We start from the raw sequence: 57,133 nt of genomic DNA on the forward strand, positions 1-57,133 counted from the left end.
CGAGCGCGGCGTTTACCTCAATCTCTACCAGGTGCTGGACCTGTTCAGCCGCTATCCCGTCGCCTGGATGATCTCCCGCAAGGAGAACGCCGCGCTGGCCCAACGCCTGTTCGCGCAGGCCTTCCGCGCCCACGGGATCGAGCCGGGGACGCTGGTGATCCACCAGGATCGCGGCGCACCGATGATCGCCCACAGCTACCGGGACTTCCTCGCCGACTGCGGCGTGCGCCGCAGCTACTCCCGGCCGAGGGTATCCAACGACAACCCGTTCAGCGAGTCGGCGTTCAAGACCCTGAAGTACAGCCCCGGCTACCCCGGCCGGTTCGCCGACATCGACCACGCTCGCAGCTGGGTGCGTGGCTTCATCGCCGACTACCAGCATCGGCCCCATGAGGGCTTGGCCTTCTACACCCCGGCCGACGTCTTCGAGGGCCGCGTCGACACGGTCCACGCCCGCCGGCAGGCCGCGCTGGATGCTTACTACGCCGAGCACCCGGAGCGCTTCCCGAAGGGGCCGCCGCTCGCCACCCGACCCCCGAGCAGCGTCTGCATCAACCCGGACGACGGTATTACCTGTACGGCCAGTGAGCTGGTCACCGAGCCGAGTGCCTGCGAGCCCGCGTATCCACCGGTCAGCACCGGCAACATTCATTAGCAATCCGAGGGCTCACTGTCGGAAAAAGGTTGACACATTCCGCGTCAGCCAGCGCTTCGCGCTCGCCGGCCCATGAAGGTGGCGCCTCGTTCGCAGCGCGCCAACGTACTGCAGCGCTGCGCTGCAGAGCCATTCGGCTTTCCGCTTGGTACTTTCCACTTTCCTCTCGACGTTAGTAAGCTGCGCGGCATCACGAACACGGGAGGATGCGATGAGCGAGGAGCTTCTCGATACGGTCGAGGTCGGTGGCGACGATGACGCCGGAGCGAGCGTGATCTGGCTGCATGGCCTCGGCGCGGACGGTCACGACTTCGAGCCCATCGTGCCAGAGCTCCGTCTTCCCGCCGGGACGGCTGTGCGTTTTATCTTCCCCCACGCGCCCGTTCGCCCGGTGACACTCAACGCCGGCATGGCGATGCGCGCCTGGTACGATCTCTACGGCCTCGACGAATCCATGCGCGAGGATGCCGAAGGCCTCGCCGAGAGTGCGCGCCACGTGGAGGCGTTGATCGGCCGTGAGCGCGAGCGCGGGGTTCCGGCCGAACGCATCGTGCTCGCGGGATTCTCCCAGGGGGGTGCCGTGGCGCTGCACACTGCGCTGCGCCACCCCGAGCGCCTTGCCGGTCTAATGGGGCTTTCCACCTATCTGCCGGTACGCGACCGCCTCGACGAAGCCGCGCCAGCCAATCGGGACATCCCCATCTTCATGGCCCACGGCACTAACGACCCGGTGCTGCCGTTCGAATTCGGCCGCCGCTCCGCCGAGCGTCTGGAGGCCGCCGGCTACACCGTGGAATGGCACGAATACCCCATGCAGCATGCTGTCTGCCTCGAAGAAATTCGCGCCGTCGGCGCCTGGCTGACCCGAGTGCTAACACTCGACCGGTAGCCATGTGGGGCATTGGCCAAGCCGCCGGCGCGACGGCCGGCGGCGATGAACGACGGTCAACGCGGTTCGGGGCTGAAGTGCCCCATGAACGTCACCGCTTCGATGGCCTCGAAGTAGGGCAGAAAGCGCGGATCCCCGTTCTCGAACGCGTCCGCCGCCGACAGGGCGCTGTCGAGGCTGTCCCACTTCGCCAGGTCGGCGAATACCCGCTCCTCACCTGCAGGCTCGTAGGACTGGATATCGAGCAGACCGGGAAACCCCCGCAGGGCATCCCGCAGGCCGGCGCGAAGTGCCGGCATGTCCGCCTCCCGGCCGGCCTTGACCCTGAACAGTGCCACTTCCAGGACATGATTGTCGGTCATGATCGCTCCTTCTTTGTGTCAGTGGAGCGAAAAGTCTGAACCGGGGCTGCTGACAGCGTTCTGTCAGTCCGGGCACGGGGTATCGCGGCGCGTGTCGCTGCGCTCGCGCATGTAGCCGGCGAGGCTGATGCCGGCTTCCGGATGCACCACATCGCCAGCGACAGTAAGGCTTTCGATGCGATCGACCCGGAAATCGCGATAGGCCGATCGCAGGCAACACCAGGCGCCCACGGTCCACTTGCCCCCCCAATGAAAAAGACCCAAAGGGAAGATCGTGCGTTCGGAGACCCGCTCGGCGAGACTCAGATAGCGCATCGTAAGCGCCTGACCGCGACGGACCGCGCGGCACAAGGTGTCCCAGTGCGTACGTTCAGCGGCGGTCAGGCCGCGGCTGAAATCCCGGGCCGCCGCCTGCGCAGGATCGACGCCGTGGCCCGGCGCCGCGGCCTGAATCTTGCCGAGTAGCGTCCGCGCTGCCCCGGCGAGCTCCTCGCCGGTTGCACGCGCCAGCATCTCCACGGCGAGCATCAACGCCTCGAGCTCACCGGCGGTCAACGCCAGCGGCGGCAGCTCGAAGCCATCGTCGACGGCGTACCCCACCCCCGGCTCGCCGTAGATCGGAATGCCGCTGACCGACAGATCGTCGATGTAGCGGTAGATCGTGCGCACCGACACGCCCACGCGCTCGGCGAGCGCCGCCGCGGTAATGGGCTGGCACGTTCGGATCAGATTGACGACCTGGAAGAGACGGTCGGCCTTACGCATGCCCTAGGGTCCTGTATGAGAATTTCGCTGCGTTTCTGGGCGTCAGGGCGGTGTTGCGCGCCATGGACGCTGGCGATTGCACCGCAATGATGCACGACATCGCCACCGTTGCACTGCAACGGCCGCTCACCACCCCGCCAAAATCGAAAATTCATTTTCAGATCAACTACCTGAAATCATTGGCACGAACTCTGTAGTGGCCCTCGTCACGGCCGCCAGTCGATGGGGCGGCGCACCATCCTCCGCTAGTGACAACGAGGGCCGATATGGGCACCAGCATTCGCCAACGACTTACCACGACCGTCGCGGGTCTCGCCCTGGCCGCCGGCATGGCCGGCGCGCAGGCCGCCGAACCCATCAAGGTCGGCGTGCTCCACTCGCTCTCCGGGACCATGGCCATCAGCGAGAGCACGTTGAAGGACACCATGCTCATGCTCATCGAGCAGCAGAACGCCGAGGGCGGTGTGCTTGGCCGCGAGCTCGAGCCCGTGGTAGTGGACCCGGCCTCGGACTGGCCACTGTTCGCGGAGAAGGCCCGCGGGCTCATCACCCAGGAGAAGGTGGACGTCATCTTCGGCGCCTGGACCTCGGTGTCGCGCAAGTCCGTGCTGCCGGTGGTCGAGGAGCTCGAGGTGCCACTGTTCTACCCGGTGCAGTACGAGGGCGAGGAGTCGTCGAAATACGTCTTCTACACCGGTGCCGCGCCCAACCAGCAGGCCATCCCCGCGGTGGACTATCTGCGCGAGATGCTCGGCATCGAGCGCTTCGTGCTGGAAGGCACCGACTACGTCTACCCACGCACCACCAACAAGATCCTCAAGCAGTACCTCATGGATCACGGCGTGGCCGAAGAGGACATCCTGGTCAACTACACGCCCTTCGGCTTCTCCGACTGGCAGAGCGAGGTGGCGCGAATCAAGGAGTTCGGATCCCAGGGCAAGCCCACGGCGGTGGTCTCCACCATCAACGGCGACGCCAACGTGCCGTTCTACAAGGAGCTCGCCAACCAGGGCATTTCCGCGGCGGACATCCCGGTGATCGCCTTCTCCGTGGGCGAGCAGGAGATCTCGGGCATCGACACCGCGCCGCTGGTGGGTCATATGGCCGCCTGGAACTACTTCCAGAGCGTGCAGACTCCCGCGAACGACGCCTTCATCGAGCGCTGGCACGAGTACATCGGTGACGCCGAGCGCGTGACCAACGATCCCATGGAAGCGCACTACATCGGCTTCAACATGTGGGTCCAGGCGGTGGAGAAGGCCGGCACCGCCGATCCCGAGGCGGTGGTGGATGCCATGGTCGGGGTCACCGCTCCGAATCTCACCGGCGGTGTCTCCACGATGATGCCCAATCATCACATCACCAAGCCGGTGCTCATCGGCGAGGTCCAGGAGGACGGTCAGTTCGCCGTGGTCTGGGAGACCCCGGGGATGGTTGCCGGCGACGCCTGGTCGGACTACCTCCCGGACAGCGCCGAGCTCATCGCCGACTGGCGAGCACCACTCGCCTGCGGCAACTACAACGTGCAATCCGGCGAATGCTCGGGCCAGAACTACTGACCCGGCCGTGCGGCGATGCGGCAGCGACCGCATCGCCGCTGTCCGACTGACGCGGAGTAGCCGATGACAATGCCACGTGCGCTTCTGCTCGCCTGCCTGGTGCTCGGAGTTGCGACAGCCGCCCCGGCGGCGGCACTCACCGACACGCTCCAGCAACTGGATACACGCAACTTCCGCACGAAGATGGCCGTCGCCGAGGACATCGCCGCTTCCGGTCATCCGCGCGCGGCCACCGTGCTGGAGGCACTGGCGGCGGGTAACCTCTACTTCGAACGCCCGGCGGACCGCGCGGCCGTCCGCCGCGACGACGACACGGTGGTCAACGCCGCCACCGGCGAGCCCGTCGCCGAGCCGGGCGAGCTCGACCGCGTCATCGTCAACATCCTCATGCGCCGGCAAATTGCCGACGCCGTCGCGCGGCTCAACCTGAGCGCCGACGAACCGGACACCCGCCTCGCCGCGGCCCGCAACCTCTTCGGCGAGCTCGACGACGAGGGCGCCGCCATGGTGCGCGAGCGCCTCGCGGCGGAATCCGATGACCGGGTGCGCGCCGCGCTGGAGACCGCGCTCGCCCTCGCCGCTCTCGACGGCGGCGACCGCGAGGCGCAGATGGCGGCGATCGACCGGCTGCGCGGCCAGCTCTTCGACAGCGCTCGCAACGCCCTGCGCAACGCCGCCGCCGACGAGTCCCTGGACACGCCGGTGCGCGAGGCGGCCGGCGCCGCGTTCGCCGCCACCGAACAGCGGGTGAGCTTCTTCAACACCGTCGAGCAGGTGTACTACGGCCTGTCCATGGGCTCGGTGCTGCTGCTCGCCGCCATCGGGCTGGCCATCACCTTCGGCGTGATGGGCGTGATCAACATGGCCCATGGTGAGCTCATCATGCTCGGGGCGTACACCACGTATGTACTCCAGCAGCTGCTACCCGGCCACGTGGGCCTGGCGCTGGTGCTCGCCGTGCCGGCAGCGTTTCTCGTCGCCGGCGCCTTCGGCGTTGCCATCGAGCGCGGCATCATTCGCCACCTATACGGCCGCCCGCTGGAGACGCTGTTGGCGACCTTCGGCCTCAGCCTGATCCTCCAGCAGCTGGCGCGCACGGTCTTCTCCCCGCTCAACCGATCGGTGAGCGCGCCCGAGTGGCTGAGCGGTTCCATCGTGATCAATCCGGTGCTCTCGCTCACCGTCAACCGTCTGGTGATCATCGCCTTCGCCCTCGCCGTATTCGTCGCCCTGGTGCTGTTGTTAAAGCGCACCACCCTGGGGCTCAAGGTGCGCGCCGTGACCCAGAACCGGGCCATGGCGCGCGCGGTGGGCGTGCGCAGCGACTGGGTGGATGCGCTGACCTTCGGCCTCGGCGCCGGCATCGCCGGTATCGCCGGCGTGGCGCTGTCCCAGCTCACCAACGTGGGACCCAACATGGGCCAGGCCTACATCATCGACTCCTTTCTGGTGGTGGTCTTCGGCGGCGCCGGCAGTCTCATGGGCACGCTCGTGGGCGCGTTCAGCCTGGGCCTGCTCAACAAGTTCCTGGAACCGGCCACCGGTGCCGTGCTCGCCAAGATCCTGGTGCTGGTGTTCGTGATCCTGTTCATCCAGAAGCGGCCGAAGGGCTTGTTCCCGCAGCGCGGCCGCGCCGCGGAGGGCTGAACGATGGCCACAAGCCCCACAAACGCCGCCCCCCAGCCCGCCACCGCACGGCTACCGCTCGCCGGCGACACCGCCGGGCGCGTGCTCATCGCACTGCTGCTCGCCGCGGCGGTGGCCGTGCCGGTGGCGAATCTCCTCGTACCCGAGGGCTCGGCGCTGCATCTGTCGAGCTACACCGTGACCCTGCTCGGCAAGTACCTCTGCTACGCCCTGCTCGCCCTGTCGGTGGACCTTATCTGGGGCTACTGCGGCATCCTGAGCCTGGGCCACGGCGCGTTCTTCGCCCTGGGCGGCTACGCCATGGGCATGTATCTCATGCGCCAGATCGGTACCCGCGGCGTCTACAGCGACCCGGTGCTCCCGGACTTCATGGTCTTTCTCAACTGGGAGTCGCTGCCGTGGTACTGGCTCGGCTTCGACCACTTCCCGGTGGCGCTCATCGCCATCCTTGCCGCCCCCGGCGCCCTCGCGTTCGTCTTCGGCTGGCTCGCCTTCCGCTCGCGGGTGACCGGCGTGTATCTCTCGATCATGAGCCAGGCGCTCACCTACGCGCTGATGCTCGCCTTCTTCCGCAACGAGATGGGCTTCGGCGGCAACAACGGGCTCACCGACTTCAAGGAGCTGCTCGGTTTCGACCTCACCGCCGACACTACCCGCGCAGGTCTGTTCGTGGCCTCGGCGCTGGCGCTCGCCGGCGGGTATCTCGTCTGCCGGTTCATCGTCACCAGCAAGCTCGGACGGGTCGTTACGGGAGTGCGCGACGCCGAGGCCCGCGTGCGCACGGTGGGCTACCGGGTGGATCACTACAAGGTGTGGCTGTTCACCGTCTCCGCCATGCTCGCCGGCATCGCGGGCGCGCTGTACGTGCCGCAGGTGGGCATCATCAACCCGGGCGAGTTCTCACCGCTGAACTCCATCGAAATCGTCGTCTGGGTGGCGGTGGGTGGCCGTGGCACCCTCATCGGCGCGGTGGTGGGTGCGTTCGCGGTGAACTACGGCAAGACGGTGTTCACCGGCGTCTGGCCGGAAGGCTGGCTGTTCGCCCTGGGCGCGCTGTTCGTGGTGGTCACGATCTGGCTGCCGCGGGGCGTCACCGGCCTTTTCCGCCACCGGCGCGGGGAGGGCGAGGCATGACGCTGTTCAGCGAGCTGCTGCAACGCGACCGGGTATTCGACTTCCTGCAGCCGCCCCCGGATTTCTCCAGCCGCCTGGATACCCGCCACGGCCCGGTTCTCTACGTCGAGGACGTCACCGTGAGCTTCGACGGCTTTCGCGCCCTCGACGCACTCAGCCTGTATATCGACGACGGCGAGCTGCGCTGCATCATCGGGCCCAACGGCGCGGGCAAGACCACGATGATGGACGTCATCACCGGCCGCACCCGGCCCGACACCGGCAGTGTCTGGTTCGGCAGCCGCATCGATCTCCTGCGCGTGCCCGAGACGACCATCGCCCGCGGCGGCATCGGCCGCAAGTTCCAGACGCCGACCGTGTTTCCCCGCCACACGGTCGCCGAGAATCTGGAGCTCGCCATGGCCGCGGACAAGCGGGTATGGCCGACGCTCTTCGCCCGCCTCGACAGTGCCGCGCGCGACCGCCTCGCCGAAGTGCTCGAGCTCATCGGCCTGGGCCATCTCGGCCACCGCGCCGCGGGCTCGCTCTCCCACGGCCAGAAGCAGTGGCTGGAGATCGGCATGCTGCTGATGCAGAACCCACGGGTGCTGCTGGTGGACGAGCCCGTGGCGGGCATGACGCAGCAGGAGATGGCGCAGACCGGTGAGCTGCTGCAGCGCCTCGCCGGCCGGCACTCGGTGATCGTGGTGGAGCACGACATGGAGTTCGTGCGCTCGATTGCGCGGCAGGTGACGGTGCTCCACCAGGGCAGTGTGCTCGCAGAGGGCACCATGGACCAGGTTCAGAACGATCCGCGGGTGATCGAAGTGTATCTGGGCGAATAGCCGCACGGAGGCAGACTGCAACGTCGACCCGTGAGCGGGAGGAGATCGTGATTGCGGACACGCTGTGAATCCGTCCCTGGACGCTCGACTGCGGCCATCCATGGCCGCAGACGGTCCGCGACCACGGTCTCCACCCGCTCTCCCCCGACCGCCGTGCCGGTCCCCGGGTGGCATTAGGGTCTGATTCGGCACGGCTCAATAACGGAACGGACAACAACCATGCTCTCGGTAAACGGCCTCAACCAGTACTACGGCGAAAGCCACACCCTGCGGGACGTGGATCTGGAGGTCCCCGGGTGCTCGTGCACCTGCCTGATGGGGCGAAACGGCGTGGGCAAGACCACGGTGCTCAAGACCCTGATGGGCCTGCTGCCGGCGGCCTCCGGTGAGATCCGCCTGGAAGGGCGGCCCATCGAGCGCCACGCCACCGAGGTACGTGCCCGCGCCGGCATGGGCTACGTCCCCCAGGGCCGCGAGATCTTCCCCCAGCTCACCGTCGCGGAGAACCTGCGCATCGCCCGCGCGGCGCTTGGCCGGCGGGACATCCCCGAGCGGGTGCACACGCTCTTCCCCGTGCTCCACGAGATGCGCCACCGCCGCGGCGGCGACCTCTCCGGCGGCCAGCAGCAGCAGCTCGCCATCGCCCGGGCGTTGTGCCTGGAGCCGAGGCTGCTGATTCTCGACGAGCCCACAGAGGGTATTCAGCCCAACGTGGTGCGCGAAATCGGCGACGTCATCCGCCGCCTCAACAAGGAGGAGGGCCTCACGGTGCTGCTCGTCGAGCAGAAACTCCCCTTCGCCCGGCGCGTGGCCGACCACTTCGCGATCCTCGATCGCGGCCAACGGGTAGCCGCCGGGCGCATGGACGAGCTCGACGACGAGCTGGTGCGCGCCCACCTGACCGTATGAGCGCCACCGGGGGCAGGTGCGGCATCGCGCGGCCGGCACCTGCAACCCGCCAAAACTCACTCCCTGGCGAGGCGCTCGCGGGCGGCCGCGACCTGGGCGTGCACCTGCGCCGGCGCGGTGCCGCCGACGTGATCCCGGGCGGCCACCGAGCCCTCCAGGGTGAGCACCTCGAAGACGTCCGCCTCGATGGCCTCGGAGAACTGCTGGAGCTCCTCCAGGCTCATCTGCGCGAGATCGCGTCCGGTGTCCACACCTTGGCGCACCGCGCGGCCGACGATCTCGTGGGCGTCGCGGAAAGCGACGCCGCGGCGCACCAGGTAATCGGCGAGATCGGTGGCAGTGGCGAATCCGCGGCGGGCAGCCTCGCGGGTATGCTCGCGCTTGACCGCGAGTTTGGGCACCATGTCGGCGAAGGCGCGCAGGCTGTCGAGCAGCGCGTCGGCCGCGTCGAACAGCGGCTCCTTGTCCTCCTGGTTGTCGCGGTTGTAGGCGAGCGGCTGCCCCTTCATGAGCGTGAGCATGGCATGCAGCGCACCGTGCACTCGTGCGGTCTTGCCGCGCACCAGCTCGGCGACGTCCGGGTTCTTCTTCTGCGGCATGATCGAGCTGCCGGTGCAGTAACGATCCGGCAGGTCGATGAAATCGAACATGGGCGAGGTCCAGAGAATGAGCTCCTCGGCCATGCGCGAGAGGTGGGTCATGGCGGTGGCCGCCGCGGACAGGAATTCGATGGCGAAGTCGCGATCGGAAACCGCGTCCAGCGAGTTCCGACTGGGCGCGTCGAAGCCGAGCTCGGCGCAGGTCTGCGCACGGTCAATGGGGAACGTGGTGCCGGCGAGCGCCGCCGAACCCAGCGGCATCACGTTCGCGCGGTTCCCGCAGTCGGTGAAGCGGCCCTCGTCGCGCACCAGCATCTCGTACCAGGCGAGCATGTGGTGACCGAAGGTTATGGGCTGCGCCACCTGCAGGTGGGTGAACCCGGGCATGACGGTCTCGGCCTCGCGCTCGGCGAGATCCACCAGGCCCGCCTGGAAGCGCCGCAACAACACGACCGCCTCCTCAACCGTCTCGCGCAGCCACAGCCGCACGTCCGTGGCGATCTGGTCGTTGCGCGAGCGCCCGGTGTGCAGGCGCTTACCGGCATCGCCGATGCGCTCGGTGAGCCGCGCCTCGATGTTCATGTGCACGTCCTCGAGCGCCGGCGACCAGGGAAACTCGCCACGCTCGATCTCCCCGGCGATAGCGTCCAGGCCCTCGACGATGGCCCGGGTATCGGCATCGGAGAGCACGCCGACACGGTTCAACATCCGGGCGTGAGCCTGGGAGCCGCGGATATCCTGGCGGTAGAGGCGGCGATCGTAGTGCTCGGAAGCGGTGAACGCCTCGACGAAGGCATCGGTGGCCTCGGTGAAGCGGCCGGTCCACAGCTGGCTCGAAGTCTTGTCGGTCATGGCGGCTCTGTCACTCGTTGGCGTGCGTGGCGGGCCGGTTCGCTGCCGGCCTGAGTGGTGGGGAGTATACCAAGGCGGACGTGCCAAGGTTCGAGTTCGGGTTTCGGGTGTCGCGAGGCCACTCGCACGGTACGCAGCTCGCCCCGCATTGCTTACCCCGCGCGACCAGCGGGCACGACCCCGACCCCATACCCGGACCCGAGACCCGGCCTGGAACCTGGAACCCGAAACCCAAAACCCAAAACCCAAAACCCAACACGATCCGTCGAAGTTAGACCTGTCGCATGCCCGTGGGCACCGTATCGCGGTTACGATGTCAGCCGTATTCACGCAGCGGACGCAGGCGCAAGGGACAACGTGGCCGACAGGGACAATTTTCTTCCGGACTTCTGCACGGTGCACAGCGTCTTCACGGTGGTGGTCACCGCCGAGCTGCTCGCCTTCGTGCTGGTTCTGGTGCAGCCGGACGGGGGCAGCTGGCGCATGCTGGGCCTGGTGTCGCTGCTGGTGCAGTGGGTGGCACTCGGCAGTTCTGCGGTGTTGTGCCAGTTGCGCCCGCATCTCGCACGGCTTTCCGGCCCCCGCGCGGCACTCGCGAGCTACGCGCTGATTCTCATCATCACCGCCGCCGTCGCCGAAGGCGCCTGGTGGCTCGCCCGTCCCCTGCCGGCGACGCAGCATGCGCCGTTCGTTGCCCGCGCGCTGGCGGTGGCGGCCATCGCCGCCGCCGTGGTGCTGCGCTACCTCTATGTCCAGCACGAATGGCGCCATCGCCTGCAATCGGAGGCGGAAGCGCGCATCGATGCGCTGCAGGCGCGTATCCGCCCGCATTTCCTGTTCAACAGCCTCAACACCATCGCTTCGATGATCGCCACCTCGCCGACGACGGCGGAGCGGCTGGTCGAAGACCTGGCGGATCTCTTTCGCGCGAGCCTCACCCCACGCGGCCGCCTGGTGCCGCTCAGCGACGAGATCGCGATGGTCGAGGGCTACCTCCGAATGGAGCACGAACGCCTCGGCGAGCGCCTGCGCATCCGCTGGCGGGTTGCCGCGATACCGGATGACGCACTGATTCCACCGCTGACGTTACAGCCACTATTCGAGAATGCCGTCTACTATGGGATTGAGCCCCGACGAGATGGTGGCACATTGACGATCACCGGCCGGCGCCGTGACGATGAACTCGAAATCGAGCTGAGCAACCCGGCGCCGAAACGCATCAATCGGGGCGGCGGTTTTGGCATGGCCCAGAGCAACGTGCGGGAACGCCTCGCACTCGCTTTCGGCCAGGCCGGTCGTCTGACAGCCAGTGAGGGGGAAGGCGTCTATCATGTCTCAGTGCGCTTTCCCTACCGGCAAGGGGTGGTCGATGAAAATACTCATCGTTGACGACGAGACACCCGCCCGCAGCCGTCTGGCGAGCATGATCGCCGAGATGCGCGAGCACGAGGTGGCGGGAGAGGCGGCGAGCGGTGAGGAGGCGCTCACGCTCACGGATCGCACACTACCCGATGTGGTCCTAATGGACATCCGAATGCCGGGAATGGACGGACTGGAAGCCGCCGCACGCATCAGTCAGGTCTCCAGACCGCCGGCTATCATCTTCACCACGGCCCACGGCGATCATGCCCTGGAGGCGTTCGAGACGGCAGCGATCGACTATCTGCTCAAGCCCATTCGCCGCGAGCGCCTCGCCAGCGCCCTCGCCAAGGCACAGCGGCTCAACCGCGCCCAGCTCGAGGCGCTCCAGGTACCGGAGACGGACGAAGGCAGGGAGCATATCCTTTGCCGGCGCCGGGCTGGTGTGGAGCTCATCCCGGTGGAGACGATCCGCTACTTCATGGCGGACCAGAAGTACGTCACCGTCAAGCACGCCGACGGTGAGGATCTCATCGAGGATTCCCTGCGCAAGCTCGAGGACGAGTTCGGGGAACGGTTCGTGCGCATTCACCGCAAGGCGCTGGTGGCCCGGGACCGGCTCGTCGGCCTGGAGAAGGGCGACAACGGCCGGACCTACGCGGTCATGGATGGCACACCGGACCGCCTGGAGGTGAGCCGGCGGCACCTGCCCCGGGTGCGCAGCCTACTCCGCGCGGCGCGCGCGTGACCCCCCGCGTCGCGATCGGGGCTCATTCGCCACCGGCGTAGCCGAGCTGACGCCAGGCCTCGAAGACGGAGACGGCCACGGCATTGGAGAGATTGAGACTGCGATTGCCGGGCACCATGGGTAACCGGACAACCCGCTCCGCGGGCAGTCGCGCCAGTACCGCCTCGGGCAGGCCCCGGGTTTCGGGGCCGAAGAGCAGGGCGTCGCCGGGCCGGTAGCAGGGGGCATCGAAACGCACGCCGCCGCGGGTCGACAGGGCGTATACCCGGCCGGGGTCGATGGCGGCCAGGCAGGCGTCGAGATCCCGGTGCTCCCGGGCCCGCGCCCACTCACGATAGTCCAGGCCCGCCCGCCGGAGCTTGGCGTCATCGAGCTCGAAACCCAGTGGGTGGATCAGGTGCAACTGCGCGCCGGTATTGGCGCACAAACGCATGACGTTACCGGTATTGGGCGGAATCTCCGGCTCGTAAAGAATCACCTGGAGCATCAGAAGCGCCGCGCGAACGTAATGCTCACCCCGGCCCACGGCCCGCTTGCCGCGCTGAGCTCGATGCGACCGCGGCCGGCGGTAGCGAAGCTCGCACGCAGATACCCGCCAAGCGAGTCGTCGTTATCGAAGTCCACGGTCTCACGCCCATCGACACGCCGCTCGCCGTCGACGTGGGAAACGGTGGCACCGCCGGCGAGGGTCACCGCCCCCTGAGTGAACGCGAGCCCGGCGCGAGCATCCGTCGTATACCAGGAGAGGGTTACGTCGCCACCGCTCGCATCGGCGCTCGCACGATGGTACTGCCAGCCCGCCGCGCCCTCGACGGCCAGTCCGCCGCCAAGGGGGACATCACCGCGCACGCGCAGGCCGCCGTAGCCACCATCGGGCTCCTCACCCTCGGTCGCCGGATCGCCGTCCTGGCTCACCCAGTTGAAGCCCAACACGACGCCACCTTCGACGTTCTCGGCCAGCGGCTCCCAGAGCTCGGCGCCGGCCCGGGTTTCCCGGGTCTCGATCGTGCGACCGTCGTCGTAAGCGAGATCCGCGGTTTCCCGGCTGACCACGGCACGGAAATCCAGCGGCTGCGCCGCCCCGGCCGCGGGCACGGCGGCGGCCAGCGCAGCGGCGGTAACACACAGGACACGGGCTGGGGACATGCCATCGACTCCTTGTCTCGGTCAGACACGTTGGCGCGACGCGCGTGCGGACACGCCGCTTGCGATCAGATGTGCCACCCGCACGGGCTCGGGTATGCGCGAATGGCGCCGGTGATGCTCGATGAGGGCTGCCGCCTCCACGGCATCGTAGCCGGCGGCCTGCACCCACAGTTCGGCCACCGGCCGCATCGGCCCGACCCGCCGCAGGCGCACCCATTTTTCGCGGCCACCGGGGACACGCCGGTACAGCGCCCGGGCGATGGCGAGATAACGCGGCCGGCGCCGCGCAACGGCGACCACCGGCAGACCGGTGGCGCCATGCAGTGCCACCACGTCGACGACATTGAAGCCGGCCACTGCGATGCCTTGCAACAGGATCGCCTGCAGATGGGTGGCGAAGCGGCTCGTGTTCACACACTCGGCCAGTGCCGCAGTCGCATCGTCACCATCCACGCTCACGTGGGTACTGATGACACCATCGAGGCGTGAACCCGCGTGGACCGCTCCCACGACGAGCACCGGTGCGGGGTCGTCACGGTGAAACGGCGCATCGTCGAAGCCGACCACGTGGGCGCGGCGGTCACCCACCGCCGGGCTGCTCTCCGGTGGCTACGGGCCGGGACGGATCACGGATCCACTCGCTCCAGGAGCCCGGATACAGGGCGATGTCACCAAGGCCGGCATGGGCCAGCGCAAGCACGTGGTGGCAGGCGGTGACCCCGGAGCCGCACTGGGCAACGAGGGCGCGTTCCCCCGCCGCCTGGAGAACCGGTGCCCAGGCCGACATCAGATCTTGAGGCGCGAGGAAACGTCCGTCCTCGTCCAGGTTCTCCGTGAACGGCCTCGACACGGCGCCGGGGATGTGGCCCGCCACCGGGTCGACAGGCTCGTGCTCGCCCCGGTAACGCTCGGGCGCCCGGGCATCGACAACGCAGAAGCGCTCCAGCGTGGCAGCGAGGCTGGCGGTCTCCACCGTCGGCAGCGCACCGGGGTGAGCGTGGTAGTGGCGCGGACGGGGCTCGGGATCGGTATCCGTGAGCTCACCGCCAGCCCGCTGCCAGGCGGCGAGCCCCCCGTCGAGCACGGCCACCGCCTCATGGCCGAGCCATCGCAGCAGCCACCACAAACGTGCCGCCATGCCCCCGGGCCCGTGATCGTAGGCCACGACCTGAGTCTCGTTGCCGATTCCGTGGTGCTCCAGCCAGGCGACCAGCGCATCCGGATCCGGCAGCGGATGACGCCCGCGCCCGGCGGTCACCGGTCCGGAGAGATCGCGCTCCAGGTGGGCGTACACCGCACCGGGAATGTGCCCCCGCTGCCAGGCCAACCGCCCGGCATCCGGGTCGGCGAGATCGAAGCGGCAGTCCACCACCACCCAGTCGGCCGTCGCCGGCACGGCCTGCAGCGTCTCCGCATCGATGAGCGTGGTCCAGGGCATGGTGTGAGCTCCTGACGGTTGCATGTCTGCCATCAGGATATGCGCCGGCGCGTCGGGCGCAAGGGCTGCCGCGGAGTTCGGAGGAAAGAGGAAAGAGCTACGACGAACCTTCCTCTTTGGTCTTGCAGCTTTGCACTTTCCTCTTCTGAGCGCGCAACCGCGCCCTCAGACTTCCATCCCGTGCTCCTTGATCTTGCGGGTGAGCGTGTTGCGGCCCCATCCGAGCATGCGGGCGGCTTCCTGGCGGTGGCCGGCGGTTCGCTCCAGAGCCACGCGTATGAGCACCTGCTCGAAGCGGTCGTGGGCGCTCGCGAGGGCACCGGCACCTGAGTCGGCGCTCGTCTGCCGGGCCCAGTTCGCGAGCGCCGTCTCCCAGTCGGCGCCGGTGCTCTGCCCGCTCGGGGCAGGGCTTTCCAACCCGAGATCCCGCGGCAGATCCTCCTCGCGGATCTCGCGGCCGCTCGCCATCACCGTCAGCCAGCGGCACACATTCTCGAGCTCGCGCACGTTGCCGGGCCAGGGCAGGGCGGCGAGGCGCTGCTCCACGGCACGGGTGAGCACCTTGGGCTCCACGTTGAGCTCGCGGGCAGTGGCGGCGAGAAAGTGACGGGCCAGGGTGGGGATATCGGTCGCGCGCTCGCGCAGGGCGGGGACATGCACGCGAATGACATTCAGGCGATGGAAGAGATCCTCGCGGAAATTTCCCTCGGCGACGAGTTGCTCCAGATCCTGGTGTGTCGCGGCAATGATGCGCACGTCCACCTGCATGGGCGTGTGGGCGCCCACTCGGTAGAACTCGCCATCGGCGAGCACGCGGAGCAGTCGGGTCTGGAGCTCGGCGGGCATGTCGCCGATCTCGTCGAGGAACAACGTGCCGCCGTCGGCCTGCTCGAAACGTCCGCGGCGCTGCTGGTGGGCACCGGTGAATGCGCCGCGCTCGTGGCCGAAGAGCTCGGACTCCATGAGGTCGCGGGGGATAGCGGCCATGTTCAGGGCGACGAACGGCTTGTCCGCGCGCGGGCTGTGACGGTGCAGGGCGCGGGCGACGAGCTCCTTTCCGGTACCGGACTCGCCATTGATGAGAACGGTGATATGCGAGCGCGACAGTCGCCCGATCGCGCGAAAGACCTCCTGCATCGCCGGGGCCTCGCCGATGATCTCGGGCACCGGCTCTGCCTCGGCGGTGCGCGGGGCGCGCTCGCGCGCGGCGGCGAGGGCGCGGCGGACGAGCTCCACGGCCTCCTCGACATCGAATGGCTTGGGGAGGTACTCGAAGGCACCCCCCTGGTACGAGGAGACGGCGGCATCCAGGTCGCTGTGCGCGGTGATCACGATCACCGGCACCTCCGGTGCCCGATTGCGCAACCGCTCGAGCAGGGTGAGGCCGTCCATGCCGGGCATGCGGATGTCGGTGACGATGACATCGGGCCGGCCCTGATCGAGCGCGGCGAGCACTTCCTCGGCGCTGCCGTAGCCCTCTGCGGCGAGACCGTCGCCCTCGAGCGCGCGCGCCAGTACCCAACGGATGGAGCGATCGTCGTCGGCGATCCAGATGCGTTCCGGGGCGCTCATTCGGCATCCTCCAGCGGCAGCCAGACAGTGAATTCGGTGTGCCCCGGCACGCTGCTTGCTTCGATCAGACCACCGTGCTGACCAACCAGATTCTGCGCGATGGGCAGCCCGATTCCGCTGCCGTCGGGGCGAGAGGTGATCATCGGATAGAAGATCCGCTCGAGCAGATCCGGCGGGATACCGGGCCCATCGTCGATTACGTCCACTCTCACCACCAGGCGGTGGAGCACGTCGCCAATGGTGAACCGCCGCTGGGTGCGGGTGCGCAACGTTATCCGACCGCGCTCGCCGACCGCCTGCAGGGCGTTGCGCACCAGGTTGAGCAGCGCCTGCACCAGCTGGTCGCGGGCGGCGGCGAGCGGCGGAATGGAGGGATCGTAGTCACGCACGATATCGACGCCCTCGGGCGATTCCGCGGCGGCAAGGTGGCGGACACGTTCGAGCACCTCGTGGATGTTGACCAGGTCGCGCCGGGGTCGGGTATTCGGCCCCAGCAGGCCGTCCACCAGACCGCGCATGCGGTCGGCCTCGCCGATGATCACCTCCGTATACTCGCGCAACCCCGGATCGTCGAGCTCGCGCTGAAGCAACTGAGCGGCACCACGCAGCCCCCCCAACGGATTCTTGATCTCGTGGGCCAGGCCCCGGATGAGCTCACGGATAGCCCGGTTCTGGGAGATGAGCTGATGCTCGCGGGTGATGCGCAGGTGGCGGTCGAGCTGGGCGAGCTCCAGCACCAGTCCACCACCCGGCAACGGCGTGACCGAACAGTCCAGGGTAACGAGCTCGCCATCGAGGACGAGCTGATGCTCGCGCTCGGTGAAGCTCGCCTCACGTTCACGGGCCCGCGCCAGCGCGCCCTCGAGGCCGGCCAGAGCGGGAATGGCCCCGCGCAGGGGGAGACCATGGACCTGGCGGGCGCTTACCCGCAGAAGACTCTCAGCGGCCGGGTTGAGCTGCGCCACACGATCGTCCCCGTCGAGGACGACCACCGCCGTGGCGAGATGTTCGAGAATCGCGCTGTCGCTCACTCTGCCTCCCTCGCTCATAGGACCGCATCAATGCGGTGGCGCGCCTCGGTGCATTAGGAGAAAGCAAGAAACACGCCAGCAGCGAAGGCCCGGTACACCGCCAAGTGCGGTGCACTTTGCACCGGTGTCGCGCACCATTATGGTGCATACCGGTTCAAAAGGCAGCAGAAGTCCGGCGACAGCGCGATCAGCCGCCGCTTTCGCCTCCGTTGTTGTTCCCACCGTTGCCGCTACTGCCGTCGCGGCCGGGGTGCAGACGGGATGCCTGATGCATGTAGAAAGTCACGGGTTCGCTGCGATCGAGTGCTTCGCCGTCGGCACTTCTAAGCACCGCCTGCAACTCGTGGGCACCGCGATCGATGCCGGTCAGCTCGATCTGCCCGCCAGCGAACGGGCCACCGGGGGCTCGCTCCCCGTCCATGAGCAACTCCACGCTCTGCCCCGGCCCCAGCTCCGGCTCCACGCCCACCGAGACGGACAGCCGCCCGCTGTTATCCCGCACGGTCGCCTCCGGCGCCGGTGACTGAATGCGCACCTGCCAGTCCGGGGCGGCTTGCGCATCCGCCGCCTGCCCCTGCGCCGGACGGTCGGGCACCGACGTCGACGGCACCACCGTGGGTTCCGGGATCTCCATGCGGCTCGCCCCGTCGCGGGGCTCGTCACTGAAGTGGACGTGGCCATCGTCGTCCACCCATCGGTAGACGTCGGCGTGCGCGCAGGGCCAGACGAGCACGGTCAGGGTCAACGCGGTGAGAATTCGGCGCATGGAAGTCGCTCGGTGTCGGCTGGTAACGGTCCTTGTATTCATGGCCCCTAATGTAGGGCCACCACTGCCCGCGTTCCAGTGCCGTGTGCGTGCAAGCGGCCACGGAAACGTAAAACGGCGGCGGACACGAGGCCCGCCGCCGTCTTCGATGCGCCGGCTACGCGGCTGAAAGCCGCACGGGCTCAGACGCTGTAGTAGAGGTCGAATTCCACCGGGTGGGTGGTCATGCGCAGTCGCTGGACCTCTTCGTTCTTGAGCTCGATATAGCCGTCGATGGCGTCGTCGGTGAACACGCCGCCGGCGGTGAGGAAGGCGCGGTCCTTGTCCAGGGCCTCCAGTGCCTCCTCCAGCGAGAACGCCACCTTCGGAATCTCGGCCTCCTCCTCGGGGGGCAGGTCATAGAGATCCTTGTCCATGGCGTCGCCCGGGTGGATCTTGTTCTGGATACCGTCCAGGCCTGCCATCAGCATCGCCGCGAACGCCAGGTACGGGTTGGCGGTGCTGTCGGGGAAACGGATCTCGACGCGGCGCGCCTTGGGGTTGGACACCCACGGGATGCGCACGGAGGCGGAACGGTTGCGCGCCGAATAGGCGAGCAGCACCGGCGCCTCGAAGCCGGGCACGAGACGCTTGTAGCTGTTGGTAGCAGCGTTGGCGAAGGCGTTGATGGCCTTGGCGTGCTTGATGATGCCGCCGATGTAGTACAGCGCCGTCTCCGAAAGACCGCCGTACTGATCACCGGCGAACAGCGCCTCGCCGGTCCTGGCGATGGACTGGTGCACGTGCATGCCGTTGCCGTTGTCGCCGACCAGGGGCTTGGGCATGAACGTGGCGGTCTTGCCGAAGGCATGGGCGACGTTGTGCACCACGTACTTCAGCGTCTGCACCTCGTCGGCCTTCTTGACCAGGGTGTTGAACTTGGTGCCGATCTCGCACTGGCCGGCCGTGGCGACCTCGTGGTGGTGCACCTCGGTGGTCTGGCCCATCTCCTCGAGCGCCAGGCACATCGCCGAGCGCATGTCGTGGAGACTGTCCACCGGCGGTACCGGGAAATAACCGCCCTTCACGCCGGGGCGGTGACCCATGTTGCCGTCATGGTAGACACGCTCGGAGTTCCACTCGGCCTCCTCGGAGTCGATCTTGTAGAAGCTGCCGCTCATGTCGGCGCCCCAGCGGACATCATCGAAGACAAAGAACTCGTTCTCGGGGCCGAACAATGCCATGTCACCGATGCCGGTGGACTGCAGATAGGCTTCGGCGCGACGGGCGATGGAGCGGGGGTCGCGCTCGTAGCCCTGCATGGTGCCGGGCTCGATGATGTCGCAGACCAGGTTGACGGTGGGCTCCTCGTAGAAGGGATCGAGCACCGCCGTCTCCGGGTCCGGCATCATGATCATGTCGGACTCGTTGATGCCCTTCCAGCCGGCGATGGAGGAGCCATCGAACATCTTGCCGGACTCGAAGGCATCCTCGTCGAGCGTGTGTGCGGGCACAGTGACGTGCTGTTGCTTGCCCTTGGTGTCCGTGAAGCGGAAATCCACGAACTTGACGTCATTGTCCTCAATCAGCTTGAGGACGTCCTCGGCGGTGCGAGACATGCGGTCGACCTCCGTAATGGATGGATTCGTCGTCGCTCACTAAAGCACGGACCGTGCCATCATCGCACACAGGCCCGCAACGCCCGTTTGACGCGGGGCTGCGAGCGGGCCCGGAGGCTGTGTGGATGCGCAGATGCACTAAAATAGTGCACGCACCACAACGAAGCGCACCACTTTAGTGCCGTGTACGGGGGCCGGGAACCGGTGTTGCCTCGGTGTACGTTTCCAACCGCCGCCGCCCATGGCGGGAATCCAAGTTCAGGGCCCGTTCCGCCGCCTCCAGCGGCTCCATGGGGTCGATTCGCGGATCCTCGCGAATGGCCCGCAGGACGTCGGTCATGGGTACGAACGCACGCGCGAGCGCGCGAAACAGTGCCTCGCTGCCGCCCGGCATTCCGGTAGCGGCCTCGTCATAGGCACTGGTGCCGAGATCCACAAAGTACGACAGCGTCACCCGGCGGCGATCGGCGAGCTGCGGAAACAGCCCGGCGACGATAAGACACTGATCGCCCACCTCGCGCAGACTCTCGCGCCGACGCCCGCCGGCCTGCTCCAGCGCCTCGAGAAACCCGAGGGCGAGCGCCCGGCGTGCCACGCCGCGACGTCGCAGGTAGCGCATGAGCAGGAACACGAGGTAGCTTTCGCAGCCTTCCTCGAGCGCCGCGTCGGTACGGGACTCGGCCTCCACCACCAGGCGGTGCCAGCTGGCCGTCGCGTTCGGCTCCAGGATCCAGTCCTGCATGGTAAGCCCTCGTTGCCGTCCTCCCCCCCTTTAAATAGACCACGCTGACCGTCAGGGGAACGGTGGAATCTCCCCGCTGGGACACGGGGTCTAGGCCACGGTATACTCTGCGGTTTTCCTCGCGGGTGTTCTCGGGGGCAACCCACGCCGATGAAGATCGGATGCCAGAGATTATGATGACCTTTCAGCAGCTCATCCTCGCCCTGCAGGGCTACTGGGCCGAACGCGGCTGTGTCGTGCTGCAGCCGCTCGACATGGAGGTGGGGGCGGGCACGTTCCACCCGGCCACATTCCTGCGCTCCATCGGGCCGGAGCCATGGCATGCGGCGTACGTCCAGCCCTCGCGCCGACCCACCGACGGCCGCTACGGCGAGAATCCCAATCGTCTGCAGCACTATTACCAGTTCCAGGTAGTGCTCAAACCGTCGCCGCTGGATATCCAGGACCAGTATCTCGGCTCGCTGGAAGCACTGGGTATCGATCCCCTGGTACATGACATCCGCTTCGTCGAAGACAACTGGGAATCGCCCACTCTGGGTGCCTGGGGGCTGGGCTGGGAAGTCTGGTTGAACGGCATGGAGATCACCCAGTTCACTTACTTTCAGCAAGCCGGCGGCCTCGACTGCCGCCCGGTGACCGGCGAGCTCACCTACGGGCTCGAGCGTATCGCGATGTATCTCCAGGACAAGGAGAGCGTCTACGACCTGGTCTGGACCGAAGGCCCCGCCGGCACGGTCACCTACGGTGACGTCTTCCTGCAGAACGAGCGCGAGCAGTCCGCTTACAATTTCGAGCAAGCGGACGTAACGAGCCTGTTCGCGTGGTTCGATACCTGCGAGCGCGAAAGCCAGCGCCTGGTCACCGAGGGCCTGCCGCTGCCGGCCTACGAGCAGGCGCTGAAAGCCTCGCACACCTTCAATCTCCTGGACGCGCGCCACGCCATCTCGGTGACGGAGCGCCAGGCCTATATCCTGCGAGTCCGCGCCCTCGCCCGGGCGGTGGCCGAGGCGTACTACGCCAGCCGCGAGGCGCTCGGTTTCCCCATGATCAACAGCGCAGAGGACCGTTCCGCATGACCGTCGCCCGAGACGATCTGCTCATCGAGCTGGGCACCGAGGAGCTGCCGCCCACCGCACTACGGCAGCTGATGACGCGTTTCGCCGAGGAGATTGCGGCAGGCCTCGACCAGGCTGACGTCGCTCACGCCGCGGTCCGACCGTACGCCACGCCCCGGCGGCTGGCGGTGCTCATCGAGGCGGTGGCCAGCGGTCAGCCGGACCGCCGCATCGAGCGCAAGGGCCCCGCTGTGACCGCGGCGTTCGACGCCGACGGTGCCCCCACGAAGGCGGCGGAAGGGTTCGCGCGCTCCTGCGGCGTGTCCGTGGACGCGCTGGAGCGACTGACCAATGACAAGGGTGAGTGGCTGGCCTACCGCGGCGTCGAACCGGGACAGACGACCGCGGCGCTGCTGCCGGGAATCATCGAGCAAGCGCTCGCGCGCTTGCCGATTCCCAAGCGTATGCGCTGGGGCGACTCCGACGTGGCGTTCGTACGCCCTGCGCACTGGCTGGTGATCAAGCACGGCGACAGCGTCGTACCCGCGGAGATTCTCGGGCTCGCCAGCGGCGAGCACACGCGCGGTCATCGCTTCCACCACCCCGCTCCCATCGCCGTCGACCGGCCGGCGGAGTACGCTGCGCTGCTGCGGGAATCCGGCCATGTGATCGCTGACTTCGACGAACGTCGCGAGCGTATCCACGAGCAGGTGATCGCGGCGGCAGCACGCGTCGGCGGCGAAGCGGTCATCACCGAGGCGCTGCTCGACGAGGTCACCGCGCTGGTGGAGTGGCCCGTGGCCCACGCCGGCAGCTTCGACGAGGATTTCCTGCGGGTACCGGAAGAAGCGCTGGTCTCGAGCATGGAAAGCCACCAGAAGTACTTCCCGGTCCGTGGCGCGGACGGCCGGCTGCTGCCGCGGTTCATCACCGTGGCGAATATCGACAGTCGGGATCCGGCGCAGGTGATCGGCGGCAACGAGCGGGTCATCCGCCCCCGCCTCGCCGACGCGGCATTCTTCTGGGACCAGGATCGGCGCACCCCGCTGGCCTCGCGCCTGGATGGGCTGAAGGAGGTGCTCTTCCAGAAGCGCCTGGGCAGCCTCTACGACAAGAGCGCACGCGTCGCGGGGCTAGCCGGGCGGTTCGCCGGTGCCTTCGGCGTGGACGCCGGTGACGCCGAGCGCGCGGCCTGGCTCGCCAAGACCGACCTGGTCACCGAGATGGTCGGTGAGTTCCCCGAGCTCCAGGGCGTGATGGGACGCTACTACGCCCGAGAGGACGGCGAGCGGGAAGCGGTCGCCCGTGCGCTGGACGAGATCTATCAACCGAGATTCGCCGCCGACGCGGTCCCGGCATCGGCGCTCGGACGCCTGCTCGCGGTAGCCGAGCGCGCCGATACGCTGATGGGCATCTTCGCCATAGGCAAGGCACCCAGCGGCACCAAGGACCCTTTCGCCCTGCGCCGCGCCGCGCTCGGGGTGGTACGGATCCTCATCGAGGGCGGCCACGCAGTGGACCTGCGCGGGGTGCTCGCCGCTGCCGGCGAAGCGCTGCCGGAGGGACTCGACGGCAGCAACCAGGTGGCACCGGTGTTCGATTTCTGCCTCGACCGGTTGCGCGCGCTCTACCAGGACGACGGCATTCCGGTGGAGGTTTTCGAAGCGGTGCGCGCGGTGGAGGAGACCGGTACCACCATCGCCGACCTGCACGATTTCGATCGCCGTGTGCAGGCCTGTCGCGACTTTCTGGAACGCCCGGAGGCCGCGAGCCTGGCCGCGGCGAACAAGCGCATCCGCAACATCCTGCGCAAATCCGAGGCCGAGACGCTGCCGCCGCACCCGGATCCGGCACGCTTCGAGCACGGCGAAGAGCACGCGCTGCACGAGGCGATCACCGAGCTCGAAGCCGAGGTGGATCGGCTCGCCACTGCCGGCGACTACGCCGACGCACTGGCGCGCCTCGCCAGCCTGAAGGAGCCGGTGGACCGGTTCTTCGACGCGGTGCTGGTGATGGCCGAGGACGAGGCCGTGAGGACCAACCGTCTGGCGCTGCTGCAGGGTCTGGCGCGGCTCTTCCTGCGAGTCGCCGACGTCTCGCGGCTGCCGTCCGGGGAGTAGGGCGCTATGGCGGGCCTGGTCATGCTCGACCGCGACGGCGTCATCAATGCCGACTCCCCGGGCTACATCCGGAGCCCGACGCAATGGGAGCCCATACCGGGCAGCCTCGAAGCCATTTCCCGCCTGAACCGCTCCGGTTTCGATGTCGTCGTCTGCACCAATCAGTCCGGAATCGCCCGGGGGCTGCTGAGCGAGGACGATCTCGCGGCGATTCATGCGCGAATGCGTGAGGCCGTTCGCGATGCGGGCGGCGATCTGCGCGGCGTGTTCGTCTGCCCTCACGCGCCGGAGGACGGTTGCTTCTGCCGCAAGCCGGCGCCGGGACTGCTGCACCAGGTCGCCCGACGTCTCGGCCGGCCCGTGCTCGGCGCCTGGTTCATCGGTGACAGCGAGCGGGACCTCGCCGCCGCCCGCGCCGCCGGCGCAAGGCCGGTTCTGGTTCGTACTGGTAACGGCGCCGAGACCGAAGCATCGGGCGGGGCGGGGGATGCAATCGTATTCGCGGATCTCGCAAACGCGGCCGAGGCGCTGATTGCCCGCTCCCTGGAGAGCGCCGGTGGGTAGTAGCGAGCGCCCGCGCGGGAGTCTCGCCCGCGGGCTCGTTTTCCAGGCGGGCCTCGTGCTGTCGGTCGTCGTCTGGGGTACGCTCAGCCTCGCAACGGCGCCGTTTCCCTACCGCTGGCGCTACTGGTTCATCAGCCGGTGGTGCTGCTGGATGGAGTTATGGCTGCGCCTTGCCGCCGGCATTACCCACGAGATCGAAGGTTTCGAACACGTGCGTGGCCAGCCCGGCGTCGTCATGGCGAAGCACCAGAGCACATGGGAGACCATCAGCCTGGTGCGCTGGTTTTATCCGCAAACGTGGGTGCTCAAGCGCGAGCTTGTCTGGCTGCCGTTGTTCGGTTGGGCTCTGGGACTGCTACAGCCGATCGCCATCGACCGTCGCGCCGGCCGGAACGCCGTGAAGCAGGTGGTGGAGCAGGGCCGCGAGCGCCTCGCCGCCCGCCGCTGGGTCGTGGTATTCCCGGAGGGTACGCGCGTGCCCGCGGGCCAGAAAGGCCGCTACCGCATGGGCGGCGCCGTGCTCGCCTGCCGGACAGGCGTCCCCGTGGTTCCCGTCGCCCATAATGCGGGCGAACACTGGCCCCGCGACGGGATACGGATCCGGCCCGGACGTATTCGCGTAGAAATTGGCGAACCCATTGATACGCAAGGAAAGGCGCCGGACGAAGTATTGCGCGAGGTGGAGCGCTGGATCGAGCAGCGCATGCCGGCGCTGTCCCGGCACGGCTACCCGGGCACCGTATTTGAACGCCGGAAACACGGGCGTGGCAAGCGCTAAGCGCATGCCGGAAACAAGTTCCTGGCGCTCGTCCGCCGGTTTTCGCTCTGACTCATCGCTGTGCGGAACCCGGGCGAGACCGGTGCTCTCGCACATACCGTGACATCAGGACGTTAGTCCGCCGCTGCAAAGCGCGTCGAACGGGCCGTGCGCCACCATCGCGCGTACGGCTCCGGTACACTGCCGTCGAGGAGCTGCCCGGGTTCCAGAAACGTGTAGTAGTCGCTCAACGGCCCCACTTCGCCGGCACCAAGGTGCCGGCACACATGCGCCGGGCGCAGTTCCCCCGGGTGCTGCAAGCCGGCGGTCGCCACGATCTCCATCAACGCGTGCACGGTATTGCGCTGGAAGTTGGTGACCCGTCGAGCCTTGTCGGGAACCACCAAGGCCCGCTGTCGTGTCGGGTTCTGGGTTGCGACGCCGGTAGGGCAGCGGTCGTTGTGGCAGCTAAGCGACTGCACGCAGCCGAGCGCGAACATGAACCCCCGAGCCGAGTAGCACCAGTCGGCACCGAGCGCGATGTTCGAGGCCAACCAGTAGCCGGAGGTGACCTTGCCGCTCGCTGCGATCCGGATGTGATCGCGCAGGCCGGCGCCGACGAGGATATTCCGGGTCATGATCAGCGCCTCTCGTAGCGGCGTCCCGACCCGGTTGGATAGCTCCAGCGGCGCCGATCCCGTGCCGCCTTCAGCGCCGTCGACCACGATGAAGTCCGGGTAGATGCCCGTATCGATGATCGCCTTGACGATCGCCATGAGCTCGTCTGGCTGACCGACACACAGTTTGAAGCCTATGGGTTTGCCCCCCGATAGCGTGCGCAGCTCGGCGATGAATTCCAGCAGCCCCACCGGGGTGCTGAAAGCCGGATGGCTAGCCGGCGAAATGCAGTCGACACCAGCCTGAACGCCGCGTGCCGTGGCGATTTCCGCGGTGACCTTCGGCCCTGGAAGAATGCCGCCGTGGCCAGGCTTGGCCCCCTGGGACAGCTTGATCTCGATCATCGCGATCTGGTCACTGGCAGCGGTTTCGGCGAATCGATCGGGATCGAAGGCACCGTTCGGAGCGCGACATCCGAAGTAGCCGCTTGCGATCTGCCAGACGAGGTCACCACCACCCTCCAGGTGGTAACGGGATACCCCGCCCTCGCCGGTGTTGTGGGCGAATCCGCCGGCACAGGCACCGCGGTTCAAGGCGTGTATGGCGTTGGCCGATAGCGCGCCGAAGCTCATCGCGGAAATGTTCAATCGCGAAGCATGGTAAGGGCGTTCGCACTGAGGACCGCCCACGCGCACCGTGTCCGGCCGCTCGGTTGCAGACAGCGGCGTCATCGAGTGGGCAATCCACTCGTAACCGGGCTCGGACAGATCATAGAGCGTGCCGAACGGGTTCTTGTCATTGACGGCTTTAGCCCGGCGGTAGACCAGCGAGCGTTGCTCACGGGAGAACGGGCGGCCGTCCGTGTCGCTCTCGAACAGATATTGCCGGAGCTCCGGCCGGATCGCTTCGAACATCCATCGAAACCGCGAGATGATCGGATAGTTGCGCCACAGGTTGTGCCGGGTTTGCATGAGATCGTAAGTGCCGATTGCCGCGAGTAGGGCAAGCGGCGCCAACAGCGCGAGCGCGGGCGGGTAGAAGGCGCTGGTGATAACGAATATCACCGTGAGACCGCAGATGAGGAAGTAGGTGAGATAGCGCATCGCTCAACCCTGGTTGCCTGGGTAGTTGCGGAATCCGGAGGCTTCGCTGCGTTTGAAGACAGCCGAACGAGTCCGCAGGTCATACCGGCTCATGATGCCGGCTGGGTTGCTGAAACGTCACGGTATGCGCCTGGCCGTAGTAGGGGAAAGGGACGCAGGGACGTGGACGGCTCCTATGACGCGTCTCGGCGACTTGGCGGGGTTGGGGGCTCCGGAGGACGAAAGAGCGCCGCAGAGGCGCGCTCTGGCCGCTGCGGGAAGGCTCGGGGCGATGGCGAAGGGCGTGGTGGCCCCGGTCTCGTCAAAGCGGTAATCCCACCTGGCTCTGGCGAGACCGGGGTCACGACGGACGAGGGAGATGGGCTAGACGTCGAGATTACTGGCCTGCAGGGCGTTTTTCTCGATGAAATCCCGGCGGGGCTCGACATGATCGCCCATCAAGGTCGTGAAGATCTCATCGGAGGCGACGACGTCTTCAATACGCACCTGAAGGAGACGGCGTGTGTCCGGATCCATCGTCGTCTCCCACAGCTGGTCCGGATTCATTTCGCCAAGCCCCTTGTAGCGCTGGACGGCGAGGCCGCGTTTGGCCTCCTCGAGCAGCCACAGGACGGCGTCACGGAAAGTGTCGATGGCAGTGCCGCGCTCGCCGCGGCGCACTTCGGCGTCCTCCTGGAGTAGACCCTGTAGGGCCGCACTCAGCCCGCGCAGGGTTTCGTACTCCTGAGAGAGGAAGAACTGCGCGGGGAATGTATAGGGATAGAGAATGCCGTGCATGCGCTTGGTGACCACGGCATCATGAAAGCCGCCGTCGACACCGGCGTGAACCTGAACGCGGTAATCGGTACCGGCGGGCTGGTCGGCATTGAGCTGTGTCACCAGTGTCTCGAACCACTCGCGCATTGAATCACCGTTGCCGAGTTCGTCCTCACTCAACGGTGGCAAGTTCGTCATGGTCCGCAGGATGGCCGGATCGCTGCGCCGCCCCAGGTGATCGATCATGTCCATGGTCCGCAGGTACTGACGAATCAGCTGCTCCAGGCCATCGGCGCCGATCGGTGGTGCGCCGCCGCCTGGCAATAGTTGCGCATTGTTCAGCGCAATCTGTAGCAGGTACTCCGTAAGTTCTTGATCATCCTTGACATAGTGCTCCTGCTTACCCCGTTTGACCTTGTACAGCGGCGGTTGGGCGATGTAGATATGCCCCCGCTCGACCAACGCCGACATCTGACGATAGAAGAATGTCAGAAGCAGCGTCCGGATGTGGGATCCGTCGACGTCGGCGTCGGTCATGATGATGATGCGATGGTAGCGGAGCTTGTCCGGGTCGAATTCTTCCTTGCCGATACCGCAGCCCAACGCCGTGATCAGCGTACCCACCTCGGCGGAGGAAAGCATTTTGTCGAAGCGGGCCTTCTCCACGTTCAGAATCTTGCCCTTCAGCGGAAGTATGGCCTGGGTGCGACGGTCGCGACCCTGCTTCGCGGATCCACCGGCGGAATCGCCCTCGACGAGGTAGAGCTCGGAAGCCGCGGGATCGCGCTCCTGGCAGTCCGCGAGTTTGCCGGGCAGCCCGGCGACATCCAGCGCGCCCTTGCGGCGGGTCATCTCACGGGCCCGTCGCGCTGCCTCGCGAGCGCGTGAGGCATCGATGACCTTCTCCACGATCGAGCGGGCATCATTGGGATGCTCGTAGAGGAATTCGTGCAACGCGGTCGCGAGAGCCGATTCGACAGCCCCCTTCACCTCCGAGGAAACCAGTTTGTCCTTGGTCTGGGAGGAGAATTTGGGATCCGGCGCCTTCACCGAGACCACGGCGGTCAACCCTTCGCGAATGTCGTCCCCCGAGGGCGTGACCTTGAGCTTCTTCGCGTAGCCCTCGGACTCGATATAGGTGTTGATCGTCCGCGTCAGGGCCGCGCGAAAGCCGGCCATGTGGGTACCGCCATCGCGCTGAGGGATATTGTTGGTGAAGCAGAAGATCGCCTCCTGGTAGGAGTCGTTCCACTGCATGGCCACTTCAACCTGAATGTCGTCACGCGCGGTAGTGAGGTGGAAGACGGTCGCGTGTAGCGGGTGCTTGTTTTTGTTGAGGTGCTCGACGAACGCCCGGATGCCCCCGGCGTACTCGAAAACGTCCTCCTTACCACTGCGCTCGTCCTTGAGGGCTATGCGCACGCCCGGGTTGAGGAACGACAGCTCGCGGAAGCGTTTGGCGAGGATGTCGTAGTTGAAATCGATGTTCGTGAAGATATCCGGGCTCGGGCTGAAGGTGATCTGGGTGCCCGTATCGTCGGATTCGCCGACGATCTTCAGTGGCGCCACGGGTTCACCCTGCCGGTATTCCTGGAGGTGGATGTGGCCATGCTTCTTGATGACGAGCTTCAGTCGCTCGGAGAGGGCGTTGACGACGGAAACGCCGACGCCGTGCAGGCCGCCGGAAACCTTGTAAGAGTTGTTATCGAACTTACCGCCGGCGTGGAGCACGGTCATGATGACTTCGGCGGCGGAGCGGTTTTCTTCGGGGTGAATATCCACGGGGACGCCGCGGCCGTTGTCCGTGACAGTGACAGAGTTGTCGGCGTGAATGACGATGCCGATCTCGCTGCAGTGACCGGCAAGCGCCTCATCGATCGAGTTGTCAGCGACCTCGAAGACCATGTGGTGCAGGCCGGTTCCGTCATCGGTATCGCCGATGTACATTCCGGGCCGCTTGCGGACGGCATCGAGCCCACGCAATACTTTGATTTGTGCGGAATCGTATTCGGTCTGTGCGGTCATACGGCGTTTCCTGCGGTTAATCCGCGCATTATACCACCTCTCGATACCTGCCCTGTTCCACGTGGAACATGCGGGTACCGTCGGGCAGGTGGTCGAGATCGCTTCGATGAATAGCGGTCAGGAAGAGCTGCGCGCCGCTTTCGAACAGCGCTTCCAGAACCGCAGTACGATGTGTCCGATCGAGCTCCGCCGGGAGATCATCGACGAGGAGTGTGGGGGTGCGCCCAACGCCCGAGCTCAGAACGCGCATCTGGGCAAGACGGAGGGCGATAACAGCCAGCTTTTGCTGGCCACGGGAGAGCCCGTGGTGGGCGTCCCTGCCGTGCGCCAGCAGTCGAAGATCCGCGCGATGGGGGCCACTCAGGGTATAACCGAGATCAAGTTCTTGATTGCGACGCGCAGCGAGGATCTCGGCCAATGAGTCGTCACGTGTCCAGCCTCGCGTATATCGCCAGGTGAGATCGTCCGTGGGCAGCCATTGGGCAGCGACGTGGGTCCATGCTGGAAGAAGGCGCTCGATATACGCGCAACGAGCGTGGTCAACTTTTTCGCCGAGCTCCGCGAGCTGTGGTTCCCATGCCGCGGCTTCGCGTGAATGCCCACAACGAAGTGCGACGTTGCGTTGCCGAAGCGCACGCCGGTACTGACGCCATACGCCGCTGAACCCTTGTTCCACGTGGAACACACCCCAGTTCAAAAGTGCCCGCCGCGTCTCCGGTCCATCTGTCAGTAATCGTTGACTCTCCGTGTTCAAAACCTGCACGGGTAGTAGCGCACTGACTGCCGCGAGACTCCGAACCTCCTGGGCGTCCACGCGAAGCTCCGTGCATCCCTCCGTACGACGAATTACGACCGGCCTTGGATCACTGCCGCCACATTCGACAAGACCACGGACGAGCAACGCTTCCGACCCGCAACTGACGAGTTGATCGAGGCTCGTACCCCGAAAACTTCGCGCCGTGGACAGGCAATAGATAGCCTCCAGCAAACTCGTCTTTCCAGCCGCATTGTCACCGACAATCAGGTTGATCGATGGCGACGGCCTGATATCAACGTTCTGAAGGTTACGGAAATGTTCGATGTGGAGGCCACGCAGTGCCATGAATAGCCGCCCGGACTGGCCGACGGATCGTTCCCATCCGTCGTTGGGGACTCGGTGAGGACGGGGATAGGGCACGCTGGCGCATGCCCTGGACCCCGCGTATCGGCAGTGTGCCCTTACAGTCGCATGGGCATGACGACGTAGCGTGCATCCTGCTGGCCTTCGCCCGTCATCAGTGCGCTGGCATTGGCATCCGTGACGTAGACGGCAACGCTCGGCTGCTCGATGGCGCCCAACGCGTCCAGCAAATAGCTGGCGTTGAAGCCGATCTCCAGGGCATCGCCATCGTAGTCCACGCTGATGTCCTCCTCGGCGCGTTCCTGCTCCGGGTTTTCGGAGCGAATGCTGAGCCGGTCGTCCTCGAGCATCAGCCGGATACCACGATACTTGTCATTGGAAAGGATGGACGCGCGAACGAGTGCTTGGCGGAGTGCTTCCCGTTCCACCAGAACCCGGTGACCGCTTCCGTCCGGGATAACCCGCTGATAATCCGGGAACCGACCATCGATCAGCTTCGACGTGAATCGAATATCCGGTAGCAGCGCGCGAATGTGATTCTCACCGAGCTGGATGCGCACAGGCTCGTCCGAATGCTCCAGCAGGCGAAGTAATTCCTGTATCCCCTTGCGCGGCACGATGACCTGTCGTGGCTGTTCGATCTCCACACCGGTGGAGAGCTCCGCGAGTGCGAGTCGATGTCCGTCCGTAGCGACAGCGCGCAGGTGATCCGGTTCCATCTCGATAAGCAGGCCGTTGAGGTAATAGCGCACGTCCTGCAGCGCCATCGAGAAGTGCGTCTTGTCCACAAGCCATCGTAGATGCGCCTGACTGAGTGTGAGCATCTCCGCCGTGCCGATATCCTCGACACTGGGGAAATCCCCTGCCGGTAGGGTCGCCAGTGTGAACTGACTCTGGCCGGACTTCAGCACGGCGCGATCCTGATCCAGATGCAGTGCGATCGTGCTCTCTTCCGGAAGGTTCCGGACGATGTCCATGAGCTTGCGTGCCGGCAACGTGATTTGACCCGTTTCCGCGACCTCTACGCCGACGCGTGCCTGGAGCTCGACTTCCAGGTCCGTGGCCGTCAGAGAGATACCTTCCTCGTCGGCGACCATGAGCACGTTGGCGAGTACCGGTAGGGTTTGCCGCCGTTCCACTACACCGATCACTGATTGCAGGGGCTTGAGCAGGGCTTCGCGTTGAATCTCGAACTGCATGACGCGTCCTGAATTAACTATTCTGTGTATAAACCTATAAGCCTGTTGTATTTATTGAGCCTGGCGAAGTCTGTGGATACTCGGCAATTCCCCTTGCATTTCAGAAAGTTGTCCTCTTTACAAACTGTGGACTTTGTGGCCGTTTCCGGTGTTGGGCGCTGTGTGTAGATTGTGGATAACCGAGCGCTGTTCTTCACTCCCTCGGTCGCACACAGGTTATCCACATCATGTGGAGAGCGTTCTCAACAGGTTGCCGAAATCCTCGTCGATACGCAGGTCTTCTTCGCGTAGCTGTTCCACTTTCCGGCAGGCGTGCAGCACCGTCGTGTGATCGCGCCCGCCGAACGCGTCGCCTATCTCCGGCAGGGAATGGCTGGTGAGTTCCTTCGCCAGTGCCATCGCGACCTGTCGGGGCCGCGTGATGGAGCGGCTGCGGCGTTTCGACAACAGATCGGCTACCCGGACCTTGTAATACTCCGCGACCGTTTTCTGGATGTTCTCGATCGTCACCAGTTTGTCCTGGAGCGCGAGCAGGTCGCGTAGCGCGCTCTTGGTGAAATCCACGGTGATCGGCTGTCCGGTGAACTGGGCGTTGGCCAGCACGCGCCGTAGCGCTCCCTCGAGCTCCCGGATGTTCGAGCGGATGCGCTTGGCGATGAAGAAAGCGACCTCGTCCGGCAGTTCCACCCCCTCCTGGGATGCCTTGCTCATCAGGATTGCCACGCGCGTCTCCAGCTCCGGAGGCTCGATCGCGATGGTCAGGCCCCATCCGAAACGCGATTTCAGCCGCTCCTCGAGCCCGTTGACCTCCTTCGGGTAGCGATCGCAGGTCATCACGATCTGTTGCTGTCCCTCGAGGAGGGCATTGAACGTGTGGAAGAACTCTTCCTGCGACCGCTCCTTGCCGGCGAAAAACTGGATATCGTCGATGAGCAGCGCGTCAACGCTGCGATAGTGGCGCTTGAACTCGTTGATGGCGTTGTGCTGCAGCGCCTTGACCATGTCCGCGACGAAACGCTCGGAATGCAGGTAGAGCACCTGGCCACCTCTTTGATTGGCAAGCAGGCGGTTGCCGATGGCGTGCATGAGGTGAGTCTTGCCCAAGCCTACTCCGCCATAGATGAACAGCGGGTTGTATGCCCCGCCGGGATTCTCCACCACCTGCACACTCGCGGCCCGCGCGAGCTGGTTGGACTTGCCCTCGACGAAGGTGTCGAACGTGAAGTTCGGGTTGAGGCTCGATGCCGACGGGCGCACGCCGCTGCGCGGCTCCGTCTGCGTGGCGGGCGCTTCGGTGACAGCGGCTGCGGGTGCGGGCTCCGTTGTCGCTGGCTGCGCGGTCGCGGCGCTGGTGCCGATCTCGAGTTGCAGTCCGGGTGGATCCTCGGGCCGCTGGCTCGCGAGCAGCTCCTCGATACGCGTTGCGAAGTGCTCTCGTACCCAGTCGAGTACGAAGCGGTTGGGTGCGTACAGCCGGATCCTGTCGGGATCCTCCCGGGCCTGTAGCGGCCGTATCCAGGTGTTGAGCTGCTGGTCAGGTATCTCCCGCTCGAGCCGACGAAGACACCCCTTCCATAGCGATTCGGCCACGGATGCTCTACCTCTTGCCAATTTGGAGAGTGCGGGCGTGATAGCCGGCAAGTCTAATCGCTAGTCCCCAGGTTATCCACAGCGCGCGGGCATTGACACTCTCGCCTTCCGGGGGTAGATTCGCCGGCTCAGCATTTCCGGCCCGGGCCCGCCAACCGGCATTCCGCCCGGGCTTTTTCCGTGTCACTGCAGGCAATAAGCGGAATTCCGTCATGAAGAGGACCTTTCAACCCAGCGTGATCCGGCGCAAGCGCACCCACGGCTTCCGCGCACGGATGGCCACCCGCAACGGCCGCAAGGTGCTCGCGCGGCGCCGCGCCAAAGGGCGTGCCCGCCTGACCCCGTAGCTTGCGCACGAGGGCTGGCAGGGGGGCGGCGCGCTTTCCGCGCGCAGCTCGTCTCACTGACTCACGGGCCTTCGGGCAGGTTTTCCGCGGCGCCGAGCGACTCGCCGACAAGCACTTCACCGTGCTCTTCCGACGGCGAAGCGATCACCCCGAGGCAGACGCCCGCCTCGGTATGGCGGTTTCCCGCCGCGTAGCGCCGCGGGCGGTGGACCGCAACCGAATCAAGCGCATGGTGCGCGAGGCGTTTCGCCATCGGCGCCACGAGCTGCCTGCCGTCGACGTGGTGGTCATCGCTCGCGGCGCAGCCCGGGGGGCCGCCGGGCCACGGCTGCAGAAGTCAATGGTACGGCTGCTCGAGCGGATGCAGCGGCAATGCGACGGGTCCTGATCACCCTGCTGCGGGCTTATCAGTACCTCGTCAGCCCTGTGCTCGGGCCCCGTTGCCGTTTTCTGCCCTCCTGCTCCCAGTACGCCGTCGAAGCGATCGAACGCCATGGCCCGTGGCGCGGCGGCTGGCTTGCTCTTTGCCGCATCGCCCGTTGTCACCCTGGCCGTGCGGGCGGTCTGGATCCGGTTCCCGAGACCACGGATAGACGTCGATGGAAAACGTAAGGCTGCTGCTGTTCGCCGCCCTGGGTGCCGTGCTCCTCCTGCTCTGGAGTGCCTGGCAGCAGGACTACGGAGCCCGTGAGCCGGTGGCGCAGGCGCCCACCAGCGAGGCACCGAGCACGAACGCACCCGGTGCCGCCCAGGCCGGTGACGGCGACCGTGCCGGCCCGACCGGCGGCGAAGCAGGCGAGGCGACCGGCAGCGACGCCTCGGAAGTGCATGTCCTCACCGACCTGCTTGACGTTCGGATAAGCGCCCGTGGAGGAACGGTGCGCTCTGCCCGCCTGCGTGATTACAAGGTCGACCTGAACAACGATGCCCCATTCTCGGTGCTCAAGTCGGAGACACCCGTCTTCGTGGGCGAAGCCGGACTCGTGGGGGCCGACGGCGCTTCCGCGCCGGATACGTCAGCGATCTGGCAGACCGAGGACACACGCTATCGCCTCGCCGAGGGCGACGATGAGCTGGTCGTTCCGCTCATCTGGCGCAGCGATGACGGTGTCACCGTCACCCGTCGCTACATCTTCGAGCGCGACAGCTACGTGATGCGCGTCGAGCAGGAGATCGACAACGCTTCCCAGAGCCCCTATCGGGCTTATCAGTTCGTGCAGCTGCGCCGCGAGCAGACCGACAGTGGCCAGTCCTTCCTGGGCGCACGCAGCTATGTCGGTGGCGTGATCTTCAGCCCCGAGGAGCGCTACGAGAAGTTCGGCTTCGACGATATGCGCGACAGCCGCCTCTCGCGCGACGTCACCAACGGCTGGACGGCGTTCATTCAGCACTACTTCCTCGCTGCGTGGGTGCCGCCGCGGGACGTCACTCAGCGGTTCTACACCCGCATGCAGGACGGGCAGTACGTCCTTGGCATGAGCTCCCCGTGGCAGACCGTCGCCCCCGGTGAGAGTGCTACGTTCAGCAACCGGCTGTTCGTCGGCCCCAAGGATCAGGACCGCCTCGACGCCATCGCCGAGGGCCTCGAGCTCACCGTGGACTACGGCTGGCTCACCGTGATCTCCAAGCCGCTGTTCATCGCGCTGTCCTGGATCCACGGCGTGGTGGGCAACTGGGGCTGGGCGATCATCTTCCTCACGCTCGGTATCAAGGCCGCGTTCTACAAACTCTCCGAGACGAGCTACCGCTCCATGGCGCGCATGCGCAAGCTCCAGCCACGCATGCAGCAGCTCAAGGAACGCTACGGCGACGACCGCCAGGGCATGAACCAGGAGCTGATGAAGCTCTACAAGGAGGAGAAGGTCAATCCGCTCGGTGGCTGTCTGCCGATCCTCATCCAGATCCCGGTGTTCATCGCCCTGTACTGGGTGTTGCTGGAGAGTGTGGAACTGCGGCATGCACCGTGGATCCTTTGGATCAACGACCTTTCCTCCCGGGATCCTTACTACGTGCTGCCGTTGATCATGGGTGCGACCATGTTCCTGCAGCAGCGCCTCAACCCCGCGCCCATGGACCCGGTTCAGCAGCGGGTGATGACTTTCCTCCCGCTCATCTTCACCGTGTTCTTCCTGTTCTTCCCGGCAGGACTGGTTCTCTACTGGGTGACCAACAACAGCCTCTCCATCCTCCAGCAGTGGCTGATCACCCGACGCATGGAGCAGGACGAGGCGCGCGAGCGAACGGCCTAGCGCGATGAGCGGGGAGACCATCTGCGCGGTGGCCACCCCGCCCGGCCGCGGCGGGGTCGGCATCGTGCGGGTCTCCGGGCCCGCGGTGGCGGCCATCGCCGAGTCAGTGCTCGGCGCCGTGCCCACCCCGCGATACGCACGATTCGCGCGCTTCCGTGACGGTGACGGCGGTGTCCTCGACGAGGGCATCGCCCTTTACTTTCCCGGCCCGCACTCGTTCACCGGCGACGACGTGCTCGAGCTCCACGGCCATGGCGGCCCGGTGGTTCTGGATCGAATCCTGCGTCGTCTCACCGGGCTGGGCGCCCGTCTCGCCCGCCCCGGGGAATTTTCCGAGCGCGCCTTCCTCAATGACCGGCTGGATCTCGCCCAGGCCGAGGCCATCGCGGATCTGATCGACGCCCGAACCGAGGACGGCGCGCGTGCGGCCATGCGTTCGCTCTCCGGGGAGTTCTCTCAACGCATAGACGCGTTGGTGGAGGCGGTTACCGAGCTCCGCGTCTACGTCGAGTCGGCCATCGATTTCGCCGACGAAGAGATCGATTTCCTCGGCGAGTCGGCGGTCAGCGACCGCCTCGCCGACCTGCGTGAACGCCTCGACGACACCCTCGCCGCCGCCCGCCGTGGCCGACTGCTTGCCGAGGGCATGACCGTGGTTATCGCCGGACGGCCCAACGCCGGCAAGTCGAGCCTGCTCAACCGTCTCGCGGGCACCGAGGCCGCCATCGTCACGGAAGTGCCCGGTACCACCCGGGACGTGCTACGTGAACGCATCCAGCTCGAAGGACTGCCACTGCATGTAGTGGATACCGCCGGGCTACGCGAAAGCGCGGACATCGTCGAACAGGAAGGCATACGCCGGGCGTGGCAGGCGATCGAGAGCGCGGACCGGCTGTTGCTGGTAGTCGACGACCGCGACGGCCCCGGTACGGCGGAGGCGGCCGTCGCCGAGCGCCTGCCTGCCGGTTGTGGCGTGAGCGTGATCCGCAACAAGGCCGACCTCACCGGGCGCGAGCCCGGCGTCGGCGACGGGCCACTAGGCCCCGAAGTGGTGTTGTCCGCGCTCACCGGAGCGGGCTTCGATGCGCTTGCGACCCATCTCAAAGCGGTGATGGGCTTCGCCCCGGAAGCCTCCGACTTCACCGCCCGCCGCCGCCACCTGGACGCCCTGGAGCGTGCCGACGTACACCTCGAGGCGGCGGCGCTGCAGCTTCAGGACTATGCCGCCGGCGAGCTCGTCGCCGAAGAGCTCCGCGCCGTCCAGGAGGCCCTCGGCGAGATCACCGGCCGGGTGACCACCGAAGATCTCCTCGGCCGGATTTTCTCGACCTTCTGCATCGGCAAGTAGTGACGCCTCACGCTTTGCTATCCTGAGCCCGTAACCAGCGACCCAGGGAAGGGACTCGTGTTTCTGCCGCTCGATCGACCTCTGGACTGGCGGGATCCACCCGTCGCCACGCTCGCGCTGACCGCCGTTTGCGTACTCGTTTTCCTCGTCTTTCAGACCGACGATGGCCGCAGCCGTCGTGAAGCGGTGCAGTTCTACTACGACTCCGGACTGGCCGCGATCGAGCTGCCGCGCTACCAGAGCTGGCTCGAGCGCCATGGCCGCGAGGCGCGGTGCGAGACGAGCGGGGCATGGGAAGGCTACGACGCCCCCTCGCCGTGCTGGCTGTTCCGCATGCAGTCCGATCCCGCGTTCATGCGCGCGCTTCGGGCCGGGGAGATCATCACCGCCGAAGACGATGGTCATTCCGCCTGGCGCTTCGATCGCCGCACTTACGAGCGTAAGCGTGCCGCCAATACCACCGAAGCCTGGGGATTGAAATCCGCCGACTTCTCTTGGTCGCGGCTTCTCACCCATCAGTTCCTGCATGGCGGTTGGGGCCACCTATTCGGGAACATGCTGTTCCTCGTGGCTGTGGGCTTGTTGCTGGAGGCTGCCGTCGGCGCCGGGCTTACCGCCGCGTTCTACCTGCTGGGAGGGGTCGCCGCGGCTGCCGTGCATATGATCTTCCAGCCGGCGAGCCTCGTCCCCATGGTGGGGGCTTCCGGTGCCATCGCCGGGCTCATGGGGGCGATGACGGTCGCCTACGGGCTGCGGCCGGTTCGGTTCTTCTACACCGTTGGAGTCTGGTTCGACTACGTACGTGCACCCGCGATCGTGTTGCTGCCCCTGTGGTTCGGCAAGGAGCTGCTGTCCTGGTGGCTGTATGCCGACGAAAGCGCCGTGGCGTTCACGGCGCATATGGGCGGGCTGGTCGGTGGTGCGTTCCTTGCCACGGCGACACGGCTCGTTCGTCCGAGCGCGGTTCGCCCGCCGGCGGAGGCGGATTCCGGGGCACAAGCGCAGGCGGCGCTGGCGGCTGCCCAGGACGCCCTGCGGCGGCTGGATTTCGACACCGCCGCCCGTGGCTTTCGCCGTCTGCTCACCGAGGGCGATACCCGTGACGCCGTGCTGCGGGGCCTCTACGACGCCCAGTGCCACCAACCGGCCAGTGAGGCTTACCATGCCGCTGCGGCCGAAGTGCTTGCCCGCGCGACGCCCGAGCGCCGAGCTCTCGTCGATGCCGTGTACGCCGACTATCGGCACCGGGCGCGCCCGCGGCCACGGCTGGAAGCCGCGTCACTGCGCGTACTTGCTCGCTACTTCCTGGCCACCGCTCAGCGCGCCCGGGCCGCCGAAGTGCTTACCGTCATGTCCCGGGCACCGAATCGGTTCCCCCATCTCGCCACCCGGTTGGAGGCGCTTGCCGGCCAGTACGAAGCGGCCGGTGAGGGCGAGCGTGCAGAGCGCTGGCGGGCTCAGGCCCGGGCGGTGCGGGTGCTACGCCAGGGGGCCAATGATGCCACGTCCGGATGATCCGGATAGTGGCTGGCGAGGAAGCGCTCCAACGCTGCCGCCTTGGTCTCGTCGCCGAGCTCTTCACGAAACAGTCGTGCCGCCAGTGCGTAAAGCCGTGGTATCTCTGATCGTCCGGGGAAGCGCTTGTGGAACCCGTTGACGAGATGCAGGGCCTCGCGCGCCTGCCCGCGCAGACGCAGCGTTTCGGCGAGGATGGGATAAACCGCCGGGTCCGATGGTCGGTACTGTGGGTCATGCTGGCGGCTTTCGAGCCAGGCAACTGTCGCTTCGGCATACCGACCGGCGTCGGCGTGGCGGTCGATGAGCGTGTCGGCCGCCTCGCGCACGGCGCGCTGGTCGCCGGCGAGCTGTGCCGCCCGGTGCAGCCGTTTCACCAGCTCCGTGCTGTGGGGCTGACGCCCCACGCAGTCCCGCAGCTCGGCAAGCGCGGCCGGGTAGTTGTGCTCGGCGAGAAAGCGCTCCGCGGCGGATAGGTCTTCACCGTCGACGACATCACCCTGATCCTCCCAGGCTGGGGCGAGTCCCAGACGGTCACCGAACTGGTAGATGAAATAGCCCATGAGGTGGAAGCCCATCACCGTGAAGTAGGTCTGCGCCACAACCACGATGAAATAGCCGGACGACGCGGTTGCGCCGGTGATGACGAGGACGTTGCCCAAGGCGACATTGGTAAGGGTGACCAGACCCAGCAAGGCGAGGTAGTGCCAGCGCAACGCGCCGACGACATGGGCGATCATGGCCGGGTTCAGGGACTGGCGAAGGCTGCGGCTCCACGCCAGAATCATGATCCCTGCCGGTGCCAGTGCGAGAACGGCAACGAACCACGGTATTATCAGTACCGGCGGCAGAAGGCCCGCTGGCAGGCCCGCGATCAATCCCAGCGCTATCAGGAACGCGTACTGCTTGAACGGCAGCTCATAGCCATGGATGAGCGTCTCCCCGTCCAGCGGAGGCGGTGTGAGCTCTCCCTCCGCCGTGCTCGCGAGGGCCTCGTAGGCGTAGCGCAGGCCGATCAACGGCAGCACGAACCCACTGATCAGCATGGCCACCACGCCAAGGATTTTCGCGAGCACGCCTGCTGCGCCCAGCGCCAGGACGAAAAAAACGCCCGGCGGCCGAAGCGGGTAGAGGAAGAACTGCGGCATCCGCTGCCAGTAGGGGACGGGGCGGTCGGCCATACGGCACCTCCGTGTGAGATTGTCAATCCGCCGGCAGGTTAGCGTACCCCCGGCCATCCGTGCGAGCTTGAGCGACAGCCGACCCACAGGCTACGCTTTACGGTTATCTCGGTCCGCCAACCGGTGGGCATTTTCACGGCATTCCAGTGCGAGGTCAGTGGCAATCGTGCACTACGCCCGGGCATACGACGTCATCGTGGTGGGCGGCGGACACGCCGGCACCGAGGCGGCGCTGGCGGCCGCGCGCATGGGGGCGCGCACGCTGCTACTCACCCACAATATCGAAACCATCGGCCAGATGAGCTGCAACCCGGCTGTCGGCGGTATCGGCAAGGGCCACCTGGTGCGCGAGATCGATGCCCTCGGCGGTCTCATGGGGCGGGCCATCGATCGTGGCGGCATTCAGTTCCGCACCCTCAACAGCCGCAAGGGGCCGGCGGTGAGGGCGACCCGCGCCCAGGCCGACCGCGTGCTCTACCGTCAGGCCGTGCGCGCGGCCGTGGAGGATCAGCCCGGGCTGGAGCTCTTCCAGCAGGGCGTCGACGACCTGATCGTCGAGGGTGGGAAAGTCACCGGCGTCCGCACACAGATGGGGCTCACTTTCGAGGCGCCGCAGGTCGTGCTCACGGTGGGCACATTCCTCGGCGGCTGCATCCATATCGGCGAGAGCAACTACCAGGGCGGCCGGGCCGGCGACCCGCCGGCCAATGCGCTCGCCCGCCGCCTGCGCGAGCTGCCCACTACCGTGGACCGGCTGAAGACGGGTACGCCGCCGCGCGTCGACGGACGGTCCATCGCCTGGGATCGTCTCACCGGGCAGCCTGGTGACGATCCGGTGCCCTACTTCTCGCTGTGGAGCCGTGGCAACGAGCACCCGCGCCAGGTGCCTTGCCACATAACCCATACCAACGCCGCCACCCACGACGTGATCCGGGGGGCGCTGGAGCGCTCGCCCATGTTCAGCGGCGAGATCGAAGGCGTGGGCCCGCGCTATTGCCCCTCCATCGAGGACAAGGTGGTGCGATTCGCCGACCGGGATGCCCACCAGATCTTCGTCGAGCCCGAGGGCCTGACCACCCACGAGGTCTATCCCAACGGCATCTCCACCAGTCTGCCGTTCGATGTGCAGTACGAGCTGGTGCGCTCCATCGCCGGATTCGAGGCCGCCCATATCACCCGGCCCGGATACGCCATCGAGTATGACTTTCTCGACCCGCGGGACCTGAGGCCGAGCCTGGAAACCAAGTACCTGCCCGGGCTCTACCTCGCCGGACAGATCAACGGCACCACCGGCTACGAGGAAGCCGCCGCCCAGGGCCTTGTAGCGGGCATGAACGCCGCCGCAGCCGTGAACGGGCGCGAGCCGTGGCACCCGCGCCGGGACGAGGCCTATATCGGTGTGCTCATCGATGATCTCATCACCCGCGGCACCCGCGAGCCTTACCGCATGTTCACCTCGCGAGCCGAGTATCGGCTGCATCTGCGCGAGGACAACGCGGACCTGCGCCTGGCCCCCATCGCGCGGGAGTACGGGCTCATCGACGAAGACCAGTGGGCCGCGGTCGCCGGCCACCGCGAGGCGGTGGAGCGCGAAACCGCGCGGCTGGACGCGACCGTGGTGCGTCCCTCGCAGGTGAGCGCGGACGCGGCGGAAGCGGTGCTCGGCGGTGCGCTCACCAAGGAGCAGAGCCTGCTGGAGATCCTGCGGCGTCCGTATGTGGATTACGAGGCCCTGCGTCAGTTGCCCGGCATGGCGGATGCGCTGCCGGCCGGACGCAGCGCCGAGCAGGTGGCCATACAGGCGAAGTACGCCGGGTACCTGGCGCGCCAGCGCCGCCAGGTGGACCAGGCGAGCCGTTACGAGGACGTGGCTCTGCCCGATGATCTGGACTACGCCTCGGTGAGCGGGCTTTCGAGCGAGGTACGGGAGAAACTGACCACCCATCGCCCGGCCACGCTCGGCCAGGCCGGGCGCATTGACGGGGTCACCCCGGCGGCGGTGTCGCTTCTGCTGGTCCATCTGAAGCGTCGCGGGGCGTTGCGCCGCAGTGCCTGACGCGCAACGTGCGGCGCTGGAGCAGCGTCTCGATCGCGGCCTCGGGGCGCTGGGCCTCACGCTCGACGAGCGCGCGCGAGCGCGGCTGGTCGACTACGTCGAACTGCTCGCCCGCTGGAATCGGGCCTACAACCTCTCCGCGGTGCGCGACCCCGAGGCCATGGTCACCCGCCACGTGGTCGATAGCCTGGCGGCGCTGCCCTGGGTGGGTGATGGTACGCTGCTCGATATCGGCACGGGCCCGGGCCTCCCGGGCATACCGCTCGCCATCGTCCGCGACGGGCTCGCCGTCACCCTGCTGGACAGCAACGGCAAGAAGACCCGGTTTCTCAACCAGGCGGTCATGGAGCTGGGTCTGGAGCGTTGCCGGGTGGTGCAGACGCGGGCGGTGGACGCCGACGGCGAGTACGACATGGTCACCTCCCGAGCGTTCGCCGCGCTCGACGAATTCTGGCGGGTCGCCGCGCCGCGGCTTGCACCCGAGGGGCGAGCCCTGGCGCTCAAGGGCCGCTATCCTGGAGACGAGTTGTCCGCGCTCACCGGGATGGGGGTATCATGGCGTAGCTTCCCGCTCGAGGTCCCCGACCTGGACGCCGAGCGCCACCTGGTCGAGCTGACCCCCGAGCCGGCGACCGCGTCTCCGCGACAGAACTAGGGCCCTATTCATGACCCGGATCATTGCCGTCACCAACCAGAAGGGCGGGGTGGGCAAGACCACCACCTGCGTCAACCTCGCCGCCTCGCTCGCGGCCAACCGCCGCCGTGTGCTGATGGTGGATCTCGATCCACAGGGCAACGCCACGGTGGGCGCGGGCGTCGACAAGGACGAGCTCGCCGCAAGCAACTACGAGCTTCTCATGGGGGAGACCGACGCCGAAGCGGTGCGCCAGAGCGCCGTGGACGGGGCCTTCGACGTGCTCCCCGCGAACGGCGACCTCACCGCCGCGGAGGTCGCGCTGCTCGAGCTCGACCACCGCGAACGCCGCCTCGCCGACGCCCTCGCGTCCCTCGCCGGCGAGTACGATTACGTGCTGGTGGATTGCCCGCCGTCGCTCAACATCCTTACGGTCAACGCGCTGGTGGCCGCCGACCGGGTGTTGATCCCCATCCAGTGCGAATATTACGCGCTCGAAGGTCTCACCGCGCTGCTGGATACCATTCGTCGGGTCCAGCAGACGGCGAACCCGTCACTGGAGATCGAAGGCTTGCTGCGAACCATGTTCGACCCGCGCAATAATCTGGCCAACCAGGTGGGGGCACAGTTGCTCGCTCACTTCGATGACAAGGTCTACCGTACCCAGATCCCCCGCAACGTGCGTCTCGCCGAGGCACCGAGCCATGGCCGCCCGGCGTTGCAGTACGATCGTACCTCCCGCGGGGCGATCTCCTACATGGCGCTGGCCTCGGAGCTGCTGCGCCGCGAACGCCGGGCCGCGACCAGCGCATGATGGGAGAGGAGCCGATGAGCCAGAAACGCAGGGGGCTGGGACGCGGGCTCGACGCGCTGCTCGGCGGAGTACCGGAGACCGAGGGCGAGGCCGCGGATGCCGCCGCCCGCGGCGATCTCCGCAAGCTGCCCATCGACCTGCTCGAACGCGGGCGCTACCAACCGCGTACCGAATTCGACCCGGCCTCGCTCCAGGAGCTTGCCGACTCCATTAGGGCCCAGGGCGTGGTCCAGCCCATCGTGGTCCGGCCGCTGCCCGATGAGCGCTACGAGATCATCGCCGGCGAGAGACGCTGGCGCGCCGCCCAGCTCGCCGGCCTCGCGGAGATCCCCGCGCTGATTCGCGACGTGCCCGACGAGACCGCCATCGCCGTGGCGCTCATCGAGAATATCCAGCGCGAGGATCTCAACCCGCTGGAGGAGGCCTCGGCACTGAAGCGTCTCACCGGCGAGTTCGGCATGACCCACCAGGGCGTGGCCGACGCCGTGGGCCGCTCGCGGGCGAGTGTTTCCAACCTGCTACGCTTGCTCGAGCTCGCCCCGGAGGTGAAGGACCTCATCGCCGAGCGCCGCCTCGAGATGGGCCACGCCCGTGCGATCCTCGGGCTCTCCGCCGCGGATCAGGCCCGTATCGCCCAGCAGGTCGCCGAGAAGGGCCTGTCCGTGCGCGAGACCGAAGCCCTGGTGCGACGGCTCACCGAGGGCGGTGACCGTCCCTCGCGGCCGCGTAACACCGTCGATCCGAATATCCGCCGCCTGCAGGAAGACTTGAGCGGCCGCCTCGGTGCCAGTGTCGCCATCAAGCACGGCCGCAGCGGCAAGGGCCGCGTGGTCATCGAGTACAACAGCCTCGACGAGCTCGACGGCATCCTCTCGCATATCCAATGACTCCGGGTTCACGTGCCGGGTTTTCGGCGTTGAACCCACTCGATCAGTTATTTATACTTCGCCCGCCTCGCCACGGTCCGGAGGCACAGGGGAGTAACGCGTACCGATGCGGGTTGCAAAACGAGTGGTTCTGCTGCAACTCGCGATTACTCTGACCGCGGCGCTGGCATGGCTGATCGCATCGAGCGCGCGTGCAGCGCTTGCCGCGATGGCCGGCGGAGGGATCAGCACCGCCCTGAGCATCTACGTCGCCGTGAAGGTGTTCTCGCGCGACGCGGCCGCCGACCCGGAAGCGGCGCTGGCGGCCTTTTATCGCGCCGAGGCGATGAAGCTGGTGCTCACGGCAGTGCTGACCTCCTTGGCGATCATGGGGTTCCGCGATCACACGGTCCCCCTGATCACGACGCTGGCGGCCACCCTGAGCGCATACTGGCTGGCCCTGCTCGGCAATATGGACTAAAACGACGTCACGACGAGAAGACCAAGGTATGGCCGCGAATTCTCCGACCGAATACGTCCAGCACCACCTTCACCATCTGCAGATCGGCGATGGGGGGTTCTGGACCCTCAATATCGATACCCTGATCTTCTCCTGGGCCACGGGCCTGCTCTTTCTGGGGATCTTCTACTCCGTCGCCCGGCGGGTGAGCGCCGATACGCCGACGGGGCTGCAGAATTTCATCGAAGTGTTGGTGGAGTTCGCCGACAACACCGTCAAGGACGCCTTCCACGGCTCGCGTGAGTTCCTTGGGCCGCTGGCGCTGACCATCTTCATGTGGGTGCTGCTCTGGAACCTGCTGGACCTGGTGCCGGTGGACTGGTTGCCGTCGCTCGCCGCGGCGATCGGTATCCCGTACCTGCGCATCGTGCCTTCGGCGGACATGAACGCGACCTTCGGTCTGTCGCTCATGGTGCTGTTCCTGATGCTCACCTACGGCGTCAAGGGCAAGGGTGTGGGCGGTTTCACCAAGGAGATGCTCTTCCATCCCTTCAACACCATCTGGCTGTTGCCGTTCAACCTCATTCTCAACGTGGTCGAGATCCTGGCGAAGCCGGTCTCGCTCGCGATGCGACTGTTCGGCAACCTCTACGCCGCCGAGCTGATCTTCATCCTCATCGCCATGCTGCCCTGGTGGGCGCAGTGGCTGCCCGGTGGCGCCTGGGCCATATTCCATATCCTGGTGATCCCGCTGCAGGCGTTCATCTTCATGGTGCTCACCTGTGTATACATCGGGCTCGCGTACGAAGAGCACTGATCGCGTCCCGTTTCGACTCTAGACCTTTGAACCACCATTAACCTGGAGAGCAACAATGCAGGAACTCATCGCTCAGGTTCAGTCCATGACCGCCCTGGCCATCGGCCTGATCTTCGCCTTCGCCGCTCTCGGCACCGCCCTCGGTTTCGGTATGCTCGGTGGCAAGTTCCTCGAGGGCGCCGCGCGCCAGCCCGAGACCGCCAACATGCTCCAGGGCCGGATGTTCATCATCGCCGGTCTGCTCGACGCGGTTTCCATCATCGGTGTCGCCTTCGCTGCCCTGCTGATGTTCGCCAACCCGCTCGTCGGCGCCATCGGCGGCTGACCAGCCCGGCGTAACATCCAGACCGCAGGCAGCAACCGGGAGTTTCAACCGTGGGGATCAATGCAACCCTGATCGGACAGGGGATCACGTTCTTCGTGTTCATCCTGTTCACGATGAAGTTCGTCTGGCCGCCCATCCGGAAGGCCATGGACGAACGGCAGAAGCGGATCGCTGACGGGTTGGCTTCCGCGGAGCGCGGCCAGCACGAGCTGGAGCTGGCGCAGAAGCGTGCTGCTGAGCAGATTCGCGAAGCCAAGCAGCAGGCTGCGGAAATCATCGAGCAGGCCAACCGGCGTAGTGCGGAGATCGTCGACGAATCCCGTCAGGAGGCCCGCGAGGCCGCCGAGCGCGAGCACGCCGCCGCCGAGGCCCGCATCGAGCAGGAGGTGGCCCACGCCCGTGCGGAGCTGAAGAAGAAAGTCTCCGATCTGGCGATCCTGGGCGCCTCCCGCATCCTCGAGCGCGAGGTCGATGCGAAGGCCCACAACGCCATGCTCGACGAGCTGGCCGAACAACTCTGAGGCAAGCCAACAATGGCGGAGAGCACTACCGTCGCCCGGCCGTACGCCCAGGGCATCTTCGAGCTGGCGCGCGAACAGGACGCGCTCGCCGCCTGGTCCGAACAGCTGGACCTCGTGGCCGACGTCGTGCGCCACCCGGAGATGGCCCAGCTGCTCGGCAGTCCGCGGCTCACCAGTGAGCAACGGGCCGAGCTGATCATCGGCGTGTGCGGTGAGGGCCTGAAAGAACAGGGACGCAACCTCGTGCAGCTGCTGGTCGACAACGACCGCCTTGAGGTGCTGCCCGAGATTGCCGCGCAGTACCGCGCGCTGCGGGCCACCGCCGAACGTACGCTGGAGGCCCGTCTGATCTCGGCGCAAGCCGTTGACGAGGACGTCCGGGCCCGGCTCGAGTCCGCCCTGTCGAAGCGGCTCGACCGTCAGGTCACGCTAACCACCGAGATCGACGAGTCCTTGCTCGGCGGTGCGGTGGTACGGGCCGGGGATCTGGTCATCGACGGGTCCGTGCAGGGCAGGCTCACGCGTCTCACCGGCGCCCTGAGCCGCTAAGGGGAAGATTCAACGATGCAACTCAATCCGAGCGAAATCAGCGACCTCATCAAGCAGCGCATCGAGAGCTTCGAGGCGGTCGCGGAGGCGCGCAACGAAGGTACCGTGGTGAGCGTCTCCGACGGTATCGTGCGCATCCACGGCCTCGCCGATGCGATGCAGGGCGAGATGCTGGAGTTCCCGAACGATACCTTCGGCATGGCGCTCAACCTCGAGCGCGATTCCGTCGGTGCCGTGATTCTCGGCGACTACTCGCACCTTTCCGAGGGCGATTCGGTCAAGGCGACCGGCCGCATCCTCGAGGTCCCGGTGGGTGAAGAGCTCCTCGGGCGCGTGGTCGATCCGCTGGGTAGTTCCCTCGACGGCAAGGGAGCGATCCAGACCAAGCAGAGCGAGCCTGTCGAGAAGGTCGCTCCGGGCGTCATCACCCGTGAGGGCGTGGATCAGCCGGTGCAGACCGGGCTGAAGTCTATCGACGCCATGGTGCCCATCGGCCGCGGCCAGCGTGAGCTGATCATCGGCGACCGCCAGACGGGCAAGACCGCCATCGCCGTCGACACCATCATCAACCAGAAAGGCTCGGGCATTAAGTGCATCTACGTGGCGGTGGGCCAGAAGAACTCCTCCATCGCCAACGTGGTGCGCAAGCTCGAGGAGCACGACGCGATGGAGCACACCATCGTGGTCTCCGCTTCCGCTTCGGAATCCGCCGCGCTGCAGTTCATCGCACCCTATGCCGGCTGCGCCATGGGCGAGTACTTCCGCGACCGCGGCGAGGATGCGCTGATCATCTACGATGACCTCACCAAGCAGGCCTGGGCCTATCGCCAGGTTTCCCTGCTGCTGCGCCGTCCGCCGGGGCGTGAGGCGTATCCCGGTGACGTGTTCTACCTCCACTCGCGCCTGCTCGAGCGCGCCGCGCGCATCAACGCTGACGAGGTGGAGCGCCGTACCAACGGCGAGGTCACCGGCAAGACCGGCTCGCTCACCGCGCTGCCGATCATCGAGACCCAGGCGGGCGACGTCTCCGCATTCGTGCCCACCAACGTGATCTCGATCACCGACGGCCAGATCTATCTCGAGTCCGATCTGTTCAACACGGGCGTGCGCCCGGCGATCAATGCCGGCCTGTCCGTCTCCCGCGTGGGTGGCTCGGCGCAGACGAAGATCATCAGGAAGCTCGGCAGCGGCATTCGTCTGGCACTCGCCCAGTACCGCGAGCTCGCCGCCTTCGCCCAGTTCGCCTCGGATCTCGACGAGGCCACGCGTAAGCAGCTCGAGCGCGGTCAGCGCGCCATGGAGCTGCTCAAGCAGCCGCAGTACTCGCCGCTTTCGGTGGGTCACATGGCGGTGTCGCTGTACGCGCTCAACGAAGGCTATCTGGACGACTTGGAGATCGAGAAGATCGGTGCCTTCGAGCGGGAGCTGCACAAGCACTTCGACTCGAACTTCTCCGATCTGATCAAGCGCATCGACGAGACCGGCGCTTACGACGACGATATCGTCGGTGAGCTCAAGAAGGGCGTCGAGGACTTCAAAGCCCACGGCACCTGGTAACCAACGGCGGGGATCCCATGTCCGGCGGTAAAGAGATCCGCACGCAGATCAAAAGCGTTCAGAACACGCAGAAGATCACCACCGCGATGGAGATGGTGGCTGCCTCCAAGATGCGCAACGCCCAGCGCCGCATGGAGGCAGCCCGGCCCTACGCGGACAAGATCCGGCAAGTCATCCGGCACCTCGCCCAGGCGAACCCGGAGTACCGCCACCCGTTCCTCGAGGATCGGGAGGTCAAGCGCGTGGGCTACATCATCATCTCCAGCGACCGTGGTCTCTGTGGCGGCCTGAACAACAACCTCTTCCGTGCTGTGGTCAAGGCCATGAAGGCGGATAGCGAGGCCGGCCGCGAGATGGACGTCTGCACCATCGGCTCCAAGGCCATCCAGTTCTTCGGACGCTTCGGGGCGAACGTGGTGGCCGACGCCTCGCAGCTCGGCGACCGGCCCCACCTGGACGACATCGTGGGTGCGGTCAAGGTCATGCTCGACCGCTACGAGTCCGGCGAGATCGACCAGCTCGTGCTTTGCTACAACGAGTTCGTCAACACCATGACCCAGCGCCCGACGCTGGAGACGGTGCTGCCCTTGCCTGAAGGCGACGACGAGGATGCGCCGAAGCACAGCTGGGACTACCTCTACGAGCCCGACGCCGTGCAGGCACTGGATCTGCTGCTCACGCGCTACGCCGAAGCGTTGGTCTATCAGTCGGTGGTGGAGAACATCGCCTGCGAGCAGGCCGCGCGGATGGTGGCCATGAAGGCGGCGTCGGACAACGCCGGCAACCTCATCGAGGAGCTCCAGCTCGCCTACAACAAGGCGCGCCAGGCGGCGATCACCAAGGAGCTCTCCGAGATCGTGGCCGGCGCGGAGGCGGTCTGACAACGGCACCGCCGCCCCCGCCGGGGAGCCGGATTCAGCGAATTCGCGAAGAGGAACTGGGTTTATGAGTTCAGGAAAGATCGTTCAGATCATCGGCGCCGTGGTCGAGGTGGAGTTCCCCCGCGACCAGGTGCCGAAGGTCTATGACGCCCTCCACGTGGGCGAATACGACCTCACCCTCGAGGTCCAGCAGCAGGTCGGTGACGGCGTCGTGCGTTGCATCGCCATGGGCAGTACCGACGGGCTGAAGCGCAACGTCGAGGTCACCAACACCGGCGCGGCCATCTCCGTGCCCGTGGGCCAGAAGACGCTCGGGCGCATCATGGACGTGCTCGGCCGTCCCGTGGACGAGGGCGGCGAGGTCGGCGAGGAAGAGCGCTGGCCGATCCACCGCAAGGCCCCGGCCTACGAGGACCAGGCGGCGAGCCAGGAGTTGCTCGAGACCGGCATCAAGGTCATCGACCTGCTCTGCCCCTTTGCCAAGGGCGGCAAGGTCGGCCTGTTCGGCGGTGCCGGCGTGGGCAAGACCGTCAACATGATGGAGCTCATCCGTAACATCGCCATCGAGCACAGCGGCTACTCCGTGTTCGCCGGCGTGGGTGAGCGTACCCGTGAGGGCAACGACTTCTACCACGAAATGAAGGAGTCGGACGTCCTCGACAAGGTGGCGCTGGTCTACGGCCAGATGAACGAGCCGCCGGGCAACCGCCTGCGCGTGGCGCTCACCGGCTTGACCATGGCGGAGTACTTCCGCGACGAGGGCCGTGACGTGCTGATGTTCATCGACAACATCTACCGTTACACCCTCGCCGGTCAGGAGGTTTCAGCGCTGCTCGGCCGCATGCCTTCCGCAGTGGGCTATCAGCCGACACTGGCCGAGGAGATGGGTGTCCTCCAGGAGCGCATCACCTCCACGAAGACGGGCTCCATCACCTCCGTGCAGGCCGTGTACGTGCCCGCCGACGACCTCACCGACCCGTCGCCGGCGACCACCTTCGCGCACCTTGACGCGACGGTCGTGCTGGCCCGCTCCATCGCCGAGCTCGGCATTTATCCGGCGGTGGATCCGCTGGATTCCACCTCGCGCCAGCTCGACCCGCTGGTCATCGGCGAGGAGCACTACAATACCGCCCGTTCGGTGCAGACCGTGCTTCAGCGCTACAAGGAGCTCAAGGACATCATCGCTATCCTGGGCATGGACGAGCTCTCCGAGGACGACAAGCTGGCCGTCGCCCGTGCGCGTAAGATCCAGCGCTTCCTCTCGCAGCCGTTCTTCGCTGCCGAGGCGTTCACCAACACCCCCGGCAAGTTCGTGCCACTGAAGGAGACCATCCGCGGCTTCCGCGCCATCGTCGACGGTGAGTGCGACGATCTGCCGGAGCAGGCCTTCTACATGGTCGGCACCATCGACGAGGCCCGCGAGAAGGCGCAGTCGCTGTAGGCGACTGACGCCCAGGGAGTTTGCAGGTAAGCTTATGGCTATGACCATGCACGTGGACATCGTGAGCGCGGAAGAGTCCATCTACTCGGGCACGGCCACGTTCGTACTGGCGCGGGCCACCGAGGGCGAGGTGGGTATTACCTCGCGCCACATGCCCATGCTCGCGCAGCTCCAGCCGGGCGAGGTAATGGTGCGCACGCAGGACGGCGAAGAGGTCCTCTACTACGTATCCGGCGGCATGATCGAGGTGCAGCCCCACGTGGTCACGATTCTCGCCGATACTGCCGTTCGTGCCAGGGATCTGGACGAGGCCGCCGCTCAGCAGGCCAAGCGCCGAGCCGAGGAGCAGCTCGTCAACCGAAGCGCGGAGATGGATTACGCCCGCGCCCAGGCAGAGCTCGCCGAGGCGGTGGCGCAGCTGCGCACGCTGGAGAAGGTTCGCAAACGCTCCGGCTCGGGCGCCTACTAGCACGCCCGCAGCGAGTATGCGGTAATGACGCGCGGTGGCTCCGTCGGGGCGCCGCGCGTTTTTGTTTGACACCACTCGTTACCGTCCACGGACGCGGGCGCCGGGCAGGCGTCCCCGGAGGAGTAGAGTCGTGACCGCTCCCTTATCCATCGTGATTCTCGCCGCGGGCGCCGGTACGCGCATGCGCTCGCGACTGCCCAAGGTACTCCATCCCCTCGCCGGCCGGCCCATGCTGCGCCACGTGATCGATACCGCCCGGGGGCTGGAGCCCGCCGGCATCCACGTCGTCTTCGGCCACGGCGGCGAGCAGGTCCGCAACGAGATACCGGACGACGACCTCGACTGGGTCCACCAGGCCGAACAGCTCGGCACCGGCCACGCCGTCGCCCAGGCCATGCCGGGCATTCCCGACGATCACGACGTGCTCGTGCTCTGTGGCGACGTGCCCCTGGTCCGTCCCGAGAGCCTCGCCGCGTTGCGGGAGGCCGCCTACGACGGTGCTGCCCTGCTAGCGGTGCGCCTGACGGATGCCAGCGGCTACGGCCGCATCCTCCGTGACGCAGCGGGCGACGTAGCCGGCATCGTCGAAGAGAAGGACGCCACCGCCGAGCAGCGCGCCATCACCGAGATCAACAGCGGCATCATGTGCTTGCCGGCGGGCCGCCTGCGGGGTTGGCTCACCGCGCTGTCCGATGACAACGCCCAGGGCGAGTACTACCTCACCGACGTGATCGCCATGGCGCGCCGTGATGGAGTGTCGATCCACACCGCCGAGGCCGCCGACGTCGTGGAGGTGCAGGGCGTCAACGATCGCCGCCAACTCGCCGTGGTCGAGCGGGCCTGGCAGCGCCGCGAGGCGGACCGACTCATGGCGGCGGGTGTCAGCCTCATGGATCCGGCCCGGTTCGATGTTCGCGGCACGCTCGACTGCGGCGAGGACGTCACCATCGACGTGAACTGCGTGTTCGCCGGCGAGGTCCGCATCGGCGCGGGGGTGACCATCGGTCCCAACTGTCTTATCCGTGACAGCGTTATCGGCGACGGCACACACATCGAGGCGAACAGCGTCGTGGACGGCGCGGCGGTCGAAGGCGACAGCAGCGTCGGCCCGTTCGCCCGGCTGCGCACCGGTACCCGGCTCGCCCGTGGCGCGAAGGTGGGCAACTTCGTCGAGACGAAGAACGCTGACGTTGGCGAAGGCAGCAAAGTGAATCATCTTTCCTATGTGGGCGATGCCGAGGTGGGCCCGGGCGTCAACGTCGGTGCCGGCACCATTACCTGCAACTACGACGGCGCCAACAAGCACTTTACGGTGATCGAGGCGGACGCCTTCATCGGTTCGAATACAGCACTGGTCGCCCCCGTGCGCGTCGGCCGTGGGGCCACCATTGGTGCCGGCTCGGTGATCCGCGACGACGCGCCGGCGGATACGTTGACCCTCTCGGGTACCCGGCAGCAAAGCGTCTCCGGCTGGCAACGCCCGACGAAACGCCGCGACTGAGTCATTTACCGGCGCCGGTGTGGTTCCGGCTCCCCACCAGGGGGCCGGCACCCATACAATCCGGCGACATCACCAAGACGGTGTGGCCGAACGTAGAGGACGACGAGCTATGTGTGGGATCGTAGGCGCTGTTGCCGAACGCGACGTCACTGCCATTCTCCTGGAAGGCCTCAAGCGCCTCGAATACCGGGGGTATGACTCCGCAGGGCTCGCCGTACTCGACGATACCGGCGCGATGCGCCGCCACCGCGCCGTCGGCAAGGTCGCCGAGCTCGTCGCCGCCCAGGAGGCCGAGCCCCTCGCCGGCCACACCGGCCTCGCCCATACCCGCTGGGCGACCCACGGCGCGCCCAGCGAGGCCAACGCCCATCCCCACGTCGCCGGCGAGCGCATCGCCCTGGTGCACAACGGCATCATCGAGAACCATGAGGCGATGCGTAGCGCGCTCATCGAGCGCGGCTACGGATTCACCTCGGAGACCGACACCGAGGTGGTGGTCAACGCCATTCACGCCCGCACCGAGCGCGGCGAGGATCTCCTCACCGCCGTGCGTTCCGCGGTCGCCGACCTGGATGGCGCGTACGCCATCGGCGTCATAAGTGCCCACGAGCCCGGCCGGCTGGTGGCCGCCCGCAAGGGCAGCCCCCTGGTGGTGGGCGTGGGCATCGGCGAGCACTTCATCGCCTCCGACGTCTCCGCGCTGCTGCCGGTCACCCAGCAGTTCATCTTCCTGGAAGAAGGCGACATCGCAGACCTCACCCGCGAGGCGGTTACCGTCTACGACCGCGACGGCAACGTGGTCGAGCGCCCGGTGCGCACCTCCGAGCTCTCCGCCGACGCCGTCGAGCGCGGGCGCTACCGCCACTTCATGGCCAAGGAGATCCACGAGCAGCCCAGCGCCGTGGCGGAAACCCTGGAGGGGCGACTGTCCGAGCGGCGCATGCTCACCGAGACCCTGGGCCCGGAGGCCGCCGACGTCCTCTCCCGCGCCCAGCGCATCCAGATCGTCGCCTGCGGCACCAGCTACCACGCCGGCCTCGTTGCCCGGTACTGGTTCGAAGGCCTCGCCGGCATCCCCTGCGACGTGGAAGTGGCGAGTGAATTCCGCTACCGGCCCCACGTCGTGCCCGCGGGTACGGTCTTTCTCACCATCTCCCAGTCCGGCGAGACCGCCGACAGCCTGGCGGCGCTCCGCGAGGCGAAGTCCCTCGGCTACATGGCGAGCCTGGCGATCTGCAACGTCCCGGAAAGCTCCCTGGTGCGGGAGTCCGACCTCGTGCTCATGACCCGCGCCGGGCCCGAGATCGGCGTCGCCTCCACCAAGGCGTTTACCACGCAGCTCACCGCGCTGCTGCTCACCGTGATCGCCGCCGGCCGCCAGCACGCGCTCACCGAAGCGCGTGAGGCCGAGCTCGTCAACGCCCTGCGCCGCCTGCCAGGCCGCCTGGAGCAGACCCTCGAACTCGAGCCCGCGGTGCAGCGCCTCGCCGAGGACTTCGTCGACAAGCGCCACAGCCTCTTCCTGGGCCGCGGTGAGCAGTTCCCCATCGCCCTGGAAGGCGCGCTCAAGCTCAAGGAAATCTCCTACATCCACGCCGAGGCCTATCCCGCCGGCGAGCTCAAGCACGGCCCCCTCGCGCTGGTGGACAGCGAAATGCCCGTGGTCACCGTCGCCCCCAACGACCGCCTGGTGGAAAAGCTCAAATCCAACCTCCAGGAAGTCCGCGCCCGCGGCGGCCGCCTCTACGTCTTCGCCGACGCCGCCACCGCCCCGGCCGCCGGCGACGGCTACGAAGTCGTCACCCTCCCGGACACCGACCCGGTGACGGCCCCCATCGTCTATACGCTGCCCCTGCAGCTCCTCGCCTACCACGTTGCCGTCCTAAAGGGCACCGACGTGGACCAGCCGCGGAATCTCGCGAAATCGGTGACCGTGGAGTAGGTTGCGGACCGGTGCCGCCAAGACGTGGTTTGGCCAAACAAAGTCTGAGACTGTTCGAATAGGTTTAGAACTTTTCCACCACCTGTGCGAACAGCTTTGAAACAAAGTCGCCCGGCAACATGCGCGGCGTTCCCTAAGCCGCACTACCGGGGTTGTTTGCCCCGCCCGCCTCACGTTCGTTCCCGGCTAAGCGCTCGCACTCGATGCAATGCTGCTGAGCGCGGTCCTGGTGCACATGACGTCGTGTCAGCATCGCCGTCCGTTGACTGCAGTTGAACGGGTGAGTAGCAGAAGCGACTTGCTATGATTTAGTCGTGCAATGGACACGCTGACGCTATCCACCTCGGCTAAAGCAGAGGCCAAGACCGAGATCGAAATGGCATGTCGTTGTGGACGTTCGCTATGCCCCCACTTGGCCCACGACGTCTGCTAGCGACCCAAAGCTCTCATTCAGCTGGCAAATGTGGCACTGTAAGCCCCCGTTGCTGAGTTACACTTGCACTTGACCTGCTTTCGTACTTACCCATCAACCAGCCCGTTGCCGGACTAACTGCAAAGCTCGATACCGGGCCCGGGGCTGGCGGCTCCCCAGGCGGGAAACCCTCCCGCTAGAAAGTGGGGCTTTGCTAAGCCACAGCTAGCCCTACGATGCACTGCCCATTCCTCACAGCTCTACATAGTCCGCCCCGAATGCCGACAACCTGCCGCAGAGCCTCTCCTTCTGGCTGTTCGGCACCGCGATCATGAGCAGCTGTTCCGGCCGAGATACCCCCACGTACAGCTTGCGTACCTCTTCCGCCGTGTTCTCCGATGACCCCTTTTCGAGGAAATCGAGCGCCTTCTTCGCCCAACTGGTTCCGATCACGAGGCACGCCGCAGGAAACTCCTCCCCTTTGACCGAATGGATACTCCGGGCAGTCAATGCCGTCGACTCAGGCGTGCAAAGGCAGGCCTCTAGCTCGGAAATCTTTGCCAGATGTTGAGCCGGGGTCTTGTTGTCCGGCAAGACCGACGCAAGGGCACTGCGGGCTCGTTCGAGCCAAGTGCTCACGGTTTCCCCGGAGCCGGGGTCGAACCGCAGGTCCTGGATCAACGGCAACATGTCGGCGCGCCAACACTCGGGTGTGATGGCTTTGTCCGTCAGGTAATGGCGATAGGTCTGCCCGTCCTCCAGCCAGGGTCCAATGAGCGCTTCATGGAACGCCTCGAAAGCCTTCCTCCGCTCATGGCCGTCAACCGCCCCGTGGAAGCGGCTAACAGCAGAGGCAACCTTCACGACCAGATATCCCCGCTTCTTCGGCGTGGGGGCGCCGACAGCCCGCGAGGCAGCATTCCACCCAGTTGCGAGGACAGGACACCGAGCGGGATCAAGGCCGTGTCCTTCAATGAGTTTGCGGAACAGTCGGCCAATGTCCCGAGGCACGCTCCTACCGGAATAGCCCAGAATGTAGACAGGCGACCTTAACTCTCGGTGCTTTCCAAGAGGTTTATCCGGGGCAGTCTCGCCGGGGCGGAATGCCGCGACGGCGCAGCAAATAGCCCGGCTAGAGCGGAAATTGCCCGTCATCGGCAGCCGCGCGGTCCCAGGAAACTCTTTGGCGAAGGCTCTCAACTCTCTACCAACGCCGCCGCGGAAGCCGTAGATGGCCTGGTCGGGGTCGCAGATGACAGTGGTACGGATCCCGGAGCGGCGCAACCACCTGACGATCTCTAGGTCCTCAGGATTGCAGTCCTGGGCCTCATCGACGATGATCTCGCCGAACCGGGCGGCGAGCGCGGCGCCAAGTCGCGGCGCCATTTCCCGTTCGTTAATCAAGGCCACCGCGAGGCGGCGAACCGCAGCGAAATCCAGCTTGCCAGCGTCGAAGAGCCGCCGCCACTTGTTCTTCGCCTGCGTCCTGACCGCGGGCGCGACTTTGTCGACCTCGACTTTCTCCTGTTTCGCGATGTGCGGAATAACATTGCCACTAACCGGACAAAAGCACTTCAGAGGGTACTTGCGGCCCCATCCGACAGTTAGTTTGCCCAAATCCGGGATCAGTCGCGGCGCTTCCGCGCAGTCCGGCACCCCGAAGGGTGCGATCAAGAACTGCCACACGAACCCGTCGAACGTCCCGACGAAGTGCGGAAAAGCCGGGGTCGGCAGCACGCGCGCGCG

At 66.5% G+C, this 57,133-nt stretch carries 53 protein-coding genes (1 of these 53 cut by a window edge); 34 read left to right on the forward strand and 19 right to left on the reverse strand.

Annotated elements, in window-relative coordinates; genetic code table 11:
* Together ACPEES_RS14820 and ACPEES_RS14825 are read left to right on the forward strand one after the other, a co-directional pair.
* Window positions 1-655: transposase (locus ACPEES_RS14820; protein ID WP_435104304.1), on the forward strand; the 655-nt coding region annotated here is incomplete at its 5' end.
* 211 nt (window positions 656-866) lie between these two features.
* Complete coding sequence (locus tag ACPEES_RS14825) at window positions 867-1,544, forward strand: alpha/beta hydrolase (protein ID WP_435104305.1); 678 nt, start codon at window positions 867-869, stop codon at window positions 1,542-1,544.
* Window positions 1,545-1,600: 56 nt separating this feature from the next.
* On the opposite strand, the gene ACPEES_RS14830 is transcribed toward ACPEES_RS14825, so the two are convergent.
* Together ACPEES_RS14830 and ACPEES_RS14835 are read right to left on the reverse strand one after the other, a co-directional pair.
* Window positions 1,601-1,906 carry an antibiotic biosynthesis monooxygenase family protein gene (locus ACPEES_RS14830; protein ID WP_435104306.1) on the reverse strand — a complete coding sequence of 102 codons (306 nt, stop codon included), beginning with the start codon at window positions 1,904-1,906 and terminating at the stop codon, window positions 1,601-1,603.
* 63 nt (window positions 1,907-1,969) lie between these two features.
* Window positions 1,970-2,671: a helix-turn-helix transcriptional regulator gene (locus ACPEES_RS14835; protein ID WP_435104307.1), complete on the reverse strand. Its 702-nt coding sequence runs from the start codon at window positions 2,669-2,671 to the stop codon at window positions 1,970-1,972.
* Between the two features lie 266 nt (window positions 2,672-2,937).
* Here ACPEES_RS14835 and urtA point away from each other — a divergent pair, with 266 nt between their 5' ends.
* From urtA to urtE, 5 genes are all read left to right on the forward strand, one after another.
* A complete protein-coding gene (urtA, locus tag ACPEES_RS14840; protein WP_435104308.1) occupies window positions 2,938-4,230 on the forward strand; it encodes an urea ABC transporter substrate-binding protein in 1,293 nt (430 codons plus the stop codon).
* 63 nt (window positions 4,231-4,293) lie between these two features.
* Window positions 4,294-5,877: an urea ABC transporter permease subunit UrtB gene (gene urtB, locus ACPEES_RS14845; RefSeq protein WP_435104309.1), complete on the forward strand. Its 1,584-nt coding sequence runs from the start codon at window positions 4,294-4,296 to the stop codon at window positions 5,875-5,877.
* A 3-nt stretch (window positions 5,878-5,880) separates the two neighbouring features.
* Window positions 5,881-7,011, forward strand: coding sequence for an urea ABC transporter permease subunit UrtC (gene urtC / locus ACPEES_RS14850; protein ID WP_435104310.1), 1,131 nt, complete (start codon window positions 5,881-5,883; stop codon window positions 7,009-7,011).
* Window positions 7,008-7,835 (forward strand): urea ABC transporter ATP-binding protein UrtD, encoded by an 828-nt coding sequence (urtD, locus tag ACPEES_RS14855; RefSeq protein WP_435104311.1) that lies wholly within the window; start codon window positions 7,008-7,010, stop codon window positions 7,833-7,835. Before urtC ends, urtD begins: the two co-directional genes overlap by 4 nt.
* Before the next feature lie 219 nt (window positions 7,836-8,054).
* Window positions 8,055-8,744 carry an urea ABC transporter ATP-binding subunit UrtE gene (gene urtE, locus ACPEES_RS14860; protein ID WP_435104312.1) on the forward strand — a complete coding sequence of 230 codons (690 nt, stop codon included), beginning with the start codon at window positions 8,055-8,057 and terminating at the stop codon, window positions 8,742-8,744.
* Window positions 8,745-8,800: 56 nt separating this feature from the next.
* Here the strand turns inward: urtE and argH are convergent, their stop codons facing one another.
* Window positions 8,801-10,195, reverse strand: coding sequence for an argininosuccinate lyase (gene argH / locus ACPEES_RS14865; protein WP_435104313.1), 1,395 nt, complete (start codon window positions 10,193-10,195; stop codon window positions 8,801-8,803).
* A 357-nt stretch (window positions 10,196-10,552) separates the two neighbouring features.
* Here argH and ACPEES_RS14870 point away from each other — a divergent pair, with 357 nt between their 5' ends.
* Together ACPEES_RS14870 and ACPEES_RS14875 are read left to right on the forward strand one after the other, a co-directional pair.
* Window positions 10,553-11,584, forward strand: a complete 1,032-nt coding sequence (locus ACPEES_RS14870; protein WP_435104314.1) for a sensor histidine kinase — start codon at window positions 10,553-10,555, stop codon at window positions 11,582-11,584.
* The gene (locus tag ACPEES_RS14875) at window positions 11,565-12,302 is read left to right on the forward strand and encodes a LytR/AlgR family response regulator transcription factor (RefSeq protein WP_435104315.1); all 738 of its coding nucleotides are present in this window, start codon (window positions 11,565-11,567) and stop codon (window positions 12,300-12,302) included. Before ACPEES_RS14870 ends, ACPEES_RS14875 begins: the two co-directional genes overlap by 20 nt.
* A 22-nt stretch (window positions 12,303-12,324) precedes the next feature.
* Here ACPEES_RS14875 and ACPEES_RS14880 read toward each other — a convergent pair whose 3' ends face one another.
* The 9 genes from ACPEES_RS14880 to ACPEES_RS14920 form a co-directional block, all read right to left on the reverse strand.
* Window positions 12,325-12,789, reverse strand: a complete 465-nt coding sequence (locus ACPEES_RS14880) for a tRNA (cytidine(34)-2'-O)-methyltransferase (protein WP_435104316.1) — start codon at window positions 12,787-12,789, stop codon at window positions 12,325-12,327.
* Entirely contained in the window at window positions 12,789-13,448 is a 660-nt protein-coding gene (locus ACPEES_RS14885) for an outer membrane protein (protein WP_435104317.1), read from the reverse strand. The genes ACPEES_RS14880 and ACPEES_RS14885 overlap by 1 nt, the downstream gene beginning before the upstream one ends.
* 21 nt (window positions 13,449-13,469) lie before the next feature.
* A complete protein-coding gene (locus ACPEES_RS14890) occupies window positions 13,470-14,036 on the reverse strand; it encodes a DUF99 family protein (protein ID WP_435104318.1) in 567 nt (188 codons plus the stop codon).
* Window positions 14,029-14,886, reverse strand: a complete 858-nt coding sequence (locus ACPEES_RS14895) for a sulfurtransferase (protein WP_435104319.1) — start codon at window positions 14,884-14,886, stop codon at window positions 14,029-14,031. Before ACPEES_RS14895 ends, ACPEES_RS14890 begins: the two co-directional genes overlap by 8 nt.
* A 165-nt stretch (window positions 14,887-15,051) precedes the next feature.
* Window positions 15,052-16,458 carry a nitrogen regulation protein NR(I) gene (ntrC, locus tag ACPEES_RS14900; RefSeq protein WP_435104320.1) on the reverse strand — a complete coding sequence of 469 codons (1,407 nt, stop codon included), beginning with the start codon at window positions 16,456-16,458 and terminating at the stop codon, window positions 15,052-15,054.
* Window positions 16,455-17,489, reverse strand: a complete 1,035-nt coding sequence (glnL, locus tag ACPEES_RS14905) for a nitrogen regulation protein NR(II) (RefSeq protein ID WP_435104321.1) — start codon at window positions 17,487-17,489, stop codon at window positions 16,455-16,457. The genes ntrC and glnL overlap by 4 nt, the downstream gene beginning before the upstream one ends.
* Window positions 17,490-17,676: 187 nt before the next feature.
* Entirely contained in the window at window positions 17,677-18,255 is a 579-nt protein-coding gene (locus tag ACPEES_RS14910) for a DUF4124 domain-containing protein (RefSeq protein WP_435104322.1), read from the reverse strand.
* A gap of 182 nt (window positions 18,256-18,437) precedes the next feature.
* Window positions 18,438-19,853: a glutamate--ammonia ligase gene (gene glnA / locus ACPEES_RS14915; protein WP_435104323.1), complete on the reverse strand. Its 1,416-nt coding sequence runs from the start codon at window positions 19,851-19,853 to the stop codon at window positions 18,438-18,440.
* A 175-nt stretch (window positions 19,854-20,028) separates the two neighbouring features.
* Window positions 20,029-20,595, reverse strand: a complete 567-nt coding sequence (locus tag ACPEES_RS14920; RefSeq protein ID WP_435104324.1) for a hypothetical protein — start codon at window positions 20,593-20,595, stop codon at window positions 20,029-20,031.
* 173 nt (window positions 20,596-20,768) lie between these two features.
* On the opposite strand from ACPEES_RS14920, the gene glyQ reads away from it, so the two are divergent.
* From glyQ to ACPEES_RS14940, 4 genes are read left to right on the forward strand one after another with little or no spacing between them, the layout of a single operon-like run.
* The gene (gene glyQ, locus ACPEES_RS14925) at window positions 20,769-21,671 is read left to right on the forward strand and encodes a glycine--tRNA ligase subunit alpha (protein WP_435104358.1); all 903 of its coding nucleotides are present in this window, start codon (window positions 20,769-20,771) and stop codon (window positions 21,669-21,671) included.
* Complete coding sequence (glyS, locus tag ACPEES_RS14930; protein WP_435104325.1) at window positions 21,668-23,770, forward strand: glycine--tRNA ligase subunit beta; 2,103 nt, start codon at window positions 21,668-21,670, stop codon at window positions 23,768-23,770. Before glyQ ends, glyS begins: the two co-directional genes overlap by 4 nt.
* 6 nt (window positions 23,771-23,776) lie before the next feature.
* Window positions 23,777-24,334, forward strand: coding sequence for a D-glycero-beta-D-manno-heptose 1,7-bisphosphate 7-phosphatase (gmhB, locus tag ACPEES_RS14935; RefSeq protein WP_435104326.1), 558 nt, complete (start codon window positions 23,777-23,779; stop codon window positions 24,332-24,334).
* Window positions 24,327-25,112 (forward strand): lysophospholipid acyltransferase family protein, encoded by a 786-nt coding sequence (locus tag ACPEES_RS14940; protein WP_435104327.1) that lies wholly within the window; start codon window positions 24,327-24,329, stop codon window positions 25,110-25,112. Before gmhB ends, ACPEES_RS14940 begins: the two co-directional genes overlap by 8 nt.
* A 113-nt stretch (window positions 25,113-25,225) precedes the next feature.
* Here ACPEES_RS14940 and ACPEES_RS14945 read toward each other — a convergent pair whose 3' ends face one another.
* The 5 genes from ACPEES_RS14945 to dnaA form a co-directional block, all read right to left on the reverse strand.
* The gene (locus ACPEES_RS14945; protein ID WP_435104328.1) at window positions 25,226-26,812 is read right to left on the reverse strand and encodes an FMN-binding glutamate synthase family protein; all 1,587 of its coding nucleotides are present in this window, start codon (window positions 26,810-26,812) and stop codon (window positions 25,226-25,228) included.
* Between the two features lie 363 nt (window positions 26,813-27,175).
* Window positions 27,176-29,593: a DNA topoisomerase (ATP-hydrolyzing) subunit B gene (gyrB, locus tag ACPEES_RS14950; protein WP_435104329.1), complete on the reverse strand. Its 2,418-nt coding sequence runs from the start codon at window positions 29,591-29,593 to the stop codon at window positions 27,176-27,178.
* A gap of 28 nt (window positions 29,594-29,621) precedes the next feature.
* The gene (recF, locus tag ACPEES_RS14955) at window positions 29,622-30,695 is read right to left on the reverse strand and encodes a DNA replication/repair protein RecF (protein WP_435104330.1); all 1,074 of its coding nucleotides are present in this window, start codon (window positions 30,693-30,695) and stop codon (window positions 29,622-29,624) included.
* Between the two features lie 116 nt (window positions 30,696-30,811).
* Window positions 30,812-31,912, reverse strand: coding sequence for a DNA polymerase III subunit beta (gene dnaN, locus ACPEES_RS14960; RefSeq protein WP_435104331.1), 1,101 nt, complete (start codon window positions 31,910-31,912; stop codon window positions 30,812-30,814).
* 225 nt (window positions 31,913-32,137) lie between these two features.
* On the reverse strand, window positions 32,138-33,502 hold the full coding sequence (dnaA, locus tag ACPEES_RS14965; protein WP_435104332.1) for a chromosomal replication initiator protein DnaA: 1,365 nt from the start codon (window positions 33,500-33,502) through the stop codon (window positions 32,138-32,140).
* Window positions 33,503-33,714: 212 nt separating this feature from the next.
* Here dnaA and rpmH point away from each other — a divergent pair, with 212 nt between their 5' ends.
* The 6 genes from rpmH to ACPEES_RS14995 are packed head-to-tail and all read left to right on the forward strand — an operon-like array spanning window position 33,715 to window position 38,961.
* Window positions 33,715-33,849 (forward strand): 50S ribosomal protein L34, encoded by a 135-nt coding sequence (rpmH, locus tag ACPEES_RS14970; protein ID WP_018717450.1) that lies wholly within the window; start codon window positions 33,715-33,717, stop codon window positions 33,847-33,849.
* Between the two features lies 1 nt (window position 33,850).
* Window positions 33,851-34,237, forward strand: a complete 387-nt coding sequence (gene rnpA, locus ACPEES_RS14975; RefSeq protein ID WP_435104333.1) for a ribonuclease P protein component — start codon at window positions 33,851-33,853, stop codon at window positions 34,235-34,237.
* On the forward strand, window positions 34,222-34,461 hold the full coding sequence (gene yidD, locus ACPEES_RS14980; RefSeq protein WP_435104334.1) for a membrane protein insertion efficiency factor YidD: 240 nt from the start codon (window positions 34,222-34,224) through the stop codon (window positions 34,459-34,461). Before rnpA ends, yidD begins: the two co-directional genes overlap by 16 nt.
* Window positions 34,449-36,098, forward strand: a complete 1,650-nt coding sequence (gene yidC, locus ACPEES_RS14985) for a membrane protein insertase YidC (protein WP_435104335.1) — start codon at window positions 34,449-34,451, stop codon at window positions 36,096-36,098. The genes yidD and yidC overlap by 13 nt, the downstream gene beginning before the upstream one ends.
* 4 nt (window positions 36,099-36,102) lie before the next feature.
* Window positions 36,103-37,446, forward strand: coding sequence for a tRNA uridine-5-carboxymethylaminomethyl(34) synthesis GTPase MnmE (gene mnmE, locus ACPEES_RS14990; protein ID WP_435104336.1), 1,344 nt, complete (start codon window positions 36,103-36,105; stop codon window positions 37,444-37,446).
* Between the two features lie 57 nt (window positions 37,447-37,503).
* The gene (locus ACPEES_RS14995; RefSeq protein ID WP_435104337.1) at window positions 37,504-38,961 is read left to right on the forward strand and encodes a rhomboid family intramembrane serine protease; all 1,458 of its coding nucleotides are present in this window, start codon (window positions 37,504-37,506) and stop codon (window positions 38,959-38,961) included.
* Here the strand turns inward: ACPEES_RS14995 and ACPEES_RS15000 are convergent.
* Window positions 38,904-40,142 (reverse strand): tetratricopeptide repeat protein, encoded by a 1,239-nt coding sequence (locus tag ACPEES_RS15000; RefSeq protein ID WP_435104338.1) that lies wholly within the window; start codon window positions 40,140-40,142, stop codon window positions 38,904-38,906. The two genes, ACPEES_RS14995 and ACPEES_RS15000, sit on opposite strands and share 58 nt — an antisense overlap.
* A gap of 166 nt (window positions 40,143-40,308) precedes the next feature.
* On the opposite strand from ACPEES_RS15000, the gene mnmG reads away from it, so the two are divergent.
* The 15 genes from mnmG (at window position 40,309) to glmS (ending at window position 54,975) form a co-directional block, all read left to right on the forward strand.
* On the forward strand, window positions 40,309-42,198 hold the full coding sequence (mnmG, locus tag ACPEES_RS15005) for a tRNA uridine-5-carboxymethylaminomethyl(34) synthesis enzyme MnmG (RefSeq protein ID WP_435104359.1): 1,890 nt from the start codon (window positions 40,309-40,311) through the stop codon (window positions 42,196-42,198).
* The gene (rsmG, locus tag ACPEES_RS15010) at window positions 42,191-42,853 is read left to right on the forward strand and encodes a 16S rRNA (guanine(527)-N(7))-methyltransferase RsmG (protein ID WP_435104339.1); all 663 of its coding nucleotides are present in this window, start codon (window positions 42,191-42,193) and stop codon (window positions 42,851-42,853) included. Before mnmG ends, rsmG begins: the two co-directional genes overlap by 8 nt.
* Window positions 42,854-42,863: 10 nt before the next feature.
* Entirely contained in the window at window positions 42,864-43,646 is a 783-nt protein-coding gene (locus ACPEES_RS15015; RefSeq protein ID WP_435104340.1) for a ParA family protein, read from the forward strand.
* Window positions 43,647-43,660: 14 nt separating this feature from the next.
* Window positions 43,661-44,533 carry a ParB/RepB/Spo0J family partition protein gene (locus ACPEES_RS15020; RefSeq protein WP_435104341.1) on the forward strand — a complete coding sequence of 291 codons (873 nt, stop codon included), beginning with the start codon at window positions 43,661-43,663 and terminating at the stop codon, window positions 44,531-44,533.
* Window positions 44,534-44,657: 124 nt separating this feature from the next.
* Window positions 44,658-44,993 (forward strand): ATP synthase subunit I, encoded by a 336-nt coding sequence (locus tag ACPEES_RS15025; protein ID WP_435104342.1) that lies wholly within the window; start codon window positions 44,658-44,660, stop codon window positions 44,991-44,993.
* Between the two features lie 28 nt (window positions 44,994-45,021).
* Entirely contained in the window at window positions 45,022-45,789 is a 768-nt protein-coding gene (gene atpB, locus ACPEES_RS15030) for a F0F1 ATP synthase subunit A (RefSeq protein ID WP_435104343.1), read from the forward strand.
* Window positions 45,790-45,844: 55 nt separating this feature from the next.
* Window positions 45,845-46,114, forward strand: coding sequence for a F0F1 ATP synthase subunit C (gene atpE / locus ACPEES_RS15035; protein WP_435104344.1), 270 nt, complete (start codon window positions 45,845-45,847; stop codon window positions 46,112-46,114).
* A gap of 50 nt (window positions 46,115-46,164) precedes the next feature.
* Complete coding sequence (locus tag ACPEES_RS15040; protein WP_435104345.1) at window positions 46,165-46,635, forward strand: F0F1 ATP synthase subunit B; 471 nt, start codon at window positions 46,165-46,167, stop codon at window positions 46,633-46,635.
* Between the two features lie 12 nt (window positions 46,636-46,647).
* Window positions 46,648-47,184, forward strand: coding sequence for a F0F1 ATP synthase subunit delta (locus ACPEES_RS15045; RefSeq protein WP_435104346.1), 537 nt, complete (start codon window positions 46,648-46,650; stop codon window positions 47,182-47,184).
* A gap of 15 nt (window positions 47,185-47,199) precedes the next feature.
* The gene (gene atpA, locus ACPEES_RS15050; protein WP_435104347.1) at window positions 47,200-48,741 is read left to right on the forward strand and encodes a F0F1 ATP synthase subunit alpha; all 1,542 of its coding nucleotides are present in this window, start codon (window positions 47,200-47,202) and stop codon (window positions 48,739-48,741) included.
* A gap of 17 nt (window positions 48,742-48,758) precedes the next feature.
* Complete coding sequence (gene atpG / locus ACPEES_RS15055) at window positions 48,759-49,622, forward strand: F0F1 ATP synthase subunit gamma (RefSeq protein ID WP_435104348.1); 864 nt, start codon at window positions 48,759-48,761, stop codon at window positions 49,620-49,622.
* Between the two features lie 64 nt (window positions 49,623-49,686).
* Window positions 49,687-51,063: a F0F1 ATP synthase subunit beta gene (gene atpD / locus ACPEES_RS15060; protein WP_435104349.1), complete on the forward strand. Its 1,377-nt coding sequence runs from the start codon at window positions 49,687-49,689 to the stop codon at window positions 51,061-51,063.
* 34 nt (window positions 51,064-51,097) lie between these two features.
* Complete coding sequence (locus ACPEES_RS15065) at window positions 51,098-51,532, forward strand: F0F1 ATP synthase subunit epsilon (protein ID WP_435104351.1); 435 nt, start codon at window positions 51,098-51,100, stop codon at window positions 51,530-51,532.
* Between the two features lie 130 nt (window positions 51,533-51,662).
* Entirely contained in the window at window positions 51,663-53,033 is a 1,371-nt protein-coding gene (gene glmU, locus ACPEES_RS15070) for a bifunctional UDP-N-acetylglucosamine diphosphorylase/glucosamine-1-phosphate N-acetyltransferase GlmU (RefSeq protein ID WP_435104352.1), read from the forward strand.
* A gap of 109 nt (window positions 53,034-53,142) precedes the next feature.
* Complete coding sequence (glmS, locus tag ACPEES_RS15075) at window positions 53,143-54,975, forward strand: glutamine--fructose-6-phosphate transaminase (isomerizing) (RefSeq protein ID WP_435104353.1); 1,833 nt, start codon at window positions 53,143-53,145, stop codon at window positions 54,973-54,975.
* A 664-nt stretch (window positions 54,976-55,639) separates the two neighbouring features.
* Here the strand turns inward: glmS and ACPEES_RS15080 are convergent.
* A protein-coding gene (locus ACPEES_RS15080; RefSeq protein ID WP_435104354.1) for a UvrD-helicase domain-containing protein crosses the window boundary here: on the reverse strand, window positions 55,640-57,133 show its 3' portion. Its footprint extends 216 nt past the window's final position; 1,494 of the gene's 1,710 nt are visible here — the last part of the coding sequence; its start codon lies beyond the right edge, outside the window; it ends in the stop codon at window positions 55,640-55,642.

Source organism: Arhodomonas sp. AD133 (assembly GCF_051195215.1).
Taxonomy (GTDB): Bacteria; Pseudomonadota; Gammaproteobacteria; order Nitrococcales; family Nitrococcaceae; genus Arhodomonas.

Bases quoted from the DNA above. Each gene is read 5' to 3' on its own strand.
- ACPEES_RS14825 (WP_435104305.1), top strand. From the start codon at position 867: ATGAGCGAGGAGCTTCTCGATACGGTCGAGGTCGGTGGCGACGATGAC.
- ACPEES_RS14830 (WP_435104306.1), bottom strand. From the start codon at position 1,906: ATGACCGACAATCATGTCCTGGAAGTGGCACTGTTCAGGGTCAAGGCC.
- ACPEES_RS14835 (WP_435104307.1), bottom strand. From the start codon at position 2,671: ATGCGTAAGGCCGACCGTCTCTTCCAGGTCGTCAATCTGATCCGAACG.
- urtA (WP_435104308.1), top strand. From the start codon at position 2,938: ATGGGCACCAGCATTCGCCAACGACTTACCACGACCGTCGCGGGTCTC.
- urtB (WP_435104309.1), top strand. From the start codon at position 4,294: ATGACAATGCCACGTGCGCTTCTGCTCGCCTGCCTGGTGCTCGGAGTT.
- urtC (WP_435104310.1), top strand. From the start codon at position 5,881: ATGGCCACAAGCCCCACAAACGCCGCCCCCCAGCCCGCCACCGCACGG.
- urtD (WP_435104311.1), top strand. From the start codon at position 7,008: ATGACGCTGTTCAGCGAGCTGCTGCAACGCGACCGGGTATTCGACTTC.
- urtE (WP_435104312.1), top strand. From the start codon at position 8,055: ATGCTCTCGGTAAACGGCCTCAACCAGTACTACGGCGAAAGCCACACC.
- argH (WP_435104313.1), bottom strand. From the start codon at position 10,195: ATGACCGACAAGACTTCGAGCCAGCTGTGGACCGGCCGCTTCACCGAG.
- ACPEES_RS14875 (WP_435104315.1), top strand. From the start codon at position 11,565: ATGAAAATACTCATCGTTGACGACGAGACACCCGCCCGCAGCCGTCTG.
- ACPEES_RS14880 (WP_435104316.1), bottom strand. From the start codon at position 12,789: ATGCTCCAGGTGATTCTTTACGAGCCGGAGATTCCGCCCAATACCGGT.
- ACPEES_RS14885 (WP_435104317.1), bottom strand. From the start codon at position 13,448: ATGTCCCCAGCCCGTGTCCTGTGTGTTACCGCCGCTGCGCTGGCCGCC.
- ACPEES_RS14895 (WP_435104319.1), bottom strand. From the start codon at position 14,886: ATGCCCTGGACCACGCTCATCGATGCGGAGACGCTGCAGGCCGTGCCG.
- ntrC (WP_435104320.1), bottom strand. From the start codon at position 16,458: ATGAGCGCCCCGGAACGCATCTGGATCGCCGACGACGATCGCTCCATC.
- ACPEES_RS14910 (WP_435104322.1), bottom strand. From the start codon at position 18,255: ATGCGCCGAATTCTCACCGCGTTGACCCTGACCGTGCTCGTCTGGCCC.
- glnA (WP_435104323.1), bottom strand. From the start codon at position 19,853: ATGTCTCGCACCGCCGAGGACGTCCTCAAGCTGATTGAGGACAATGAC.
- ACPEES_RS14920 (WP_435104324.1), bottom strand. From the start codon at position 20,595: ATGCAGGACTGGATCCTGGAGCCGAACGCGACGGCCAGCTGGCACCGC.
- glyQ (WP_435104358.1), top strand. From the start codon at position 20,769: ATGATGACCTTTCAGCAGCTCATCCTCGCCCTGCAGGGCTACTGGGCC.
- glyS (WP_435104325.1), top strand. From the start codon at position 21,668: ATGACCGTCGCCCGAGACGATCTGCTCATCGAGCTGGGCACCGAGGAG.
- gmhB (WP_435104326.1), top strand. From the start codon at position 23,777: ATGGCGGGCCTGGTCATGCTCGACCGCGACGGCGTCATCAATGCCGAC.
- ACPEES_RS14945 (WP_435104328.1), bottom strand. From the start codon at position 26,812: ATGCGCTATCTCACCTACTTCCTCATCTGCGGTCTCACGGTGATATTC.
- gyrB (WP_435104329.1), bottom strand. From the start codon at position 29,593: ATGACCGCACAGACCGAATACGATTCCGCACAAATCAAAGTATTGCGT.
- recF (WP_435104330.1), bottom strand. From the start codon at position 30,695: ATGGCACTGCGTGGCCTCCACATCGAACATTTCCGTAACCTTCAGAAC.
- dnaN (WP_435104331.1), bottom strand. From the start codon at position 31,912: ATGCAGTTCGAGATTCAACGCGAAGCCCTGCTCAAGCCCCTGCAATCA.
- rpmH (WP_018717450.1), top strand. From the start codon at position 33,715: ATGAAGAGGACCTTTCAACCCAGCGTGATCCGGCGCAAGCGCACCCAC.
- yidD (WP_435104334.1), top strand. From the start codon at position 34,222: ATGCGACGGGTCCTGATCACCCTGCTGCGGGCTTATCAGTACCTCGTC.
- yidC (WP_435104335.1), top strand. From the start codon at position 34,449: ATGGAAAACGTAAGGCTGCTGCTGTTCGCCGCCCTGGGTGCCGTGCTC.
- mnmE (WP_435104336.1), top strand. From the start codon at position 36,103: ATGAGCGGGGAGACCATCTGCGCGGTGGCCACCCCGCCCGGCCGCGGC.
- ACPEES_RS15000 (WP_435104338.1), bottom strand. From the start codon at position 40,142: ATGGCCGACCGCCCCGTCCCCTACTGGCAGCGGATGCCGCAGTTCTTC.
- ACPEES_RS15015 (WP_435104340.1), top strand. From the start codon at position 42,864: ATGACCCGGATCATTGCCGTCACCAACCAGAAGGGCGGGGTGGGCAAG.
- ACPEES_RS15020 (WP_435104341.1), top strand. From the start codon at position 43,661: ATGAGCCAGAAACGCAGGGGGCTGGGACGCGGGCTCGACGCGCTGCTC.
- atpB (WP_435104343.1), top strand. From the start codon at position 45,022: ATGGCCGCGAATTCTCCGACCGAATACGTCCAGCACCACCTTCACCAT.
- atpE (WP_435104344.1), top strand. From the start codon at position 45,845: ATGCAGGAACTCATCGCTCAGGTTCAGTCCATGACCGCCCTGGCCATC.
- ACPEES_RS15045 (WP_435104346.1), top strand. From the start codon at position 46,648: ATGGCGGAGAGCACTACCGTCGCCCGGCCGTACGCCCAGGGCATCTTC.
- atpA (WP_435104347.1), top strand. From the start codon at position 47,200: ATGCAACTCAATCCGAGCGAAATCAGCGACCTCATCAAGCAGCGCATC.
- atpG (WP_435104348.1), top strand. From the start codon at position 48,759: ATGTCCGGCGGTAAAGAGATCCGCACGCAGATCAAAAGCGTTCAGAAC.
- atpD (WP_435104349.1), top strand. From the start codon at position 49,687: ATGAGTTCAGGAAAGATCGTTCAGATCATCGGCGCCGTGGTCGAGGTG.
- ACPEES_RS15065 (WP_435104351.1), top strand. From the start codon at position 51,098: ATGGCTATGACCATGCACGTGGACATCGTGAGCGCGGAAGAGTCCATC.
- glmS (WP_435104353.1), top strand. From the start codon at position 53,143: ATGTGTGGGATCGTAGGCGCTGTTGCCGAACGCGACGTCACTGCCATT.